Annotated in this window: 41 protein-coding genes, 2 tRNA genes and 2 rRNA genes (1 of these 45 running past the window's edge); 26 read left to right on the plus strand and 19 right to left on the minus strand. The window is 46.2% G+C overall.

What is annotated here, in order from left to right; all coding sequences use genetic code 11:
* The 3 genes from ACZ2XM_RS00005 to ACZ2XM_RS00015 all read left to right on the plus strand — a co-directional run.
* Positions 1-175 (plus strand): 23S ribosomal RNA (locus ACZ2XM_RS00005); the annotation flags it as partial.
* A gap of 139 nt (positions 176-314) precedes the next feature.
* Positions 315-428, plus strand: a 5S ribosomal RNA gene (gene rrf, locus ACZ2XM_RS00010).
* A gap of 1,099 nt (positions 429-1,527) precedes the next feature.
* Positions 1,528-3,195 (plus strand): AIPR family protein, encoded by a 1,668-nt coding sequence (locus ACZ2XM_RS00015; protein WP_490588192.1) that lies wholly within the window; start codon positions 1,528-1,530, stop codon positions 3,193-3,195.
* Between the two features lie 266 nt (positions 3,196-3,461).
* On the opposite strand, the gene ACZ2XM_RS00020 is transcribed toward ACZ2XM_RS00015, so the two are convergent.
* Positions 3,462-5,063 carry an FAD-dependent oxidoreductase gene (locus ACZ2XM_RS00020; protein WP_490588191.1) on the minus strand — a complete coding sequence of 534 codons (1,602 nt, stop codon included), beginning with the start codon at positions 5,061-5,063 and terminating at the stop codon, positions 3,462-3,464.
* 378 nt (positions 5,064-5,441) lie between these two features.
* Between ACZ2XM_RS00020 and ACZ2XM_RS00025 the strand changes: the two genes are divergently transcribed.
* From ACZ2XM_RS00025 to ACZ2XM_RS00045, 5 genes are all read left to right on the plus strand, one after another.
* Positions 5,442-5,852: an OsmC family protein gene (locus ACZ2XM_RS00025; RefSeq protein WP_490588190.1), complete on the plus strand. Its 411-nt coding sequence runs from the start codon at positions 5,442-5,444 to the stop codon at positions 5,850-5,852.
* A 2-nt stretch (positions 5,853-5,854) separates the two neighbouring features.
* Positions 5,855-6,313, plus strand: coding sequence for a flavodoxin family protein (locus ACZ2XM_RS00030; RefSeq protein WP_490588189.1), 459 nt, complete (start codon positions 5,855-5,857; stop codon positions 6,311-6,313).
* A 109-nt stretch (positions 6,314-6,422) separates the two neighbouring features.
* Positions 6,423-7,052 (plus strand): DUF938 domain-containing protein, encoded by a 630-nt coding sequence (locus tag ACZ2XM_RS00035; protein WP_490588188.1) that lies wholly within the window; start codon positions 6,423-6,425, stop codon positions 7,050-7,052.
* A 436-nt stretch (positions 7,053-7,488) separates the two neighbouring features.
* On the plus strand, positions 7,489-9,537 hold the full coding sequence (locus tag ACZ2XM_RS00040) for a catalase (protein ID WP_490588211.1): 2,049 nt from the start codon (positions 7,489-7,491) through the stop codon (positions 9,535-9,537).
* Positions 9,538-9,815: 278 nt separating this feature from the next.
* Complete coding sequence (locus ACZ2XM_RS00045) at positions 9,816-10,559, plus strand: MBL fold metallo-hydrolase (RefSeq protein ID WP_490588187.1); 744 nt, start codon at positions 9,816-9,818, stop codon at positions 10,557-10,559.
* Between the two features lie 158 nt (positions 10,560-10,717).
* On the opposite strand, the gene ACZ2XM_RS00050 is transcribed toward ACZ2XM_RS00045, so the two are convergent.
* From ACZ2XM_RS00050 to leuS, 7 genes are all read right to left on the minus strand, one after another.
* Positions 10,718-10,793: transfer RNA gene (locus ACZ2XM_RS00050), tRNA-Lys, on the minus strand.
* 407 nt (positions 10,794-11,200) lie between these two features.
* Positions 11,201-11,276: transfer RNA gene (locus ACZ2XM_RS00055), tRNA-Lys, on the minus strand.
* Positions 11,277-11,647: 371 nt separating this feature from the next.
* Positions 11,648-13,612, minus strand: a complete 1,965-nt coding sequence (locus ACZ2XM_RS00060; RefSeq protein WP_490588210.1) for a MacB family efflux pump subunit — start codon at positions 13,610-13,612, stop codon at positions 11,648-11,650.
* Between the two features lie 300 nt (positions 13,613-13,912).
* A complete protein-coding gene (locus ACZ2XM_RS00065; protein ID WP_490588186.1) occupies positions 13,913-15,358 on the minus strand; it encodes a permuted SH3 domain-containing protein in 1,446 nt (481 codons plus the stop codon).
* A 175-nt stretch (positions 15,359-15,533) separates the two neighbouring features.
* The gene (holA, locus tag ACZ2XM_RS00070; protein WP_490588185.1) at positions 15,534-16,571 is read right to left on the minus strand and encodes a DNA polymerase III subunit delta; all 1,038 of its coding nucleotides are present in this window, start codon (positions 16,569-16,571) and stop codon (positions 15,534-15,536) included.
* A gap of 42 nt (positions 16,572-16,613) precedes the next feature.
* A complete protein-coding gene (locus ACZ2XM_RS00075; protein ID WP_490588184.1) occupies positions 16,614-17,288 on the minus strand; it encodes an LPS-assembly lipoprotein LptE in 675 nt (224 codons plus the stop codon).
* A complete protein-coding gene (gene leuS / locus ACZ2XM_RS00080; RefSeq protein ID WP_490588183.1) occupies positions 17,288-19,987 on the minus strand; it encodes a leucine--tRNA ligase in 2,700 nt (899 codons plus the stop codon). Before leuS ends, ACZ2XM_RS00075 begins: the two co-directional genes overlap by 1 nt.
* A 312-nt stretch (positions 19,988-20,299) precedes the next feature.
* On the opposite strand from leuS, the gene ACZ2XM_RS00085 reads away from it, so the two are divergent.
* On the plus strand, positions 20,300-20,665 hold the full coding sequence (locus ACZ2XM_RS00085; protein ID WP_490588182.1) for a Spx/MgsR family RNA polymerase-binding regulatory protein: 366 nt from the start codon (positions 20,300-20,302) through the stop codon (positions 20,663-20,665).
* Positions 20,666-20,919: 254 nt separating this feature from the next.
* Entirely contained in the window at positions 20,920-21,279 is a 360-nt protein-coding gene (locus ACZ2XM_RS00090) for a hypothetical protein (RefSeq protein WP_490588181.1), read from the plus strand.
* 153 nt (positions 21,280-21,432) lie between these two features.
* Here the strand turns inward: ACZ2XM_RS00090 and ACZ2XM_RS00095 are convergent, their stop codons facing one another.
* The 6 genes from ACZ2XM_RS00095 to ACZ2XM_RS00120 all read right to left on the minus strand — a co-directional run bounded on the left by ACZ2XM_RS00095 (position 21,433) and on the right by ACZ2XM_RS00120 (position 29,176).
* Complete coding sequence (locus tag ACZ2XM_RS00095) at positions 21,433-21,663, minus strand: hypothetical protein (protein WP_490588180.1); 231 nt, start codon at positions 21,661-21,663, stop codon at positions 21,433-21,435.
* Between the two features lie 65 nt (positions 21,664-21,728).
* Positions 21,729-22,640: an acetylglutamate kinase gene (gene argB, locus ACZ2XM_RS00100; protein ID WP_490588179.1), complete on the minus strand. Its 912-nt coding sequence runs from the start codon at positions 22,638-22,640 to the stop codon at positions 21,729-21,731.
* A 137-nt stretch (positions 22,641-22,777) separates the two neighbouring features.
* The gene (locus tag ACZ2XM_RS00105) at positions 22,778-24,553 is read right to left on the minus strand and encodes a phosphomannomutase/phosphoglucomutase (RefSeq protein WP_490588178.1); all 1,776 of its coding nucleotides are present in this window, start codon (positions 24,551-24,553) and stop codon (positions 22,778-22,780) included.
* Between the two features lie 263 nt (positions 24,554-24,816).
* Positions 24,817-25,281: a dUTP diphosphatase gene (gene dut, locus ACZ2XM_RS00110; RefSeq protein ID WP_490588177.1), complete on the minus strand. Its 465-nt coding sequence runs from the start codon at positions 25,279-25,281 to the stop codon at positions 24,817-24,819.
* 130 nt (positions 25,282-25,411) lie between these two features.
* The gene (mgtE, locus tag ACZ2XM_RS00115) at positions 25,412-26,797 is read right to left on the minus strand and encodes a magnesium transporter (protein WP_490588176.1); all 1,386 of its coding nucleotides are present in this window, start codon (positions 26,795-26,797) and stop codon (positions 25,412-25,414) included.
* A 342-nt stretch (positions 26,798-27,139) separates the two neighbouring features.
* Entirely contained in the window at positions 27,140-29,176 is a 2,037-nt protein-coding gene (locus ACZ2XM_RS00120) for a UvrD-helicase domain-containing protein (protein ID WP_490588175.1), read from the minus strand.
* Positions 29,177-29,571: 395 nt separating this feature from the next.
* Between ACZ2XM_RS00120 and ACZ2XM_RS00125 the strand changes: the two genes are divergently transcribed.
* A complete protein-coding gene (locus ACZ2XM_RS00125; RefSeq protein WP_490588174.1) occupies positions 29,572-30,159 on the plus strand; it encodes an OmpW/AlkL family protein in 588 nt (195 codons plus the stop codon).
* Positions 30,160-30,478: 319 nt separating this feature from the next.
* Here the strand turns inward: ACZ2XM_RS00125 and hemB are convergent, their stop codons facing one another.
* Positions 30,479-31,486, minus strand: coding sequence for a porphobilinogen synthase (hemB, locus tag ACZ2XM_RS00130; RefSeq protein ID WP_490588173.1), 1,008 nt, complete (start codon positions 31,484-31,486; stop codon positions 30,479-30,481).
* Positions 31,487-31,977: 491 nt separating this feature from the next.
* On the opposite strand from hemB, the gene ACZ2XM_RS00135 reads away from it, so the two are divergent.
* Positions 31,978-32,469, plus strand: a complete 492-nt coding sequence (locus tag ACZ2XM_RS00135) for a thioesterase family protein (protein ID WP_490588209.1) — start codon at positions 31,978-31,980, stop codon at positions 32,467-32,469.
* A 160-nt stretch (positions 32,470-32,629) separates the two neighbouring features.
* Here ACZ2XM_RS00135 and ACZ2XM_RS00140 read toward each other — a convergent pair whose 3' ends face one another.
* The 4 genes from ACZ2XM_RS00140 to ACZ2XM_RS00155 form a co-directional block, all read right to left on the minus strand.
* The gene (locus ACZ2XM_RS00140) at positions 32,630-34,450 is read right to left on the minus strand and encodes an efflux transporter outer membrane subunit (protein WP_490588172.1); all 1,821 of its coding nucleotides are present in this window, start codon (positions 34,448-34,450) and stop codon (positions 32,630-32,632) included.
* The gene (locus ACZ2XM_RS00145) at positions 34,447-37,689 is read right to left on the minus strand and encodes an efflux RND transporter permease subunit (protein WP_490588171.1); all 3,243 of its coding nucleotides are present in this window, start codon (positions 37,687-37,689) and stop codon (positions 34,447-34,449) included. The genes ACZ2XM_RS00140 and ACZ2XM_RS00145 overlap by 4 nt, the downstream gene beginning before the upstream one ends.
* Positions 37,690-37,722: 33 nt before the next feature.
* Positions 37,723-39,153, minus strand: coding sequence for an efflux RND transporter periplasmic adaptor subunit (locus ACZ2XM_RS00150; RefSeq protein ID WP_490588170.1), 1,431 nt, complete (start codon positions 39,151-39,153; stop codon positions 37,723-37,725).
* 1,094 nt (positions 39,154-40,247) lie between these two features.
* Entirely contained in the window at positions 40,248-41,249 is a 1,002-nt protein-coding gene (locus tag ACZ2XM_RS00155; RefSeq protein ID WP_490588169.1) for a polyprenyl synthetase family protein, read from the minus strand.
* A 721-nt stretch (positions 41,250-41,970) separates the two neighbouring features.
* Here ACZ2XM_RS00155 and rplU point away from each other — a divergent pair.
* From rplU to nuoL, 14 genes are all read left to right on the plus strand, one after another.
* Complete coding sequence (gene rplU, locus ACZ2XM_RS00160; RefSeq protein WP_490588168.1) at positions 41,971-42,282, plus strand: 50S ribosomal protein L21; 312 nt, start codon at positions 41,971-41,973, stop codon at positions 42,280-42,282.
* Between the two features lie 141 nt (positions 42,283-42,423).
* A complete protein-coding gene (gene rpmA / locus ACZ2XM_RS00165) occupies positions 42,424-42,681 on the plus strand; it encodes a 50S ribosomal protein L27 (protein WP_490588167.1) in 258 nt (85 codons plus the stop codon).
* A 572-nt stretch (positions 42,682-43,253) separates the two neighbouring features.
* Complete coding sequence (gene lolA / locus ACZ2XM_RS00170; RefSeq protein WP_490588166.1) at positions 43,254-43,949, plus strand: outer membrane lipoprotein periplasmic chaperone LolA; 696 nt, start codon at positions 43,254-43,256, stop codon at positions 43,947-43,949.
* A gap of 741 nt (positions 43,950-44,690) precedes the next feature.
* A complete protein-coding gene (ndhC, locus tag ACZ2XM_RS00175) occupies positions 44,691-45,332 on the plus strand; it encodes an NADH-quinone oxidoreductase subunit A (protein ID WP_490588165.1) in 642 nt (213 codons plus the stop codon).
* Positions 45,333-45,438: 106 nt separating this feature from the next.
* The gene (locus tag ACZ2XM_RS00180; protein ID WP_490588164.1) at positions 45,439-46,107 is read left to right on the plus strand and encodes a NuoB/complex I 20 kDa subunit family protein; all 669 of its coding nucleotides are present in this window, start codon (positions 45,439-45,441) and stop codon (positions 46,105-46,107) included.
* Positions 46,108-46,353: 246 nt separating this feature from the next.
* The gene (nuoC, locus tag ACZ2XM_RS00185) at positions 46,354-48,129 is read left to right on the plus strand and encodes an NADH-quinone oxidoreductase subunit C/D (RefSeq protein WP_490588163.1); all 1,776 of its coding nucleotides are present in this window, start codon (positions 46,354-46,356) and stop codon (positions 48,127-48,129) included.
* A gap of 140 nt (positions 48,130-48,269) precedes the next feature.
* A complete protein-coding gene (gene nuoE / locus ACZ2XM_RS00190; RefSeq protein ID WP_490588208.1) occupies positions 48,270-48,779 on the plus strand; it encodes an NADH-quinone oxidoreductase subunit NuoE in 510 nt (169 codons plus the stop codon).
* Entirely contained in the window at positions 48,776-50,212 is a 1,437-nt protein-coding gene (gene nuoF / locus ACZ2XM_RS00195; protein ID WP_490588162.1) for an NADH-quinone oxidoreductase subunit NuoF, read from the plus strand. Before nuoE ends, nuoF begins: the two co-directional genes overlap by 4 nt.
* Before the next feature lie 10 nt (positions 50,213-50,222).
* Positions 50,223-53,285 (plus strand): NADH-quinone oxidoreductase subunit NuoG, encoded by a 3,063-nt coding sequence (gene nuoG / locus ACZ2XM_RS00200; RefSeq protein WP_490588161.1) that lies wholly within the window; start codon positions 50,223-50,225, stop codon positions 53,283-53,285.
* A gap of 51 nt (positions 53,286-53,336) precedes the next feature.
* Entirely contained in the window at positions 53,337-54,323 is a 987-nt protein-coding gene (gene nuoH, locus ACZ2XM_RS00205; RefSeq protein ID WP_490588207.1) for an NADH-quinone oxidoreductase subunit NuoH, read from the plus strand.
* A 28-nt stretch (positions 54,324-54,351) separates the two neighbouring features.
* Positions 54,352-54,900, plus strand: a complete 549-nt coding sequence (gene nuoI, locus ACZ2XM_RS00210) for an NADH-quinone oxidoreductase subunit NuoI (protein WP_490588160.1) — start codon at positions 54,352-54,354, stop codon at positions 54,898-54,900.
* Positions 54,897-55,646, plus strand: coding sequence for an NADH-quinone oxidoreductase subunit J (nuoJ, locus tag ACZ2XM_RS00215; protein ID WP_490588159.1), 750 nt, complete (start codon positions 54,897-54,899; stop codon positions 55,644-55,646). The genes nuoI and nuoJ overlap by 4 nt, the downstream gene beginning before the upstream one ends.
* Positions 55,647-55,855: 209 nt before the next feature.
* Positions 55,856-56,149 carry an NADH-quinone oxidoreductase subunit NuoK gene (nuoK, locus tag ACZ2XM_RS00220; protein ID WP_201499946.1) on the plus strand — a complete coding sequence of 98 codons (294 nt, stop codon included), beginning with the start codon at positions 55,856-55,858 and terminating at the stop codon, positions 56,147-56,149.
* Between the two features lie 4 nt (positions 56,150-56,153).
* Positions 56,154-57,671, plus strand: partial view of an NADH-quinone oxidoreductase subunit L gene (nuoL, locus tag ACZ2XM_RS00225; protein ID WP_490588158.1) — the 5' portion only. The gene runs 357 nt beyond the window's last position; only the first 1,518 of its 1,875 coding nucleotides appear in the window; it begins with the start codon at positions 56,154-56,156; the stop codon falls past the right edge of the window.

Below are 57,671 nucleotides of genomic sequence, written 5' to 3' on the forward strand. Positions count from 1 at the left end.
TGCCCGGTAGCTACGTTCGGATGGGATAACCGCTGAAAGCATCTAAGCGGGAAGCCTACCTCAAGATAAGATTTCCCCTAAGAGCCGTTCAAGACTAGGACGTTGATAGGCAGGGTGTGGAAGCGCAGCGATGCGTGTAGCTAACCTGTACTAATTGCTCGATCGGCTTGACCATACAACACCCAAGTGGTTTGTATTGTCTAGTTATAACGATTTTATATCATACTTGCTAATGCAAGCTTGATTCAGTCATACCGCTTAATATAAGCAAAGCTCAACCCAAATACTTTTAGACTCATATCTATACCCCCTTTGCTGACGACAATAGCAAGACGGAACCACCTGATCCCTTCTCGAACTCAGAAGTGAAACGTCTTAGCGCCAATGGTAGTGTGGTTCGCCCATGTGAGAGTAGGTCATCGTCAGCTCCCTATACCCTGATTAGCCCCAACTAACTATGTTAGTTGGGGCTTTTCTTTGCCTATAGTTTCGTATTCCTAGCTCCAAATAAAAAAGCCCCCAGTGCTGACGCACCGGGGGCTTTGTCGTATATTTAATTGCTTAAACGCAATCCATCCCAACCTTCCTTTAAAAAAGGAAGGAGCAATCTTAATAGGGTTTCATGCAGTAGTTTAATTGCTTAATGGGCGTAGTCAGGCTAAGGTAAGGAGTGAGGTGGTCTTCTTTAACGATGCACTGCTGATAAAGGGGGAATGACAATGTTCTCTAAACGATATTCACTGTTACGCGTTAGCCTGTATGGTTTTATACTGACGCTACTGCTCAATTTAATGATATATGGATTTACTGACACACCTTCTGCTGTCTTCTTTTCTATTAAATGGCGCTACTTATGGCTACCTATTTATCTCGCTTGGCTGGTTTTTGCGGCTATAGGGCTGGTTAAAGTGTTTAAAAAACAGCTGGCTGAGTTAATCGATGAATTATATGGGCGCTAGCCGTTGTCTAGCTCAAAGCTATTCGTGCTTTTCGCATGACAATAATGTGTGCGATTAGCAATAGCATCCTGTTTCAAATCAACTTCTTGATTAAATTAAGCGATAAAAAAACTTTCTTTTCGATGGTTCGTAGTGCTTGAATATTTTTTCTCATATGCATGGGCCAAGCTCCTAATTGTATAAAAATATAGTTGCTGTAAACGCTTAGTTATAGTCGGTAGCGCTATTATTTGCCTGTACAATATAGAGCTCCACTATTTCCTATTAATCGATATTAATTATCTAACAAATTATTTATAGTTGTAGAATAGTCAATGAAGTGTTTTTATTGATGCATCTATAGTCAATCCTTTTTAAAACTGGTGCTTTGCGAGTCACTGATATAAATTTTCTGGCTAGAAGTCATTATATGACTGAGGCAGACGCAAACTTATATCAGTGACTCTGTGTCAAATCTTGAGTAGACTGACTATATATTGTTGATTAGTGATATTAGTGCTAAATTCGAATCATTAAAATTTTATATGTCAGTTAGATATTATAAAGTATTCTAAAGAAAGGAAGTTGTATGGCTAATTTATTAGATTGGAACACTTTAGGTCATAAGGTTAAGTCATATCTAGACCCTGAGAATGGTATTGATACTGAACAAAAAGCCTTCCCAATTTTAATGGTATCCTCATTATTAGGAGTTTCAGATGAAGAAGCTGAAGACTCTATAACTGATGGTTCTAAAGATCGCGGAGTTGATGCTGTTTTTATTGATGATAGAGATGGTCGTAATGCATTACATGTATTTCAATTTAAATATGTGAATACGTTTGAAAATACTAAAAAGAACTTTCCAAGTGGTGAAATTGACAAGTTAGTATCATTCTTTGATGACCTCCTAGATCTCAATAAGTCGCTAGAAAATACTTGCAACCCTATATTGTGGAATAAAGTGAAGGAAATGTGGGTTGCGTTAGATAAGCCAAAACCTTCAATTGAAGTTCATTTTTGCGGTAATACCTTGCCAATGCAAGCTGGGGAAAGAGACCGAGCTAATGCGGCCTTAGGTAAATTTAAGTACTTTAACGTTCATCATCATAGTCTTGACTCTATTGTCGAGATGTTTGTTGATAAAAAAACTGCGACGATTAACAACCAGATTCAAGTGGTGGATAAAGATTATTTCGACCGAACAGATGGTAGTATCAGGGGGTTGATATGTACTGTAGAAGCAGCCGAATTAGTGAGAATTATCACGGATCCTGAAGATCCTTCAATAGTACAAAAAGAAATATTTAATGATAATGTACGCGTTTATTTAAGTCGTACGAATAAGATTAATAGGAAAATTATTGAGACTGCCCTTTCTGAAGACAATCCACTATTTTGGTATTTGAATAATGGTATTACTATAACCTGTGATTCTTTCTCATACCCTAAAGGAAAACGTGCGCCAATTGTAGAACTTAAAAACATTCAAATTGTAAATGGTGGTCAGACATCAAATGCTCTATTTGAAGCAAGTCAAATTGCACCAGAAAAGCTAGACGATGTTTTAATACTAATTAGAATAATCGAGACGAAATCTCAACCCGTGAGCTTAGCCATAGCTGAATCTACAAATAGCCAAACTCCTATTAAGAGTCGTGATTTACGCTCAAATGATTATATTCAGAAAAAGCTAGAAGAAGCTTTTGAAAGTATGGGCTTGTTTTATGAAAGAAAGTTGAGCCAACATTCGGATAAGCCCAAATCTATCCGTATTGATGCTTTAACAGCAGGACAAGCACATTTAGCATATGGTCTTGAGTTGCCAGAAGTAGCAAAAAAGGATAGAGGTAGAATATTCTCAGATCTTTACGATCAAGTTTTTACTGACGAGTTAATTGTAGATGAATTGTTATGTTCATTGAAAATATTAAATTCAATTGAATCTATTAAGAAAAGTTTACAATCGGCTATTAGGAAACAAGAAGAGTTCGATACTGAACTGTTGTTTCTAATTGATGGAGCGTATCATGTTTTATTTGCTGTAGCTCAAATATGTGATGAAAGAGGTATAGATAGGCTTAATTATGAAGAAGCTATTAAGCTAGTTCCTGTAGCTTTAAAGTATGTTTCAGAGTTAGTGAAATATACTCAAGGAAAAGATGAATCATTTTCATTTAATAGATATTTCAAAGATGCAAAAACGAAAACAAAAATTGCTTCTTATATTCAAAACAAGGAAGGAAAAAATGTGTAATAAGATTAAGCATAAATTCTCAAAACACAATAGCTGACACTTATTTTGTCAAAAAATGATAAAAAAATGGTTTTTTATTTATAATTACAGTAGTGGTCATAAATAGCTCCTTTTCTAAAAGAATCTAAGCCTTAAATCCTAATGAATAACTAATTAACTGACTAATCCAACAATATTTAGTATCTAGCAGTACAGAATAAAAAAACCCAAGCTATCTATTTTGAGATAACTTGGGCGTTGAGAAAATGCTGAGTCGCTAGTATAGGCTAAGCAATATCCTGTAAATGCTGCACAACATCCAACCCATCTCTAATCTGCGCCCTAGTCGGTGAATGCCCCAAGCGGATTAGCTCACCAATCGCTATGATATCTTTATCATGCGCTAAACCACTAGCAGCAACGACCTTAGCATCATCACTATCATCGTTAAAGTAAAACTCTACGTAGTTAAGCTCATTGGGATTGCCGCGAAGTATGGCATGTGCTGTGGTCTCAGCATGACCAATATAGCGAAGGCTCTTACCAAACTGCTGGGTCCAAAAGAACGGCACCCGCTCATCAAAAGCTCTGACTTCGATAGCATCATTGCCTTGATTCAAGATGTTTTCGGCAGCGATCATGCCGTGCTGTAAGGCTACACGCCAATGTTCGATACGCAGTTTACCCAAGACGCTATTGGTATTAGCAATATCCCCTAGGGCGTAAGCACCTTGCTCAAGCATAAGGTTGGCTGAGACATTCACCCCCGCTCTCGGGTCTTTCTTAGTCGTCTGAATCACTTCTACTCTAGGTTTTACGCCTGTACCCATTATTACGACATCAGCGTCAATGGTCTTACCGGACTTTAAGGTGACGCCTGCTACTTTACCTGCCGAACCGGTAATCTCATTGACCGCGGCGCCCATCTGAAAAACTACTCCATGAGACTCATGCAACTGTTGTAAGCCAGCACCAACTTGCGGTGAAATGATATTGTTCATGACACTATCACTCATGCCTATGACTGTAATAGAAGCCGTGGTGCCGCGCTGCGACAGACTGGCTGCCGCTTCCATACCGATAAATCCGGTACCTATAATGACCACCTTCTTATTATCAACCGCTTCGGCAATGGTTTTAGCATCACTAAAAGAGTGCATCACATAGACGCCATCCAGCTCGACACCTGCGATAGGTGGTCGCTGCGCAGCGGCACCGGTAGCGATAATTAAATAGTCTGCACTGAGTTGCTCACCATTATCCAAAGTCACTTGTTTGGTTTCAGGATTAATCTCGTTAGCTTTAGTATTTATCCGTAGCGCTACTGAGTTTTTTTCTGCCCATGAGCCACCACCGAGGAGCAGTTTATCTTCGTCAATATTGCCAGCCAGATACATTTTTGAGAGTAGGGGACGGTTATAAGGCGCATGGTCATCCGCGCTAATCATGGTAATGTTACCGGCATAGCCTTGGGCGCGTAAATGGGTAGCCGCCATAAAGCCTGCGCCACCACCGCCAATGATTAGGGTATGAGTATCTTGTTGCTGCGAGTCAGGAGTTTTGAATTTAATGGGTTTATCAAAGTGGACGATTTTATTATCAGGATTAGCCGCGTCATCTTCAACTTCATAACGCTCTAGCCCATTGATGGCTAAAGGCTCGAGCAACTCCCCAGTTTGTGCATCAAAAGTGGCGTGATGCCACGGGCAAATAATACGCTTGTCACAGCGCAGCCCATTGCCTAAATCTGCCCCTGCATGAGGGCATTTGCCTTGCATAGCAGTGACTTGATTACCATCACGAGTAACGAGAATAATCTGCTCATCTTGATGAAAAGAGGTCATCCCACCATCGGGGATATCTTGTAGTTGAAAGCGAATTGTTGACATATACCATCCTTTGGCTAGTGGCTTATTCGAGTGATTGGCTAAGAATTTAGAGCGTTACAGTTAGCGGGAAGTCTGTGCATTTAACATAAAAAATTTTTAAGTATCAATTATTTGTATTGATTGAACTTTATGCTTAGAGCTGAGATATTGATTAAATTATCTTCCATTTCATCATAGCAGTTGCGACAGGTGTTGCAAATCATAAAACACATCTCTACCACGGTTAGACGGCAAACGGTTTACTTAACAAGCTGGTCAATGACACTAGCTAAAACGCTACCAAAGCCTCTATAAATAAAAGGGCGATTTTGCTATGGTAACTGTAGGGGTATTGAAGCCGCCCCAAAACCAAATTTATAAACTATAAAGGAAAAAATAATGACCACAGCTACAGTTACTTATCAGGGCGATCTGCGCACGCAATCCATCCATCTACAGTCTAACAATCAGATTATTACTGATGCCCCGACCGATAATCATGGCAAAGGGCAAGCCTTTTCACCGACGGATTTACTCGCCAGTAGTTTGGGCAGTTGTATGTTGACGATTATGGGGATTAAAGCCGACAGCATGGATTTGGATATTAGTGGCACTACCGCTGAGGTGACCAAGGTTATGACCGCTGAGCCGCGCCGAGTCAGTGAAGTTCATATAGATATTCAATTTCAGCAATCCTTTGATGAGCGCACACAAAAGGTACTGGAGCAAGCCGCGCTAAATTGTCCGGTTGCCAAAAGTGTCCATCCTGATATTCAGCAAGTGGTGAGCTTTCATTACGCTGAGCAGTAATCATGAAAACGCTACTCATAATCACCCATGCTCCCTCAGAGAATACAGAAAAGTTAGCCAATGCCGCTAGCAAGGGGGCTGGGCATCCAGATATTGACGTCAAGGTAATTTGTAAGCGGCCACAAGATACTGAGCCTGAAGATGTGCTGCAAGCCGATGGCATACTATTAGGCACCACTGAAAACCTTAGCTATATGGCGGGGCTGACCAAGGATTTTTTTGATCGATGTTACTATCCGGTTTTAGAAGAGAAGCGAGGCCTGCCTATAGCCGTCTATATCCGTGCAGGTTTTGATGGTACTGGCACTAGGCGAGCGCTTGAAACTATTTTTACCGGGTTACGGTGGCAATTGGTCCAACCTATCATGGTACTCAAAGGCAGTTGGCAAGACGACTTTATTGACGAGGTAGAAACGCTAGCGATGACCTTGGCGGCCGGGGTAGAAGCGGGGATGTATTAAAGTAAGGTTGGAGCAGTGCTTGTAGAGGCGGGGGATAACGCTATTTTTATAGCCAAACTGTAATTAAATCATAGGCGAGAATCAGATCATAGGCGAGGCATGAGTCATTATGAGCAATTTAAGCAATAACGGTATTCACGCACAGCCGGCACTGCCTTATTCACAGGCTTGTGAAAATAATAAATTTCCTATTTTAGAAAAATTGCGCTTCCATTTTGCTGATGCGACGCGGGTATTAGAGATAGGCTCAGGGACGGGTCAGCATGCCGTTTATTTCGCAGAGCACCTGCCGCATTTGCAATGGCAGACCAGTGATGTGCTGGCCAATCATGATTGTATTAATGCTTGGGTTAGTGCTTATCCCTCAGCGAATTTGCAGCGTCCTATTCTCCTAGATTTGCAGCAACCTATTGAGCTAACCCAGCAGTATGATGGCGTATTTACGGCCAACACTTTACATATTATCGCTTGGGAGCTGGTCGAAGCTATGTTTGCCTTAGTCGCTAATACACTGCCTAAAAACGGTAAATTTGCTGTCTACGGGCCCTTTAAATATGAGGGAAAATTTACTAGTGCTAGTAATGAGCAGTTTGATAACAGCTTACGTCAGCGTGATAATCATAGTGGCATTCGTGATATAGAAGCCATCATCTGTCTGGCGAAATCCAAGCAATTACAGTTGCTAACCGATGAAGCTATGCCGGCTAAAAACCGTTTTCTAGTGTTTATTAAAAGGTAAGATAAGAATATAGTTTATAGGATGTTGATTTTGCTGCCTTCTTTAATCCACCATATATCCTAACCTAAAAGGCTTTCTAACTGTATTTCCTGCAAACTAGCAATAAAAAACCTGAAATTTTTCAGTAAATCCTCATAAAAACTTAACCAAATATACACATCTTCTCAGCCAACTTAGATTATGATAATTAAAGAGACAATAGCGGCTTAGGTCAACTATTGTTTTAAGTATGCCTGAATTAAGACTTTCCCTGAAGTTAAAGTAATTTTAGAAAAATAAAACTAATAAATTGATTTATCTTAATAGATTTTATTAGGGGCATTTTATTATTATCAGCATAAGCTGTACCTACATTAACTTTAACCCCTCCCAATAATTAACCAGCTAGGATGACATGATGAAAACAGATATTGATCATAATGACCCAGCCAAAAACATGAACATGACTGCCGGTAACGGCGGTGAAACCCATCAACGTGCCGATGATGATGCGCCTGTATTAACCACTCAGCAAGGCGTGGCTATCTCGGATAATCAAAACTCTTTAAAAGCAGGTCCACGTGGTCCGTCACTATTAGAGGACTTTGTACTGCGTGAAAAAATCACCCATTTTGACCATGAGCGTATTCCAGAGCGTATTGTCCATGCGCGTGGCTCTGCCGCACACGGTTATTTTGAACTGACTGAATCACTAGCAGAATATACTACAGCGAAAATTCTGACTGAGACTGGCAAGCAAACGCCACTGTTTACACGCTTCTCAACTGTAGCCGGTAACAAAGGCTCAAAAGATACCCCACGTGATGTGCGCGGCTTTGCCGTAAAAATCTATACGGATGAGGGCAACTGGGATATCGTCGGTAACAACATGCCGATTTTCTTTATCCAAGATGCCATGAAGTTCCCAGATTTGGTACATGCAGTTAAGCCTGAGCCAGATCGCGGCTTCCCGCAAGCGGCTTCAGCACATGATACCTTTTGGGATTTTGTGTCATTAAGCCCAGAAACTATGCACAACGTCATCTGGTTGATGAGTGACCGTGCCTTGCCACGTAGCTTACGCATGATGGAAGGGTTTGGTATCCACTCGTATCGCCTAATTAATAAAGACGGTAAGAGCACCTTTGTACGTTTCCATTGGAAGCCAGTACTGGGTGTGCAATCAACGACTTGGGATGAGGCAGTTAAAATCTCTGGCGCCGATCCTGATTACCATCGCCGTGACCTTTTTGAATCAATCAATGCCGGTGATTTCCCAGAGTGGGAATTTGGTGTGCAGTTATTTACAGAAGAAGAAGCAGATAAGTTCCCGTTTGATCACTTAGATGCGACCAAACTGATTCCAGAAGAATTAGTCCCAGTGAAAATTATTGGTAAAATGGTATTGAACCGCTATCCCGATAATTTCTTTGCGGAAACTGAGCAAGTTGCTTTTTGCCCATCGCATCTGCCACCAGGTATCGACTTCAGTAATGACCCGCTACTCCAAGGGCGTCTGTTCAGCTATCTAGATACGCAGCTGTCACGTTTAGGCTCACCAAACTTTGCGCAGATTCCAATTAACGCACCAAAATGTCCGTTTGCAAACAATCAGCAAGATGGTCATATGCAAATGCAAGTACCAAAGACTCGCGTACTTTATGAGCCACAAAGCTTGGAGCCTACCCGTCCTCGTGAGAGTGCTAAGCGTGGTTTTGCGTCGTTCCATGAGCAGTTGGATGATGGTGTCAAAGGCCGCGTACGTGCTGAGAGCTTTGCCGATCATTATAGCCAACCACGCATGTTCTATCTCAGCCAAACGCCAGAAGAGCAAGCGCATATTGCTTCTGCCTATGCTTTTGAGCTGGGTAAAGTAGATACCGCTCATGTGCGTATGCGTATGTTAGGTCATCTGGTGAATATCGATAAAGACTTGGCCAATAGAGTAGCGAACGCGTTAGGTATGGATCTGCCAGCAGCTATCGAGCCTCGTGCGCCGATACAAGACTTACCAGAGTCACCTGCCGTGCAGACTATCGGTCTGAGCCCAGAGACGCTAAAAGGTCGTATGATTGGTATCTTAGTGGCTAAAGGCTCTAGTCGTAGTGAGATAGAGAAGTTTGAAAAGGCGGCAAAAGATGCTGGTGCTAGCGTGAAAATCGTTGCGCCGGGCAGAGAAGTCATCTTGGATGACGATACTCGTATCGAAAGTGCTGAGCGCATCGCAGGAGCCCCGTCAGTGTTCTTTGATGGCGTCGTTAGTATCATCATGCCTGACCAAGCGAAAAAGCTCGCTAATGACAGCTCAACGCTAGATTGGTTCAATGATGCCTTTAATCATTGTAAAGCCATTGCTTATTGCCCAGCTACCGAAGAGCATATCTTAAGCAAACTACCGATTGAGAAAGATGAGTTTGTTACACCACTAAGCGAAGTGGACACGTTTATCGATAATGCGAAGACTCGTTTATGGTCACGTGAGCCTAAAGTCCGTGATTTAGCGTAAGCTTTATCCTAGCAGTCAGTCTATTGTAATTAGCGATTGCTATTAATTTTATATAAAGAGAACCCAGCCTAAGCGCTGGGTTTTTTTATGGACGATAGAAAAGCTTCGCTATCAAACCAAGACGAAGGGTATCACTATATTAGCGTCAGTAAACTTACGGGTCAGTAAGAGTGCTTAGCTTTAGCCCGTAACTCCCTTACCATGATGAGTATAAGTTTAAGTTTACAAATGTATTTTTAATAAAAGCAGCCAAAGCTATAGCTATATCAAGGAAGATTATGGACTTAATAGAGATCGTGGGTATAGAGGGCTATATTCAAACGATATATATGGCGGTATATCCTGACAAGCTATTATTGCTAGACGGAGGGTGCCGTACGGATGTGGCTAAAGTACTGGACTACATCAAGGATACTCTAGGGCGCCCAGTCACGGATTTGAAAGTCGTAGTGGTCACTCATATGCATCCGGATCATGCGGGCGGGGCAGTGCTATTACAGCAAGCAACAGGCTGTCTCATTGTCTCAGCCGACAAGGAAAAACCTTGGTACTTTGGTCAGGCCGGCCGCGATTTACAAATGATCGATATCGGGTTGTCACATTTCGTAGCCAGTCGCCAAGGTAAAGGGTTTGAGCCGCTTTGGTACGATCCTGTGTTAGTGCCCGATGTTGGGGTCAAAGAAGGGGATAAAGTACCGGAGTTTGCGGACTGGGAAATTTTGGAGACTCCCGGGCATACCGACCGTGATTTAACCTTATGGCATCGACCCAGCCATGTTATGTATACCGCTGATTTAATTTTACGGATTAAACAAGGCTATATCGCACCTTATCTCATTACTTTGCCTGACGCCTATAGACGCTCTGTAGAAAAAGTAAGAGCTTTAGCCCCTAAGGAAGTATTATTTGCGCATGGAGGGAGAGGGGCACTAAAAGATAAAGTGTATTTGGATTTGATAAGAAGGACGCCTAAGGAGCCGCGTACGGTCTACCACACCCTGCAACATACCTTTATGCGCTAGTAGCAACCATGATTAGTTTGATAGGTGTGAGAGCGATGCTAGGGATTTCAGGTGGGTTATTAGTAGCTTAGCTACATCACCTCACGCTAAACCAGTAGGATAAATACTTTACCCATAAAAAAACCCGCTACATCATTTGATATAGCGGGTTTCGAATTTGGTGGACCGACCGCGACTCGAACGCGGGACCAATTGATTAAAAGTCAACTGCTCTACCAACTGAGCTATCGGTCCTGAGAAGCGTGTAAAAAAAGCACTGCTTTTTTAGCTTCGCAAGTAATATTTCCTTAAAGGGAAATATTTGGTTCTTACAGCGTTAAAAAATTGCATGACAATTTTAGCTCTGCAAGTGAAACTTCCTTAAAAGAAAATTCCGGGGTCACGTTATTAACTATCACTAGCGGTTAACGTGAGAGCGTATTATACGTAACCGAAATAATAATGCAAGCAAAGTATTCAAATAATGGCAAAAAAACTGCTAATTTAATGCTTAATAGCCTATATTTTAATTTAGGGTCACTAATTACCTAGCGTAGCTAAATCAACCAAAGCGAATACCTGATATAAATACTAGCACAATGCGGAACAGTACTAAAAGAAAAAACCCGCTACATCAAATAGATATAGCGGGTTTTTGAATTTGGTGGACCGACCGCGACTCGAACGCGGGACCAATTGATTAAAAGTCAACTGCTCTACCAACTGAGCTATCGGTCCTGAAGAGCGTATAAAAAAAGCACTGCTTTTTTAGCTCTGCAAGTAATATTTCCTTAAAGGGAAATATTTTGCTCTTACAGCGTTTAAAATTGCATGACAATTTTAGCTCTGTAAGTGAAATCTACTTAAAGTAAATTTCTATAACTTCGACATAAAGCGTACTAAATATCAAAGCTTTAAACCACGTTAGAGCGTTACTGAACCCCTTAACGTGAGAGCACATTATACGCATCAGAAATGAGAAAGCAACCCCGTATTTTAACTTTTTACGTATTTTTTACATTTTATTGGTCATTATTAGCGAGGTAGCTAGCTAGTGAGTACTGACCGATAAAGGCTTGATTAAGTAAAAAGTGCTCTCAATAGGGTGATTAATCGCGTGATAATGCCTCTACAGGGTCCAATCTAGCGGCGTTGCGTGCCGGTAAGAAGCCAAAGACCACCCCGATTAAGGTAGAGCAGACAAAAGCTGCAATGATGGAAGTGGGGGAGTAAATCACTTGAAAGCTATCGGAGCCAATGCTATTAATTCCTTCACCAATCATAAAGGCTAGCAAAACCCCTAGGCTACCGCCTAGGATACACACTAGCACAGCCTCAATTAAGAACTGCTGCATGATATCGCTTTGGCGCGCCCCGACTGCCATGCGTACGCCAATCTCGTTGGTACGCTCCGTAACAGAAACGAGCATAATATTCATTACGCCAATGCCGCCCACAATCAAGGAGATGATAGCAATTGATGAGATGAGCAAAGTCATCGTAGTGGTCGTGGCTTCGATAGTCTGACGAATAGAGTCTGAGTTGCGAATCCGGAAGTCATCGGTACCGTGACGGCCCTCAATCAGCTTAGAGATAGCCGTCTCAGCCGCGCTGGAGGAGATTTCATTATCAATCAAAGCGACAAAGCGATCGATATAGGCGGTGCCTTGAATACGGGACATCATGGTGGTGTAAGGCATATAAATCGTTGGCGCATCACTCGAAGGACCGAAACCTGCTGAATCGTTAGGCTCTAAAATGCCTATAACGCGTCCAGGCACATTGCCGATGAGCATAACCTCACCGATAGGATCAGGCGTATCGGCAAAAAATGTCTTTTTGGCGTTATTATCAATAATGATGTCTTGCGTGCGGCGCTCGATACTCTGCTCATCAAACCCTTGACCGGACGCTAGCTTTTCGCCCGTCACTGCCAGATAGTCTTTGCCGACACCACTCACGCTAGCCGACTCTTGAATACTGCGATAGCGGACGCTAGTATTAGTATCCAATTGCGGACTCACGCTGACGACGTAGGGCTGGTCTGCAACGGCTTTGGCATCTTCTGGGGTCAAGCTGTCATCATTGTACTGACGGCGCGGATCGCCATAGGGATAGCCATCCATGACGGTGATGGTGTTGGTACCTAACGAGCTAATATTCGATAAGATTTGCTCTTGTGAGCCTTTACCTAAGCCTACGACCGAGACCACCGAAGCAATACCAATGATGATACCTAGCATGGTCAGGACGGTGCGCATTTTATGGGCGCGCATCGCCAAAATAGACATTTTAAAGGCTTCGCTTAACCGGTCGATAAAGCCCGCAAGCTGCCCTTTTTGATTGCTCGCTAAAATATTCGCTGGGGTAGGCTTTTCGGTAGCATGAGCAGCCAGATGCTCCTCATTATGATAATCGGCAATGATATGACCGTCTTTTAGCTCGATGACTCTTTCTGCTTGCGCCGCGATATTCGGATCATGGGTGACCATAATGATGGTATGGCCCTGCCGGTTGAGGTCTTGCAGAATTTGCATGACATCTTCGCCCGACTTGCTGTCCAGGGCTCCCGTGGGCTCATCCGCCAAAATGACATCGCCACCATTCATCAGGGCGCGGGCAATAGAGACGCGCTGCTGCTGACCACCTGAGAGCTGGCTTGGGCGGTTACCGACTTTATCTTCAAGTCCCAAATCGCCTAATAAACGCTCGGCGCGCTCCGTACGAGCCTCGCCATCCATCCCCGCATAGACTGCCGGTACTGCGACGTTATCACGAGCATTAATATCCCCCAGCAAATGATAGCGCTGAAAAATAAAACCAAAGTGCTCACGGCGGAGTTTAGCTAAATCATCGGCGTCTAAGCGCTCAACCGGTTGGCCATAGATTAGATAACGGCCTGCGTTGGCTTTATCCAAACAGCCTAAGATGTTCATCAGGGTCGACTTACCTGAGCCGGACTGACCGATGATGGCCACCATCTCGCCGCGATAAATCGTGAGGTCGATACCGTGCAACACGCGGATGCGCTGCTCGCCGGCAGGGAACTCTCTGATGATGCCCGTAAGCTCCATAATGGGCTCGCCTTTATGAGGCGGTGGGCTAGTAGGTGGGTCTAAACGGCTAGCAGGCTCACTGGTGGCCAAGTAAGCAGACGAATCGGCTACAGGCGCAGCATGAACTGGCGAATAAGGGCTGGTCATGGCAATCTCTTAATCAAAGCGTTCTGGTAATCGAAGCGTTCTTTTTAGCAAAATCTTACTAATGGCGACCGATACCGTTTAATAATCACAGCGGCTATGCCTGAATATCTAGCGGGTAAAGGTCGCAGCAGTAAGGGAGGCGGTAGGGATAACTAGCATCCAAAGGCTGACTTACATACCTGGTGGACGACGACGTTGGCCACCCGCACCTTTACTAGGGCCTTCTTCTCCGATAATCACAGTTTCTCCCGCTTGCAAGCCACTTAAGATTTGCGCATCGACACGGTTATCGATACCGACTGTGACCGCTCTGTCCTCTACACTACCATCAGCATTGAGCACCCGCACAAAGCGCTTCTTACCGGCCGTACCTTCTGCTTTATCATTACTGCGCTCACCTCTACCTTGTTTGGCATTGCCTGACTTATTACGTTCCCCTTTTGCGCCTGTAGATTGTGCTTTAGCCTCAGCCCCATCGGAGGATTTACCTGCCCCGCGGCCTTGCATACTAGGAGTATTTTGTAGCGCGGAAGAGGGGACTAATAAAGCGTTTTTCGCTTGGTTGATAACGATAAAGACCTGCGCGGTCATATCAATACGAAAGCGTCTCTCTGGATTAGGCACTTCGATATAACCGACATAATAGATGGCAGAGTCAGCGGCGCTACTGGTGCTGATATTCTCAGGAGCTGGTTCGATAGCGGTTAATACAGCGTCGTACTTTTGATCTGGGTCGCCGATAGTGTTGAAATATACGGGCATACCAGCTTGCACATTAATAACGTCAGCTTCAGAGATTTGCGCATTGATACGCACGGTGGATAAGTCGGCTAGAGTTACAATAGTGGGCGCAGATTGATTGGCGTTAACGGTCGCGCCTTGCTCAGTTGTGACCGACACTACCGTACCATCCATAGGGGCACGAATCGTGGTGTAGCCTAAGTTTTCTGAGGCTGTGTTTAAGTCGGTTTGTGATTTCTGTAGGCCCGCTTCGTCACTAGCAATATTGGATTGAGCGGTAACTAAGGCGGCTTTAGCGTTATCAATAGCGGCTTGCGCGGCGACCACATCCGCTTCAGCTGAAGCCACTTGTACCGCAGCAGAGTCATATTCTTGCTGCGAGATAGCGTCAATAGCTACCAAAGACTCGAGACGACCGAAGTCAACACGCGCCTGCTTTAGCGCCACTTGTTTGCGGGCTAAATCGGCGTAGGCACTATTGAGACTGGCTTGACGACTGCCATAGTCCGCTTTAGCGCTCTGTAGGCCAGCACGGCTCTGTGCAAGAGAAGCTTGTTGATTGGACAGGTTATTCTTTTGGGTGACCTGATCAATTTGCGCAATTAGGTCGCCTTTTTTGACTTGGTCGCCCACTTTGACGTAGAGCTTTTTGACCTCACCCGATACCTGTGCCCCTACATCGACGGTATTTAACGCCTTGACCTTACCTGAGGCCATGACGTTATTTTCGACCTCGCCCAGTTTGGCGGTGGCGGTGATGTAGTTGGGTGTTGCTTCCTTAGGTTTAAACTTGCTATAGGCCAGCGCCCCTAAGGCGATAACGATGAGGGCGATGATGCCCCATTTAATAGCAGATTTCTTGCTCACTTTGCGCATTATGACAATCCAATTTCAATCGACTCAAATGCAATTATAGTAATGGCTTAGCCATGAAAAGTGAATGGTAATTAGTTTGCGAAAGGTTAAGTGTAATGCGGAAATCTATCTTAGGTGGGGGAGTTGAAGGGGGTAAAGCTAGCAAAAAGGGATGATAAGCTTGAGGTTAATGACTTTAGCGAGCGTTAAATAAGCGCGTGCCTGATAAAAATAGCGCGGCCTGTAATAACAGCTCCCAAGCGGGTTGGCGGATGACGCCTTTGATAGCTTGGTCACAGCGGAATAGTAAATCAGGCCACTGCGCCACGTCATCCCGACTTTGCCGACGGCAGGCCGATTGATACAGCGATTGTTTATTGCGCCAAATACCGATAGCTTGCGGGTCTTGGCCTTCCATCAGCTGCGCCACTAAGCGCATGTCTTTAGAGATGGCCCATAACACCAGGGGCGTGGGCTCATCGGTAGCACGCAGTTGCGTGATAATCTTAGTGACTTGTGCAGCGTTGCCGGCGAGCATGGCATCGGATAAATCAAAAACGCTAAACTGAGCATTACTGACTAGCGCGGCTTGTAAGTCATCGATTCCTAAAGATAGGCTGCCTTGCTCTACCAAAGTAGGCGCAAACAGATACGATAAGCGCCAGAGCGTCTGATAGGCGCTAAGGAGGTGGTGTTCCGTGTGGGACATTAGCAGTTGCCAAGCCTCATTAGACAGCTGCAGGCCAAACTGCTGCGCTCTAACCTGCAATATCTGCTGACGTTGCTGCTCTTGATACAAGTTGCAGTCAATCACATGACCCATCTGGGCAAAGGGCAAAAACCACTTAGCAGTTTGCGAGCGTTTATCGACCTTGGTGGTTAGCCACAATAGGCTGTTGCTATTGCCGCCCGCTTGCGCCTCTTGGGCAAAGCGCTCTAGCTCGGCCAATACCGCTTTGTCGGGTTTATGATTACCGGTGACAATGACCGCTGAAGCATCATCGAACAAGGAGAGACTGCCAAGCTCGCTCAGCACCTCTTGCCAAGTCTTGACCGACACCAGCTCAACACGAGTTATCGCGTAGTTCTGCTGTTGCCACAGTGCTCGCAACGCATCGAGAAACCATTGGCTCAGCAATGGCTCCTCCCCATGCGCCAACCATAACCCAGCGACATTAGTATCGGCCGGGCTTTGTTGTAGACGGGGATAAGCGTTGAGAAAAGAGTCTTGCATAGCTTAAGGCGTTACCTATTGGGCGGGTGGCTTGTCGGCAGGTTACTTGACAGTGGTTTGCTTGTCAGTGGGTTGCTTAATTAGAGTAGCAGTCGCTGCGGACGTCTTGGGCATATTTAGCGCGATATATTGATCGGTAATGCGGCGCGCTAGACTTTCATACAGCCACTCTTTAATTTGCACACCCTGCTGGTCTTCAGTACTGACCGAGGCCGCATTGTACTGATAACTGCGCTCGACCTGAATAGGGTTGGTAACTTGGGTGATTTCCCCATTACTATGGCGAATCTGATAGGTGACATCAGCGCTAATCACCTGACGAATCTCAGTCAAAACCCCGACCAACTCATACTTCTTAAAGCGCACATCACTCACTTTGATAGCTGAGTTATATTGCCCAGATTTTAAGACGTCTTCCTTGCCTTCCTCTAATAACGATAAGGCGTCGACAACATGGGTGCCTAAGGCTTGCAAGCGCTTGATTAGAGGACGCTTTAGCAAGAAAGTTGCCCGATCGTCATCGATGATTAAGACCGTATCAGTATTAGCAATCTGCAACGGCGTATCGTAGCCTCGCAGCTGAAAGCCGCAACCGCTAAGAGCAGTGCCCAGTAGCGGTGCTGCAATCAGAGCGACCAAGAAAGGCCGCTTGCAGGCTGCGATTGGCGCAACAAGGGCAACCAACCGTGAGGCAGACAAAGAAGAAGCGCTACGCATTAGCCGACCACCACAATGTTGACGAGTTTATTCGGTACGACGATTTCTTTTTTGATTTCGCCGACCAAGAATTTTTGGACACTTTCAATGGCTTTGGCTTGCGCTTTGATGTCTTCCGCGTTGGTGCCTGGGGCGACTTCCATCTTGCCACGCACCTTGCCATTGACCTGCACGACCATAGTAATACTGTCTTGTACCAAAGCGGCTTCATCCACGACTGGGAAAGTCAAAGTCGCGGTGTCATAGCCTAACTGCTCGAGGATTTGCTCGGCGATATGCGGGGCATAAGCGGCCAACATAATTAGCAAATCAACCAAGGCCTCGGTCTTCACTGCTAAGCCTAGCGCGCTATCGCTCTCTTGGCTGCTGTCATAGCTGCCCAGCTCATTACCCAACTCCATTAAGCTAGATACTGGCGTATTTAAAGCTAAACGCTCACCCAAGTCTTTATCGATTTTGGCGATAGTCTCATGGGCTTTACGGCGTAAGTTTTTGCCCGCTTTGCTTAGATTAGTCGTATCGATGTTGCTAATGATATCGCTAGCTTTCACGCCCGCTTGCTCTAGAGTCTGAATATGCTCTTGGCTAATGCGCCAGACTTTTTTCAGGAAGTTATACGGGCCTTTTAACGCATCGTCTGACCACTCTAAGGTCTGCTCAGCAGGGGCGGTAAATAGGGTGTAGAGACGTACGGTATCCGCGCCATATTCGTCAATGGTAATCTGCGGGTCAATGCCGTTATTTTTCGACTTAGACATCTTTTCAATCTTACCGATTTTCACCGGTTGACCATCAGATTTCAGCGTTGCCTTAATAGGCTGACCTCGGTCGTCAAACTCGATATCAACATCGTGCGGGAAGTAGTAAGTGGTGCTGCCATCGGCATTTTCGCGTAAGAAAGTTCCCGCCAATACCATGCCTTGGGTCATCAAATTAGCAAACGGCTCATTCCCTGACACCAAACCTTCGTCACGCATCAACTTATGGAAGAAACGCGCATAAAGTAAATGCATGACCGCATGCTCAACACCGCCGACATACTGGTCGACCGGCAGCCATTTATTGGCCGCTGACTTATTGACCATGTTGTCGCTATCATGCGGGCTAGCAAAACGGGCGTAATACCAGCTTGACTCTACGAAAGTATCGAAGGTGTCGGTCTCGCGCTCGGCATCGCTACCACATTTAGGACAAGTAGTATTGACAAACTCAGGGATGTTCTTTAGCGGGTTACCACGACCATCTGGCACGACGTCGGTTGGCAATTTAACTGGCAAATCAGCTTCATCAACAGGCACCGTACCACAATGCTCACAATTGACCATTGGGATTGGGCAACCCCAATAGCGCTGGCGCGATACGCCCCAATCACGCAGACGGTACTGAATCTTTTTAGAGCCGAGCTCTTGTGGCTCAAGTTTGGCTAGCATCGCCTCAAAAGCCTGGTCAAAGTCCATACCATCAAACTCGCCAGAGTTGACTAGCGTATTGCGCTCGGTATAAGCACCGACTTCGCCATCTGTACTAGTATCATTAGCGGTATCAAAATAGCCGGCTGGAATATTAATAACTTGCTTGATCGGTAAGTTATATTTTTTCGCAAATTCAAAGTCACGCTCATCATGCGCAGGCACGGCCATAACAGCACCAGAGCCATAGCTCATTAGCACATAGTTGGCGACCCAAACTGCAATCTTTTCACCGGTCAAAGGATGGGTCACGGTCAAGCCAGTGTCCATACCCTTTTTCTCAGCTTTAGCGATATCAGCTTCCGCGACGGACCCTTGTTTGCATTCGTTACAGAATTGCGCAATAGCTTCGTTACGCTCAGCGGCATATTGGGCTAGCGGATGCTCAGCAGCGACGGCCACATAAGTCACGCCCATTAAGGTATCGGGACGGGTAGTAAACACGTCTAAAGTATTGGTTTCGCCTTCCAAATCGTAGGGGAAATGCACTTCCATACCCGCACTGCGACCGATCCAGTTGCGCTGCATGGTGATAACTTCAGGAGACCATTTGCCTTCTAATTGGTCCAAATCGTCCAATAGCTCATCGGCATAGCTGGTGATATTGAAGTAATACATCGGAATATCGCGTTTTTCGACCGGAGCGCCACTGCGCCAGCCTTTACCATCGATGACCTGCTCATTCGCTAGGACTGTATTGTCTACCGGATCCCAGTTTACGGTCGCAAGTTTTTTATAGACGAGGCCTTTTTTATACAACTGTAAGAATAACCACTGCTCCCAGCGATAATATTCAGGCGTACAAGTGGCAAACTCACGTGACCAGTCGATAGATAGACCCAGCAACTTCAGCTGCGCGCGCATATTGTCAATATTGGCAAACGTCCACTCAGCTGGCGGCGTTTGATTGGCAATAGCGGCGTTTTCTGCGGGCAGACCAAACGCATCCCAACCCATAGGCTGCATAACATCATAGCCTTTTAAGCGGTAGTAACGGCTTAACACATCAGAGATTGTATAGTTACGCACGTGGCCCATGTGCAGCTTGCCACTCGGGTAAGGGAACATCGACAGCATATAGCGGGTAGGCTTGTCCGACTTGTCATTGCTGACTTCATAGCGGGCATCGGCCTCCCATTTGCTTTGCTGGGCAGCTTCAATAGTTTGCGGATTATATAAGGTATTGTCTTGCATATCTGAGGTGCTATCGGCTTGCATGTCGTTACTCATAGTGGCTAAAGGGCTCAAGGAAAAGGGGCAGGGGAGCGAAACCGTAATATCGGGATTTCACTAGCCTATAAACACAAAAAATTTAGATACGCTAGGATAGCGTAAATCGGGATAAATTGCGATGGTGAAGCGATAAGATGCCGCTCTGACACCCCCAAGCTTAGTTACTAATTCAAGCTTAGTTGCTAATTGTGGCAGGGTCGGCAATACTCGTAGCCATAAAATTTTGCAGCAATTTATAATGTTCGTTTATCCCCTCTATTTATCAGGCCCATTAACTAGTTTCATTTATTACATCCCTAAGGAGTCAATATGACCATCGCTATCTACGGCATCAAGTCTTGCAACAGTATGAAAAAAGCCTTTACTAAGCTGGATGAGCTCGGCGTCAATTACGAGTTTCACGATTATAAAAAACAAGGCATTGATAAAGACAGTGTGGGGCGGTGGGTAGACCGCTTAGGACTAGATAAAGTGTTGAATAAGCGCGGTACGACTTGGCGTAAATTAAGCGATGAGGAGAAGGCCGCAGCGGATGCCGATCAAGCTACTGCTATAGAGCTTATGCTAGCCAATACCAGTATGATCAAACGCCCGCTAGTAGAAGGCGAGCTAGGGGATAAGGCCGTCTTGTTTTGTGGTTTTGATGAAGCGGAATTTGATGCGATTTTTGGTTAAGGACAGACTAAGTAAATACTAAGCTAAAGCTACTTAATGACGAATTATTGAGAAAAATAGTAATGCAGGTCAGTAAGTTAGCATTGGCTAGGCGAGTATAAAACACCCTCAGGTTGTCACACAAAACCATAAGACTTTATGGATAATTGTCTTATGATGAAGTAGTAGAGGTTAACTTACTCATTAGACGGCTCACAGCTAGTAGTAAAGATTAGCCTAATTATGGACATAACAATACTAACAAGGATAGCGCTATGAAAAAGCTTTTAGTCACCACCTTGCTCGCCACTTCTGCCCTGCTGATGACTTCAGTGCAAGCCGCAGAACCTTCTACCAAAGTCACTTTTGCCAAAAATAGCTACTGTGGTAGCTTTTCCGGTAATATCAAAACCGGTAAGACTTTCCGTCTTTATTTAGCGGCCAATCAGAATCTAGTGATTCGTAATGTTGGTGATGATCAAATCAGCGTGGCGTATGTCTCAGGCCCTAAGGGCCGTCTCGATGGCGACCGCGAGCAAGATGAGACCTCTTACTATACGCAGAATAAAGGCAATCACTATATGAAGATTTTTGGGAATAGTAACCATAGCTCAGTAGAATTTTGTGCTTATTAAGCCGCTAAATAGGCAGTATGTTATTTAATAAGAGTCTGCTGTTGAATAAAAACTACGCTGTTCGCTAGCGAAGCTGTTGCATAAAAAAGGCCTACGTCATTTGCTGATGTAGGCCTTTTTGCAGGGCATAGGAGGAGGATTAAGTTGATGGCTTTAGAATCGAAGCTCGGGCTTCCAGAGGCCGAGGATAAAGTAAACTAGGCTGGCGAGCCAAATAATGAGCACGTACATGCGGATTTGCTCAGCAGTCCAGTCTAGGGCTAGCCAATCAATAAAAAACCAAGCCTTCCAACCAGCTACCCATCGGGCGCCGCCATAACCGATAATCCACCAACAATAGAGACTATGGCAGATAAATAGCGTACACCAAATCCAGAGTGCCATAACTTATCTCATCACCAATACTTGTCTAAAACTATTATAAGCGTGTGGTATAAGCTGAGTCCCGGTTAGCTTAACGCTGCGTCAAGATCGCGACTGATTAAGGTACCGACCCCTTCATTCGTAAAAATCTCTAATAAAGTCGCATTAGGCACACGGCCATCAACGATGACAGCACTTTTTACACCACTACGGACGGCATCGAGGGCACATTGAATCTTCGGAATCATACCGCCAGAGATAACGCCTTCCTTTATTAATTCGTCCACTTTTTTAGGGGTGAGGCCAGTCACAACTTCGCCATCTCTGCCTAAGACGCCTTTAATATTGGTCAGCAGTAGTAATTTCTCGGCTTGCAAAAACTCAGCGACTTTACCAGCGACTAGGTCGGCATTAATATTATAAGTGTTGCCTTCGCTATCTACCCCCAGTGGTGCAATGACGGGGATAAAGTTGGAATTAATCAGCATCATAATCACTTCTTTATTGACGCTGACCACTTCACCCACATAGCCCAAATCGACTTCTTTGACGTTACCTTCGGCGTCGGTCTTATTCATTAGCAGTTTTTTGGCTTGGATTAAGTTGGCATCTTTACCCGTTAGGCCGATAGCCCGGCCGCCATGCTTGCTGATTAGGCTCACGATAGACTTGTTAACGCTGCCGCCGAGAACCATCTCTACCACGTCCATAGTGGCTTTGTCAGTAACGCGCATGCCATCGATACGATCGGACTGACGCCCCAACTCTTTCAATAAGTTATCCACTTGCGGGCCACCACCATGCACGACGACGGGATGTAAGCCGACGGTCTTTAGCAATACGATATCGCGTGCAAACGAGCTCTCTAAAGCTGGGTCTGTCATCGCATTGCCGCCATATTTAACGACGATAATCTTGTCTTCAAAGCGCTGAATATAAGGCAGGGCAGTGGTTAGGACTTCGGCTGTGGTTTTGGCTTCGGCAAAGTTTAGCGACATAATAGACTCACGCAGGCAGGGTTGTAGTTGGGAGGGAGAGTAAGAGTAGCTTTGGGCTTAAGGTATAACAGGTATTTTGCCAGCTAGCAGACGTCATAAGGGAACTAGGACAGCTAGTCGCAAAAAGTGAGGGTATTTTAACCGCTTGGACGTATCTTGGCTATCTCATCTGCCAATCCACCGTCAATATGTTGGCATAATGCTACAAAACGCTGTTGGATAGCATGCAAATCTGCCATGGTATTGCCCGCAAAGCGCACGGTAATGCTGTGGCTGGTGTTGGAGGGACGAATGACGCCAAAGCCCGTAGCAAAATCCAAGCGAATACCATCGATACAGGTGAGACGGGTATTGCTCGGCAGGCCCATGCTATTAGCGTCTGTGAGCGTGGCAGACTGCCCTTGATTGGCTAGTAATAGGTTGAAGTCATTGGGGCAACAGGATATAAGCTGATGGCATAAACCTGAGAGCTTTTGTAAGACTGACTGCTGTTGAGTGCCGGTATATTCAACCCGTGGCAAAGGCAAATAGACATCAGGGGTATTGACCATGCTCGGCAGGCGCGCCACTATAGCGGCCAACGATAGAGGTTGGCGGCTTAACCAGTTCAGTAATCTGACCCCGGCATACATCGCATCATCGTGTAAGACGAAATAACCGTCGTTAAATAAGAAATGCCCGGACAGCTCGCCGGCAAATATCACCTGATTATCGCCAGCCTGTAGCGTCTTGCGCATGATGCTGCTGCCCGTCTTGCTCATCTTAGGTTGCCCGCCAATTTGGTCAATTAACATGGGCAAGTGGTGCGAGCATTTCACGTCGAACAGTACGGCAGGACGGCTATCAGAGCTAGGCTCTGATTTGTGGTCTAGGTTCGAGTCAGTGTTCGCAGAAGATGTGGGCGTTGCTGAATACTGTGTAGACTTTGGGTCACGCTCAATAATAGCAATCTGGGCTAACAGATAGAGCAAATGGTCGGGTGCCACGATATGACCCTGCTCGTCTACGACCATCAAGCGGTCGCCATCGCCATCAAAACCAAATCCGATAGCGGCTTTATGATTAATAACGGCTTGTTGTAGCTCTTGCAGACGTCCGGATTCAGTAGGGTCGGGATTGCCTTTAGGAAAAGTGCCGTCAGGGGTATCGTTTAGTACTATGACGTCGCTACATAGCTCAGAAAATTGCGCAAATAGCCCATGAGCAAAAGCGCTGGTAGCGCCATTGAGGCAATCAATAACGACCTTAAAGGGGGTATGTTGAATAGGGGACTGCGGGCTAGCCGGTTGCTGGGTTTGCTGAATATAACGTAACGCTGTGGCCATGCCGGTAAAGTAGGTATCGGCTATGGTAGCGGTATTAAGCGTACACGGAAATAGCAGGTCTGCTCGACAGGAGGTGTCTGACTCTAGGCCGTCTGATTTTAGGGTGTTTGGCTCTGCGGTATCTGAGTATGGGGGGACAGGATTAGTCAATGTAGCCACAGCCGCGGAGTTAGCCTGCTGCAATAATGCTTGATAGAGCGCCATGATATCGTCACTACTGGGCGACTCGCCATTCCATAACCACTTAATACCGTTAATATTAACCGGTGAATGGCTGGCGGTAGCAATAATGCCATAGCCATCGTATTGATGCGCCCAAAACGCCATAATTGGGGTAGTGACCATGCCTAACCAAACGCTAGCAATCCCCGCGGCTTGCAAAGTCTGGAAAAACTGTTGGGCAATAGCTTTACTACCGTCACGAACATCATGGCCTACCACTATAGTGTTAGGTGATTCTTTCAATAATTGTTCAGTAAATACTAGGCTTAAATCCCGTACAAAATTATCGGTAAACAACGCACGCTCGCCACGAATATCGTAGGCTTTGAATAAACAGCGCTGAGACGAATAAAGTTGAGTAGGCAAGATAGAGATCCCTAAGACAATCCACTAAACGATTTATATTAAAGCAAATTCGGAAACATTGTGTTGCAATTTCAATGCTATCTAATTAATTTAAACGCTATTAGCCCTAAGGTCAATAAAAAATCAGTTTTGGTCGGGTTTTGCTAATTTAGTATTAGTAGTTAAGCAGGGATTAATCCACCCTATCACTGATTAATCCCTGCTGAAAAATCAGCATTTAGCTAAGGGTTAAAATAAAAGCTAAGCTAAAGTCTTGCTAAGACTTACTGACGGCCTGAATGACCAAAGCCACCAGCACCGCGGGCACTCAGGTCACTAAACTCTTCTACCACATCAAAAGTAGGGCGGACGACCGGAACGACCATATATTGCGCCATACGCTCAGCCGGCTGTAGGATGAAATCCATATCACTACGGTTCCATACGCTGACCATTAATTCGCCTTGATAATCGGCATCAATTAGCCCAACTAAGTTGCCCAACACGATACCGTGCTTATGGCCTAAACCTGAACGAGGTAGGATAATACCGGCGTAATTGGGGTCAGCGATATAGACGGCAATGCCTGTACCAATTAATTGGGTCTCTCCCGCTTTAATAGCGATAGGTTCGTCGATACAGGCGCGTAAATCGATAGCGGCAGAGCCATCGGTAGCGCGAGTAGGTAACGGAAAATCAGGGTCAGTACCAATTTTTGGGTTAAGAATTTTGACTTGAACGCTGTTCATAAAGATATCCAATTTAAAAAATGAAAATATAAGAGTAAAAAGTATTACTGTGAAAAATATAAGCACAAAAAGAGCTTAGTAAGAAAAAAACTAAACGAAAAAAGCAAAATAAGAAAAGGAACAAATAATTTTATAGAATTAAAATACTGGCAAGCCCTAAGAAGGATAAGAAACCGACAATATCAGTAACGGTCGTTAAAATCACCGAGGCTGAGAGGGCGGGGTCAATATTCATACGTTTTAGCATTAGCGGAATGGCAATCCCCGAAGAGTTTGCCGCCGTCATATTAATAGCGATGGCACAGCCAATGACCATACTAATCTTAATATCGTGGAACCAAATTTGTGCTATACCCGCCATAATTAACGCCCAAATAACGCCATTAATAGCGCCGACCCACAGCTCTTTATTGAACAGCCACCAACGGTTAGACCCCCCGATTTGACCCATCGCCAAGCCGCGAATCACTACGGTTAAGGTTTGACTGCCTGCAATACCACCCATACTCGCCACGACCGGCATCAAGACAGCTAGCGCCACGACTTTCGATAATACGGCTTCAAACTGACCAATCACCGCAGCGGCCAATAAAGCCGTACCAAGGTTAATTCCTAACCAAATACTGCGGCTTTTCGCACTGGTTAAAATCGGCGCAAATAATTCTTCGTCATCGCTAACCCCCGCCAAATGCTTCATCGTACTGTCGACATCGTCTTGGATGATTTCCATGATGTCTTCGCCGTTAAGCTGACCGACCAACTCGCCATGCTCATTGATAATTGGGGCATAGCGAATATCTTCCGAGCGAAAGATAGAGGCAGCGTCTTGGATATCCATCCGGTCGTTAATCGTTACCGCTGGATCGATTAGCTCCGAGACTTTAGTATCTTGTGGGTGCTTAATCAAATCGACTAAGCTGAGCAGCCCTAGCAGCTGCTGGCTTTGATCCACGACTAGCAACTCTTGGCTCTGGTCATCGAGCAGGTCGTCATCGAGGCGCAACCAAGCTTGCACTTCTGCCAAGGTAATATCGTCATGAATCTGGATGATATCCGGATCCATATAGCTGCCGACTTCCCAATCTTCATAAGTATTCAGTTGATTAACCTGAATCCGCACGTCTTCATCGAGCGTCGCCATGACATTGGCACGGACGCGCTCAGAGACCGCATCTAGAATCTCTGAAATATCCTGCGCATCCAGGTCTTGCGCTAATACTGAAATCTCTTGTGAGGATATATTGCGCATCAACGGTTGGCGAATATCTTCTTCGACTTCTGCCAGTACTTCCCCTTTAAGGTCGACTGGGACTTGCGCCCAAATGCGTTGGCGGTCATCACTAGGGAAGGACTGGAGCAAGTTCGCAATTTCGTACTGCGACTGTTCTGCCAAAAACGCTGCAATACCCTCGGTTGAGCGCTCCGCTACTAACGTCTGTAGCGTAATAAGTTTGTCTTCCGCGTTATAAGTCGGCGCGTTGAGAGTAGGTTGAGACGGGGTTTGAGCAGTAGTCATCGCTGAGTAGTCCAGGGCGTAATGGGCGGATAGTAACGAATCAATGACACAGTGACGATATAATGATGATGCAACACAATGACAGGGTGACGAGCGGTAAATGAGGGTAGGTATAGCCTAAGGTAATAGGGTTTTTATTAAGTTTTTAACTTTATCTATAAGATATTAAGGCTTAATGATTTAAATTAGCCATATTTAAGCCAAAACCTTCCCTAAAGTGCTAGGTTAAAAAGTACAGGTTTATACTCAGTCTTTAGGGAAAGGCTTACTTTGGGAAAAGTCCGCAGTTCACAATCGCAAACTGCAATCATAAACCGCAATTATGAATAATAATATAAAAGCTTATTTTTTACCCTTTAGCATCGCGCGAATATTGGCCAAGTATTCATCCGCGACTTTTTGTGGATCTTTTTGCGATTGTTTCTTTTTAGCTTTGGCCGGCCAATCGAGATGCTCCTCGGGCAACTCTTCCAAAAAGCGGCTTTCGGTAGTCGGGCGCATCTGTCCACCACCCCGGCGTTGAGCGGCTAAGGTCAAGGTCAGCTCTTTACGAGCGCGAGTAATCCCTACGTACATGAGGCGGCGCTCTTCTTCCACCGACTCTTCCATAATAGAGTTACGATGCGGCAGCAGCTCTTCCTCTAACCCCATGATATAGACGTTATTAAACTCAAGACCCTTGGCAGCGTGTAAGGTCATAAGGTTGACCTTGTTGGTATTCTCTTCTTCCTGCTGCTGCTCAAGCATATCGAGCAATATCAACTTGCGAATGACCGCATCAATGGTACGGTCTTCGTCGTCTTCGGCACGGTTGATAAGCGACTGGATACTGGTATACAGCATCTCGATATTATCAATACGGTTTTTCTCTTGCTGCGGGGTTTTCGCCTCACTTCTCACCACATCGATATAGCCGGTTTCATCGACCATCTGGCGCACGATAGGAATAGGGTCCGGCTCTTGGTCGAGCTCACGGGTGTAGTGCTCGATAAAGTCACCAAACTCTTTCAACGTACCATGCGCTTTGCTTGGCAAAGTATGGATTAGCCCGCCGTGAGTACAAGCCGCTAGTAGCGAGATATTGTGCTCTTGCGCAAACAAGCCTAGTTTCTCCAGGGTCGCTGGGCCCATACCTCGTTTTGGTGTATTGATAATACGCAAAAAGGCACTGTCATCTTCAGGGTTCAGAATTAGCCGTAGGTAGCCCATGATGTCTTTGATTTCACTGCGCGCAAAGAACGACTGACCGCCAGAGAGCTTATAGGGCACCTGCAGTTGACGCAGTTGCGCCTCCAACATACGCGCCTGAAAGTTACTGCGATATAGAACCGCGTAATCTTCCCACTCATTGCCATAGCGCAGTTTATGAGTGACGATTTCTTTCGCCACGCGCTCAGACTCATCGTCATCGTTACGGCAATTAATAATCCGAATCTTTTCGCCTTCACCTTTATCCGACCACAGCGCTTTTTCGAATAAATGCTCATTATTACGAATAACGGTGTTGGCAGCATTTAAGATACGGCTGGTTGAGCGGTAATTTTGCTCGAGTTTAACCACTTTTAGCTTAGGATAATCTTCTTTTAGCAACGCCATATTTTCAGGTTTAGCACCGCGCCAAGCATAGATGGATTGGTCATCATCGCCAACCACAGTAAAGCGACCTTGCACGCCAACGACCAGTTTAATGAGCTCGTACTGGGCAGTGTTGGTATCCTGATACTCATCGACCAATAGATAGCGAATGCGGTTTTGCCACTTATCACGCAGCTGCGGACTATCGCGCAAAATCTTGGCGGGCAAGACAATCAGGTCATCAAAGTCGACGGCGTTATAAGCGCGCAAATTACGCTCATAGAGGGCATAAAGCGTCGCAAAAATCATGTCTTCGGGATCTTCTAAAGTCTCCATCGCTTTATCAGGATCGATAAGATCGTTTTTCCAATCCGAGATAAATTTAATGGCTTTACCGACTAGCTCGCGGCTCTCAGCACCGGATAGGTTATCGCGCATCATCAGCTCCATCAGCAGGCGTTTGCTGTCGTCGGAGTCCATGATGGAGAAGTTGCCTTTAAGCGGGGTATGCAACAGCTCATAGCGTAAAAACTGCAGGCCAAATTGGTGAAACGTTGAAACCGTCAGGCCACGCGTCTTTTCACTCGGCAGCAATTTGCTAACCCGAGCTTTCATCTCACGCGCCGCCTTATTGGTAAAGGTCATGGCGGTAATGCGCTCAGCCGGTACATCGCATTGCTCAATCAGATAAGCAATCTTTTGGGTAATCACGGAAGTCTTGCCTGAGCCGGCGCCTGCCAATACGAGAAGGGGACCCGATACGTAGGTCATGGCTTCTTGTTGTTTGGGGTTAAGTTGGCTCATGAGATACCTTAATAGTAAGAACTGTAAATAAAAAAACTTGGCTTATTATAGTGGGTGAGGGGCAAATAACAACCGCAACTATAGAGATAAAAGTAACAAAAGGACACGGCCAATGAGAAAGGTTTTGACTGTCGGGTAAGCGAAGTTTTCAAATAAAACCTTACAAAAAGTAAGGATATTTATTATAATCACTACTGACAGTAAGGATATATCAATAAATTGCCAACGATAGGCAATATTGGCCTTAACTTGTCAGCCTAAATCGAGACACAAAGCGTGCCTTTATACCTCAAGCCTTGTCCATGAGAGGGCAGGGCAAAGACTCCATAGTGATGAATTAAGGATTTTACGATGAAACGCCACGCATTATTAATGCTGCTGCGACTGCTTGTACTATGACTTTGGCCACTTCTGCTATAGCGGCCCCTGCTGGGTCATGGACCGTAGGCGTTGGTGCAGGCTATGTGATGCCAGCCGATGACAATGGCTCTTTAGTCAACGATACTTTAAAAGTTGATCTCGATTCTGATACCCGTCCTACTTTAACGGGCGAATACTTTTTTGCGGACAATATCGGCGTAGAAGTACTGGCTGCGCTACCGTTTCATCATGATATGACGCTAACTGATGCGGCTGGTAACGTCATCAAAGCTAAAACTCAGCATCTGCCTCCTACTGTCTCTTTGCAATATCATTTTGATAATGTGAATCCTATGGTTAAGCCATTCGTCGGTGTGGGTGTGAACTATACGACTTTCTTTAAAGAAAGCATTTATCTGAATGAAGCTAGCTTAAAAGTGAAAGATAGCGTTGGCGTAGCTGGTCATATCGGTGTGGACTTCCCAATCGCCGCTCGTGATGCTGTGCGTGTTGATGCCCGCTATATCAATATCGAACCAGATGTTGAGTTAAATGGCAAAGATATCGGTACTGTGGATATTAATCCTTGGGTATTTGGCGTGTCTTATATTAAGAGCTTTTAGACTTATCAAAAGCTTCTAGATTTACTAAGAGTTTGAGCAACTAAATACAGCCCAGTTTTACTATTAAGAAGCCAGCACTTGCTGGCTTTTTTTATGGTTAGAATAAAAAGACAGTATGGCTATTTTTTGCTAGCGATTAGAGACGGTAGATATAGTTTTTATGAATAACTAGCTTATAAATTTGGATTTTTGCTAAGCCGATTGTAAAAGTGATAGGATTATTTTGATGGCAAGAATAGTCCTGATTAAAGCAAAAATCGTCGCCCCAACATAGGTCAGGACAGCGATTTCACAATCATTCTCTAACTATTTTAATTGCTTATAGAGCGTTTAATTGACGTGCAGCTTCTAAAGCAAAGTAGGTCAAGATACCGTCAGCACCTGCACGGCGGAAGCCCATTAACGACTCCAAAATGACCGCATCGGTGAGCCAGCCATTTTGGATAGCGGCCATATGCATTGCGTATTCACCCGAGACTTGGTACGCGTAAGTAGGGACACCAAAAGTATTTTTGACTTCGCGAATCAGGTCTAAATACGGCTGACCGGGCTTGATCATCACCATATCAGCACCTTCTTGAATATCCATTGCCACTTCGTGCAACGCTTCAGCACGGTTACCGAAATCCATTTGGTACTGTTTCTTATGGCCGCCTTTTAGGTTGCCAGCACTGCCTACCGCATCACGGAAAGGACCGTAATAAGCAGAGGCGTACTTAGCGGAATAAGCCATGATTGCAGTATTCACAAAGCCTTCAGTCTCTAACGCTTCACGCATAGCCAAGATACGGCCATCCATCATGTCACTCGGCGAGATGATATCGGCACCAGCACGCGCGTGAGCCAAGCACTGCTCTACTAAGATATCGACGGTATCATCATTGATGACATAGCCGGTATCGTCTAATACGCCGTCTTGACCATGCGAAGTATACGGATCCAGCGCCACATCGGTCATTACGACCATTTCAGGTATCGCATCTTTGACCGCAGCAACCGCTCGGCAAGCTAGGCCATCGGCATCATAAGCGGCTTTGCCATCTGGCGTCTTTAAACTGGCATCGAGTACGGGGAAGATATCAATCGTGGTCACGCCCTCAGCGAGTAATGCCTTTGAGTGCTCGATTAATAAATCTATAGATAATCGCTCAACCCCCGGCATACTAGCGACTGCTTGGCGCTCATTAGTGCCTTCGATGACGAAAACTGGTGCAATCAAATGCTTAGGATGAAGCTCGACCTCGCGTACCATCGCCCGGATATTATCGTTAAAACGTAATCGACGCAGACGGGTATAAGGGTAAGCACGATTAAAAGTATAAGTCATAGTGTAAGTCCTATTTGACAAGTAAACCTTACCGCAATGGGCCTGCCAATCAACGTTAAAGTATAGAGTAACGTTAGAGTAGACCCAGAGGGTAAAAATAGCGCTGCAATAAGCCTCTAGCAAAGCTAGAAACCCTCACAGGCAGATAAAATTAAAATACGTCAGCGGCCCAAAGCCATAAAAACGTTGGTAAGTTTGGGATTATTTGTGTCTAAGCAGTTAGTAGCATTATGTGTTGCGCGACCAATAAAAAATCGCATTATGATAAAATTGCGCCTGCTGCTATTACACACCTATTGTGCTATCTATAGCGATTTAACTTATTGTCAATCAAGCTATTAGAACCGAAGGATACCTACATGACAAAGCAAGCCCCTGCTGCTACTACAATAGCTGAAAACCTTGTGAGCACCGCTACTACTGAGTCACAAGAGACGCTCACACAGCATGACGAGCATACGGACCAAGTCAGCGCAACGGCTGTTAACACTATGCAGAGTGGTGACCCTGATCTTGAGCTGATGGATAAAACACAGCGTGTGCCTATCGAAGTGGCGGGCGCGCAATTGGTCGCTGCTTTTAACAAGACCCCTTATCTGACTTTTAATCAGATGGAAATGCGGTTTGAAGACGATACCATCCGCTGTTATCTAGACGCGAGACGCGAGCTGGTCGGCAATACGCATTTCAATATCCTACATGGGGGTGTCGCCGCCACAATGCTAGACAGTATTGCTGGTATTGTTGCTATGTTAGAGCTGTATCGTCGTGATCAAGGTACTTTAAGCGAGCAACATAAAAAAATGGCGCGACTAGCTACCGTAGATTTACGGGTAGACTATCTGGCACCAGGACGCGGCCAGCAATATATCGCTAGTGCCGAAGTCATTCGTATGGGCCGTAAAGGCTGCACTATGCGGATGGAAATGGTGAATGACGAAGGCAAAAGTATAGCTATGGGTATTGCTACCTTTGCTTATTAAGCGGACGATTATAACCAAAAAATATTATAGCTACCGTTGTTGAAAAGTAGAGCAGTCTGATAGATCAGAAATAAGCCTAAAGCCATAAAAAATCCCGCTACCAAGTTTGCTTGATAGCGGGATTTGTCTTTTACGGTCAGCGTCTTTACTCAGTAGCGAGTTAAGGCTGGGCTACCGCAGGACGATCAGCGACTGGGATTTGCTCAACCGGCACATCATCAGCGTAGATACCTACCGCTGCATCAGCGTTACCATCGTTATTTAAATCGACCACTTGCGTCGGTTTAAAGCCGGTAACTGTGACAGGTTCTTCTTGGGTAATCGCTACCGCTTCTGGCTGGCTAGCCACTCGAGCAGAGCTGGCTGCTGCGACAGCACTAGCCGCTTTAGCTTTAGCAGTACGCGCAGGAACATTCACGATATCGACCAAGTTACTGTGCTGCGATACTGGGATAACCGTACCTTCAACTAGGTTAGCACCGCCACCAAGCACTTGATAAAGCTCAACCTGACTGACCACTTTTGCCAGCTCTAAGTCCAAGATATTCTGCTGAGCAGTGAACATTGAGCGTTGGGCATCGAGTACGTCTAAGTAGTTAGACAGACCCGCTTTAAAGCGCGCTTCGGCAATGACATAGGTCTGCTTAAAGTTATCTTGTAGCTTGTACTGTGAGGCCAATTGTTGGTCTAAAGTTGCGCGATTAGCCAATACGTCAGACACTTCTTTAAAGGCGGTCTGGATAGACTTTTCATAGCGATTGAGCGATTGTTCTTGCTCAATTTTTGCGACTTCATAGTTGGCATCCAGCTGGCCAGCGTCAAAGATAGGCACGCTGACAGAGGGGCCAAATGACCAGCCTACCGCGCCACTTTTGAACAGACCGTCAAGATCACCGCTAGAGACACCCACACGACCTGCTAAGCTGATAGAAGGGAAGTAGTTGGCACGGGCCACATCGATATTGGCACCCGCAGCTTTTAGGGCATATTCCGCTTGTAAGATGTCTGGACGATAGCGCAACAACTCACTAGGTAGACCGGCATTAAACGCACTTTGAATATTGGTGATATTCGATACTGCAGACTGCGGAATCAATTGCTGCGGTACCGGAGCACCTAGTAAGAACTGCAACGCATTCATCGCCGTATCGATACTCTTTTGCGCGCGGAATACGGCAAGTTTTGCATTCTCTAGCGAAGCATCGGCTTGTAAGTAAGGCAGTTTAGGGTCGATACCCGCCTCAAAGCGTTTTTGTGCAATAAATAGCGACTCTTCACGGCTTTTTACTGTGGCTTCGGCCAATTGCAACTGCGCCTTGGCATAGCTTAGATTGGCATAGCTTTGCGCGATATTACTAATCAAGCTAATCTGCGCTGAGTCTTTCGCCGCTGAGGTGGACAGATAGTTTTGTAGCGCTTGTTCTTTGAGGCTAGAAATCTTACCCCAAAAGTCCAATTCGTAGTTTGCCATACCCAAGCTGACGCTATAGCCACCACGAGAGTTCTTATCGACACCATTACTAGCAGAGCGCTCATAACCGGCGCTACCATTAGCGGTAGGCAAGTCCTGAATATCGCTGATTTGATACTGCGCCCGGGCCTTTTTAATTGCCAGTGCGGCACTTTCTAAGTCTTTGTTATTCTTCAGACCAATAGCAATCAATGACTTAAGCTGCGGGTCGCTATAGTAGTCCTGCCAGCGTGCAGCAGCAATACTGGGCGCTTGCGCTGAGCTGATAGTATTGCCATCGCGGGTCAGATAAGCCCCTTCGATAGGCACATTAGGCTGCGCTAATACTGGCTGCGTGTCTAGCTTTGGAATAGTTTGGCAGGCAGCCATACTGAGTGTCAGTGCGGATAAAGCTAAAACTCTGCCCCCATAGCGCTGCATAGTCTGACGGCTCAGTACTTTGCCCGCAGGCAAAATACGAGCAAAGGTCAGGGTAGGAAGCGGCTTGGCAAATTTAAAACTAAAACTCATTGTGTGTTATCTCCGAAGCTAACAGGATGCTGCCCTGCAGGGGGTACTGTATAAGTCTGATCTATGGTATCACCTTTTACTAAAGGGCCTCCATCAGAATCGCTTGGACCACCCTTATCGTTACCATTCTTAATAGGGAACATACTGCGGACCCAAACATAGAACATAGGGATAAAGAAAATACCTAGGAAGGTCGCGCTGACAACACCACCGAGTACGCTAGTACCGATAGCGTTTTGGCTACCAGAGCCTGCACCTGTGGCCATAAATAGCGGCACAACACCAATACCAAACGCTAGCGAGGTCATGATAATCGGACGCAGACGTTGCCGCGCAGCCAACATGACCGACTCTTTAAGACTGTAGCCTTCCTCTTGGTGTTCCTTCGCAAATTCGATAATCAAAATTGCGTTTTTGGCGGACAGACCTACGACGGTCAGGAGGCCAACCTGCAAATAAACGTCATTTGAGAAGCCTCGTAACATCGTAAAGATAGCCGCACCAATTACCCCTAGTGGGATAACCAGTAGCACTGAGAAGGGGATAGACCAACTTTCGTATAGGGCTGCTAGACATAAGAAGACGACTAGGATAGATAGCGCGTACAACATCGGCGCTTGTGCCCCAGATTTTTGCTCCTCAAGCGACATACCCGTCCACTCGTAAGTAATGCCTTCTGGCAACTTATCAATCATCGCACTCATAGCATTCATAGCCTCACCAGTACTTAGACCAGGAGCCGCACTACCTTGAACGTTCATTGACGGTAAGCTGTTATAACGCGTTAAGCGCGGTGAACCTGACTGCCATTCGCTACTTGAGAAAGCATCGAAAGAAATCATGTCGCCGATATTGTTACGCACATACCATTTGCCAATATCACTCGGATTGGTACGGCTCTCAGGAGTACCCTGGACGAAGACGCGTTTAATACGGCCACGGTCGACGAAGTCATTGACGTAAGACGACCCCCAAGCGGTTGAGATGACGCCATTAATAGCAGAGATAGGCAAACCATAAGCTGCGGCCTGTTCTTGATTAATATTCACTTTTAGCTGCGGAGCATCTTCCTGACCGTTTGGACGTACTCCGGCCACTTGCTCATTTTGCGCCGCCATACCTAACAACTGGTTACGCGCCTCCAAGAGGCCATCGTGACCGACGTTACCGGCATCCTGCAACATTAAATCGAAACCACTAGCATTACCGAGTTCCGTAATAGCAGGGGGGACGATAGCGAAGACTTGCGCTTCATTAAGCTGAGTAAAGAAGTATCCCATAGCACGACCGGCGACGGCCTGCGCGGTATTTTCTTCACCAGGACGGTTGTCCCAATCGGTCAAACGCACGAACGCTAGACCCATATTCTGCCCTTGACCGGCAAAACTAAAACCAGCGACGGTAAAGACAGAGGCAATATTATCAGGCTCTTGAGACTCGTAATAGTTACTGACTTTGTCCAATACGGCTTGGGTCTCATCTAGAGTGGCCCCAGCTGGTAGCTGGACTAAGGTAAACATAATCCCTTGGTCTTCTTCGGGTAAGAACGAGCTAGGAATACGTAAGAAAATCGCTGCCATAATGCCGATAATCGCAGCATACGCCAACAGATATAACCATTTAAAACGAATACTATTACCGACAAAGCGCTCGTAAGATAAGCTTAAACGGGTAAAGGTACGGTTAAACCAACCAAAGAAGCCTTTTTGCTCAGTGGTTTTATCATGGCTTTTGCTACGCTTCATGAGCGTGACACAAAGGGCTGGAGTAAAGATCAAAGCGACGAGCGCTGACAGCACCATACTGGTAATTAGCGTAATGGCAAACTGACGATAAATAACCCCAGTAGAGCCACCGAAGAAGGCCATCGGTACGAATACCGCTGATAGAATCAGCGCGATACCAATAACGATTTTACTAATCTCACCCATCGATTGGGTGACCGCATCTTTAATAGAAATAGTTTGGTTTTCTTCCAGTATTCGTTCCACGTTTTCTACTACGACGATGGCATCATCGACGAGCAGACCAATGGACAGTACTAGCGCAAACATGGTCAATACGTTGACACTGAAGCCGGCGAGATAGAGCACGGCAAAAGTACCGAGCAATACCACAGGTACCGCTAGGGTTGGAATAATCGTAGCACGCCAGTTCTGTAAGAAGATAAACATGACGATGAAGACCAAAACAATGGCTTCGATTAGCGTATGGATAACTTGCTCAATAGACAGCTTCACGAAAGGAGTAGTGTCATATGGAACGACTGAGACTAAACCTTTGGGAAAGTTTTTCTCCAGTTGGCTCATACGCTCACCCACGAGCTCGCGGGTGTCTAGGGCATTAGAGCCTGGCGCTAGAGAGATCCCTAAACCGGCAGCTTCTTGACCATTATACAGCGAGATAACGCTGTAGTTTTCACTACCAATCTCAACATCAGCGACGTCGCCTAAGCGCACTTGGGCACCGGCACCGTCCGTTTTTAACAGAATATTTTTAAATTCTTCTGGTGTTTTTAGATAGCTTTGTAGCGTGACCGTCGCGTTGATAACTTGCTGATCAGTCGCCGCTGGGGCCTGACCGAGCTGACCGGCTGAGACCTGTGCGTTTTGCGCACGGATAGACTCAACGACGTCGCTTGGCATCATATTAAAGCTGCGCAGACGCTCTGGATCTAACCAGATACGCATGGCATAAGACGAACCAAAGACCTGCACATCACCCACGCCTTCGACACGGCTAAGCTGGTCGACGACATTAGAGTTGATGTAATCGGCGATATCGGCCCGATCCATGCTGCCATCTTCTGAGATAAAGGCTTGTACCATCAAAAAGCTACTAGAAGCCTTATTGACGTTAACACCCTGACGCTGCACTTCTTGTGGCAGCGAGCTCATGGCAGCCTGCAATTTATTCTGTACTTGTACTTGCGCGGTATCGCCATCGGTACCGTTTTCAAAGGTCAAGGTGACCGAAGCGCCACCGTTTGACGAGCTCGAAGACGACATATACATCAGGCCATCAAGGCCTTTCATGCGCTGCTCAATAATCTGCACGACCGAGTTTTCGACGGTCTGAGCGTTGGCACCTGGGTAGCTGGCACTAACCGTAATGGTTGGTGGTGCAATGCGCGGATACTGCTCAACCGGTAGGTTGATCACCGAGATGATCCCTATCAGCATGACCAGGATAGCGAGTACCCAAGCAAAAATAGGGCGATCGATAAAAAAACGTGACATAGTAAATCCCTAAGTCCTGCTATTTCTGTTGGGTTAGTTAGACGCTGCGGCTGGTTTTTTTGAGTCAGCAGCAGGCTTATCAGCGGCTTGCTGTGGCGTCTTAGGAGCTGCGCCACTTTGAGCGGGTTTAGCCCCTTGAGCCGATGCACCGCCGCCAGCAGGCGCTTGCCCGCCTGCGCCAGCACCTTCAGTCGCTGGTAATGGCTTGGCCACGACTTCTTGATCTGGTTTGACTTTAGAGCCGCCAATAATGACCACTTTTTCGTCTACTTTTAACCCATCGGTAATGATCCAGTTGCCGTTATAAGTGCCATTGACGGTCACAGGACGCACTTGAATCTTATTGTTCGCATCGACGATATAAACTTGCGTCTCACCTTTTGGCGTACGCGTAATAGCACTTTGTGGCAACAGAACCGCATTGCTGATGAGACTTTGCGTCAAGCGCGCAGTCACATACATGCCCGGTAAGAGCAAGCTGCTATTGTTAGGGAAGAGCGCGCGTAAGGTGACGGCTCCTGTTGACTCATCAACCTTGGCTTCAGCCAGTGCTAGCTCACCGCGAGCCGGATACGTTGAGCCATCTTCTAAGACCAGCTCCACAGAATTACCACCGGCTTGGGCCTTGCCGCTAGCCAACTGTTGACGCAGTTTTAGCAGCTCAGAGGACGACTGGCTGATATCGACATAGATAGGGCTCAGCTGTGAAATCGTCACTAGTGGCGTCGCTTGACCGGCGCTCACTAAAGCCCCTGCAGTAACTGCAGAGCGATCGGTACGGCCACTGATAGGCGCACGTACGATAGTGCGGCTCAAATCCAATTGGCTAGCATTTAAGCCAGATTGCGCAGCAGTAATATTAGCTTTTGCGCTTTCGATACCGGCTTGCGATTGGGCGATAGACGCTTGTGCGCTCTGTACCGCAGCTTGGGCCGTGCGATAAGCCGTTTGTGCTTGGTCATATTGCTGAGCAGAAATAGCATTGATTTCTACCAAGCCTTTAAGACGGCTCAAATCCGATTGTGCTTGCGCTAACGTCGCTTGGCGGCTGTTTAATTCTGCCACAGCGTTGTTATAGTTGGCTTGCGCAGTGATTAAGCTGGCTTTTGCTTGCTCAACGGTCGCTTTGCCGCCTTCAATCGACGAGTTATAGTTGTCGGTATTGATACGGTATAAAGGCTGGCCTTTTTTGACTTCAGAGCCTTCACGGAATAGGACTTCGTCAATGATGCCATTCACCTGAGGGCGGACATCAGCCGTCTGATAAGCGGTGGTACGACCAGAGAAAGTCTGAACCTGAGGCACCGTCTGAAAAGTCACAGGCATGACATTGACGACGGCAGGGGGCATTTGCTGGGCAGCTGCGGCGTCTGCTGACTCATCTTTCTTATCACAGCCGGTGAGTAGCACTCCGGATCCAAATAAGGTAGCTGCGATCATAAGCGCAAGATAACGGTGATTCATTCAAGTCCTCGGCGATTTAAGTAATTAATTTGCTCATACTTTGTCAATAAGCCAGCTGAGTGCCAACTAGCGCTGCGTATGATTTAAATGGCTAAAATAAAGCGTCGTAGGTAACGGCATGGTGACCACTACGGATGATGCCTAACGGGTTACGAGCAGTTTAAAAGTAAATATTGTCAGTTTGTTAAATGCTATCAGTTTGCTAAATGCTGGGTTGGTGCTAAATACGGTAGTACTGGGTTGTCTGGGCATCTTAATCTAGGCGTCTCTATCTAAACGTCGCAATCCCAAACTCAATCTCAGCATCCTATAGCGTCCTCTTTAATAAAGGCGCTTCTATAGGGTTAACGGCTTTTTTATATAAATAACTGGATTGATAGCAGGTCTTCTATAAAGGGATAACAACGTTCTATAAAAATCACGCTTGCGAATGCTATAGGGTCTTATTTAACCTAAGGCTTATATACAGTAGGGTTAGGGTCGCAAATGTACCCTAAAAACCGTTACAAAAGCAGTCTTATTAGCAAGGTTAGCGATGCATAAGGTCCACAAACAGCTGGGCATTATAAACTATGGGGTATACCCTACAGTCAAGCAACAAATAACCCTTTGTGATGACATTGCGTAACTTTGGCTAGAAATATTCATAGATTAACGCGAGCGTGTAGGCAGAATTTACCATTATTTTGCTTAATAATAAAATAGTAAAGGAAAGAATGCTTTATAAGACAAACTTATGCAAGTTTAAGAGATATTAATCATTAATGCGCCAATAGGCTTGTTAATAATAGTAAGAATAAGGGGGCTAGCAATCTTATTTTTAGTGCTTCTAATCAAGCTGATTATCTAGACTAATTAAGGTCGGTAAAGCTAGAAAAATGCTAGGAGGCTATTAACGAATTGAAGACTAAGGAGAATAGGGGTGGGTTCAGGCTACAGGCGTGAAGCCAATTAGTAAAAGCCAATTCGTAAATCGTAATTGAGAAATAAGAATTAAGAAATAAGTTGGCCTTCTATTAGACCAACTTATTGTGACAGTAATTTTTTATTTTGATGAAGGTTCTAAGCTAGCTATATCTTAAGCTAACCGTGCTCTAAACTAAACGGGCACTGGCCAATTGGGTTAATTGATATAGCCCTTCGCGATAATGGTTGTCCGGCAATTTGGCTAAGGCGTCTTGTGCCAGTTTGGTCTCATCCAACGCCCGCTGACGGCAATAATCTAGCGCACCTGAGCTGTGTACTAGGGCGATAATTTCTTCAGCAGCATCCACCTTACCCGTTTGCACAGCCACACGCAGCTTATCAAAACTGGCTGCATCGCTATGCTTTAATAAGGCTAAGGCTTTAATAGTAGGTAGAGTAGGTTTGCCTTCGGCCAAATCGTCGCCTAAGTTTTTGCCCATGGTTTCACTATCACCGCTATAGTCGAGCACATCATCGATAATCTGAAACGCGTTACCAAAATGCTGGCCAAAGTCGGCTAGGGCAGGCAAGTACTCGGTTTTATCACGTAGGATAGCTGCACCCTGAGTCGCCATCATAAATAAGCGTGAGGTTTTGCCATCAATGATACGCATGTAGTCGTCTTCAGTGGCTTGCGGGTTATGTTGATGCTGTAGCTGCAACACTTCACCCTCAGCAATATCGCAGGTGCCATCTGAGAACAGCTTAAGTAACGGTAAGCTGCCAAAACCGACCAATAGGTTAAAGGCGCGGGCAATAAGGTAATCGCCAACCAATACTGCCGTGGCATTATTCCAAGTGGCATTGGCTGTAGGTTTACCGCGGCGCATACCCGACTCATCGATCACGTCATCGTGGACTAAGGTGGCGGTATGCAGCATTTCTGTGATAGCGGCCAGATGCATAGCCGCTTCAGAAGGGCTGTCCTCTAGCATCCGCGAGCATAATAAGGTAATCAATGGGCGCATACGTTTGCCACCAGCATTGATGACATGCTGTGAGACATTCATCACCAGCTTTACTTTAGAGTTTAAGCTACCAAATACTTGCTCGTCCATGATGGCAAAGTCATCAGCGACGATAGCTTGGATATCGGCATAAGAAATTGGGGTAGAAAGTATTGAGGTCATGGAAGGCTACTGTATTGTTTTAGAGGACATTATAGGGGCAAGGTACCTTGCCTAGGTAACTCTTAATAATGTGCTTATTCATAAGGGGCTAATAACTAATAATAAGGTACTAAATAGCATAAATGCTGTATGGCTAAGCATTATTTAGCAATTTAGCCTGCTATCGTTAATCAGCAAGCATCATACCAATATATAGAGTAGGCAGAAAGATGCAGGTTACTGAATGGCAACTGAGCTAATAGTTAAGCTCATCAACTGGCTAATAAACTGGCTCACCAATAGCACGCCCTGCATTCATTAGCAGCCATGCCATTATAGCTAGCAGGGATTTTGACAATAAATAAGCAAGATAACAAGTATAAAAGCTTAGCAAGGTGATTTTAGCCGCAGTTCAGCATCAGCTTTGTCACTATGCTATGAGTGCATAACAGAGATAGGACTAATAGCCTAGTTAATAAGAGAATAGATAGGCAAAGGGTTGGAAAATCGCTACAATAATCCCGCTAAGCCAATTAACCTTAGTCTTAAGCTATTAATAATTACCACTAGGTCCATTGTGATAGTTTTTGATGGATAATTAGGCCAGCAGTCCGCGTATTCTCTACTTGCAATTTAGCAGAGAATAACGTAAAATTTTGCCTTTAATTTTTCCCTGTCGTGTTCGTCGTAGAAGCGTTGTCATTATGGCAGCCACGGCACACGGGTTAAACGGAGTCTGACAATGTACGCAGTAATCAAAAGTGGTGGTAAGCAACACCGTGTAAGCACTGACGAGCTACTTAAAGTAGAATTACTAAAAGTAGAGAAAGGCGAGACGATTAAAATTGAAGACGTTTTAATGGTTGTCGATGGCGATAACGTTAAAATCGGTCAGCCTATTGTTGATGGCGCCAGTGTAGAAGCTGAAGTCGTTGATCATGGCCGTGGCGAAAAAATTCGCATCGTTAAGCACAAGCGTCGTAAGCATTATCATAAAGAGCAAGGTCACCGCCAGTGGTACACCTTGTTAAGAATCAAAGCCATTAATGCTTAATTAGGCATAATGTTGCGAGAAGTCTGATAAGGTAGGCTTAGTGTTTACCTTTATCATCAAGACCCCCGCAATAGAATTTGATTCAATATCTATATCGCAATAGCAGTCGCAATCGCGATAAATTAACAAGGAGATTTTCTCATGGCACATAAAAAAGCCGCAGGTTCAAGCCGTAACGGTCGTGATTCAAACCCAAAAATGCTTGGTGTTAAGATTTTTGGCGGCCAAGATGTAGTCGCTGGTAACATCATCGTTCGTCAACGTGGTACTGAATTCCACGCTGGCGCTGGTGTTGGTATGGGTCGTGACCATACTTTATTCGCTCTAAACGACGGTACTGTTAAGTTTGCTACTAAAGGTAAATTTAACCGTCGCTACGTTATGGTAGAGAGCGCATAAGCGTAAGTTAGCACACAGCTGCTAACGCATTAACGGCTGTTCTGTCAGTCACTGTTGCGTTGTAAAACCAGTAGTGCGATAGCCGTTAATATAGACCCCATTGTCCCTCGGGCAGTGGGGTTTTTTATTAGCTGTTTTTTGGGTTAGGAATCTACCAAAGACTCAATTTATTCGCCTAGGGTTTAGGGGCACTAAAGGTAATTTTAGCGGCTATTTAACTTATGAGAAAGGTGATGAGAAAGACGGTAAGCCCGAGGTTAGGAAAGGGTATTGGCTAGACACAGTAATTAGCCTTAACGGCGCGTTGACTACTGCCCGTTACGCAATAAATGCCACGTTACAAGCCAGTATTGACCCAGTAGGGTTCATTGCAATTATCGACTAGGCAGGTAATAAAAAAACTGTCACACTGTTTTCAACGTTGATAGAGGGGCTATATAAACAGGTCTCTAGACTAAACCTCTAGAATAAGTTTCTAGAACAAGTTTCTAGAATAACTCTCTATCATAAACAGTAAAGCTATAAACTAAAAAATTGAAAATTTGTAATTCGATAAAATAAGAGGAATTTATATGAAAGGTTTATCTATTAAGAAAGGTATGATTCGCAGCGCTTTAATCGGTACTCTGGTCACTTCGATGAGCGTCGCTGTACCTATGGTAGCTATGACGCAAACCGCTTCCGCAAAAGCTGCAGACAATCTAACCGCTGCTAAACGTTTAAATAAGCTGTTAACCAATACCAAAAGCATGAGTGCTAACTTTAGCCAAACCACCAAAGGCGCGAGCTCAGGTCAATTAAGCTCAGGCAACGGTACTTTTTCAGGCACCATGAGTGTTCAGCGTCCTAATAACTTTCGTTGGGAAACTAAATCACCTTCAGAGCAGCTAATCGTCGCTAATGGCAGCTCGCTTTGGATTTATGACAAAGACCTTGAGCAAGCCACTAAGCAAAATGTAGACAGCCAAGTGGGCAATACCCCAGCGCTACTATTATCGGGTGATCCGAGTAAGATTGATAAAAACTTCAAAATTACTCAGCCATATGATAATAAAAACTACTATGTGCTGTATCCAAAATCAGACAACGCTAGCTTCAAAAGCTTATCAATGAGCTTTAGTGGCGGCAAACCGGTAATGATGGTATTGAATGATTCGCTAGGCCAAACGACGTCTATTAAGTTTAGCAACATCAAATTGAACCCAACTATTAATGCCAGCCAGTTTAAATTCAGCCCACCAAAAGGTGTGGATATCATTAATCAATAGGTCTTGAATCAATAAGTCTGGATAGCTATTGCTAACCTGACTACTAGACCACCACTGCAAAGTTATAACGAATGCCCTAGCAGGTTCTACGTAAACATAGCAGATGTGCACCAGCAAAAGCCTGAGCTTAGTCTCAGGTTTTTTGTATTTAAAGGGTATCAAAAAAAGGTAAATTTACTGATAAGGGTATAAAATACCGCGATAAATTTAATACCAGTTATCCAGCCAGTTATCAAAGTTTTGTGTGCTAGGGCAGCCCAGATAGTGACCGGCTAATTCAGTTAAAAACTGGCATTTAAGCGGCAAAATGCGTATAGTAGTCAGTCAATTTATGCCAGTTATCACTCCGATTATTTTAGCCTACTAGCAGACCCTCACAATGTGCGAGTAACTACTCGACAACAGTGAGCATAATCTCCCTGTAAGAGACCTATTACGCTAAAATAGCGTATTCTTATAGCGAGCTAGAAACGGTATTAATTGGGAAGAGAAGATGACCAGCGCTATTGTCGGCGACCACCCTGCTAGTTTTCTATCTAGTAGCGATACCTTTGGCTCTGACAGTTATTTATTAGTACGCCTATATTCTTTTATTCTAATTATGACCGCATAAGGCAGCAGCGAGTCGGCAATGTCATTGCTGATAGTTTGCTATTATGATATCGACGACGCTTAACTGGTATTGACTATTCCTTGCACCGTGAGAGACACCCAAAGCTTGGGTGAGGAGCACATATCGATATGTCTGCCTTTAATTGGTCAGCGCTTGCTTTTTTATTAGCCGCCGTCGCTTTAGTTGTCTTTATGCTTACGGTGCCTCGCTTATTAGGCGGGCGCTCTCAAGGTTTAGAAAAAGAAGAAGTTTTTGAATCGGGTGTGGTCGGAGCGGGCACAGCCCGAGTTCGCATGTCTGCCAAATTCTACTTGGTAGCGATTTTCTTCGTCATTTTCGACCTTGAAGCCCTATACCTTTATGCTTATGCCGTCTCCGTCCGTGAGACCGGTTGGGCCGGCTTTATCGTCGCCACCGTCTTTGTCGTGGATTTATTAATAGGGCTGTATTACGCCTTAAGTCTGGGGGCCTTAGACTGGGCGCCTGTCGACAAGCTCCGCAAAAAAGCCCGTCTAACCGCAGCCCCTGCTGGGTTTAACCTCGCTGACATTACCAAATTCGATGGTATTGATGAGCTCCGCGTGGACCCTACCGGTAAAGTTCCTGCCCAATCTTCTGGTCAAATCAACGTCTCTAATGACATTGAGGCCAACCGCAAACATCTAAGAAATATCGATCATATCAATACCACCGGTCATGTGACTTCGGTGGATTTTGCGAGTGCGCCTGTGGCACCCAAAGTGGATCGTAGCAAACGCGACCCAGCTTAATGTTATAGGCAGCTGTTATTGCTGCAATGATTCGATGATAAGCGGCGGGTATGGCTCGTCACTTATTCAGAGCTCAGCTCTGCACTCAACTTAAAGGTAGCCTGTCATGAAATATACGTTGACCAAAGCAAACCCAGATGCCGAAGCTTATCCTGCGCAGACCCGCCAGACGGTAAACGACCCAATCGAAGACGAAGTCAATAAAAACGTCTTTATGGGCAAGCTAGAAGATATGGTGCATGCTTCAGCCAACTGGGGTCGCAAGCATTCCTTATGGCCTTTTAACTTTGGTACCTCGTGCTGTTATGTCGAATATGCGACCACGCTGACAGCTGTGCACGATTTATCCCGTTTTGGGGCAGAAGTTATTCGTGCTTCGCCGCGTCAGGCCGACGTCATGATTGTAGCGGGTACTTGCTTTATTAAAATGGCCCCGGTGATTCAGCGTCTATACGAGCAAATGCTTGAGCCAAAATGGGTAATCTCTATGGGCTCATGTGCCAACTCAGGCGGCATGTATGACATCTATTCGGTCGTACAGGGTGTCGATAAAATCATTCCTGTTGACGTTTACGTGCCAGGTTGCCCACCACGCCCAGAAGCGCTGATTCAAGGGTTAATGCTACTACAAGAATCTATAACCAAAGAGCGTCGTCCTTTGGGTATTCATGTGAATGACCAAGGTATTTATCAGCCACAAATGTTGCCTGAGCGTGATCGCAAACAAGCGGATCGTATCGCAGTGAAAAACCTACGCAGCCCAGACAGCATCTAAGCTCAGATAGCATCTAAGCATAGTAACAATATAGCTTATGTCTAGCGGCTGACTTTATAGCGCTCTGGTAGCAGGGTAGAAGCTCAAAGCTAAGCTCGAAGCATTGTAGCTGTCTTGACAGCAGATATTGAGTAAGGATTGCGGCGCTCTTTGGCGTCGTACTCTTCTAAGCGATATCAAGCCACTAAGTGAATAACGACGCAGCAGTTATACCGTCGTTAAGATTAATGAAGGAAGAAGCCATTCATGGTCACGGTAGTCGAAAATCAAGATCCCGCTCAAGCGAAGATTCCTGCAGTTATCAAAGAGCTGGGTCACCGCTTTGCCGGTAAATTTGTGCAGCAGCCGACCTTTGATGGTATCCCTACAGTCTGGGTTGCCCGTCAAGATTTATTAGAAATTTTGCTGTATCTGCGTAAATTGCCTAAGCCTTATGTGATGCTGCTCGATCTGTCCGCTATCGATGAGCGTCTAAGACAGCACCGCGATGGCTTGCCAGACAGTGACTTTACGGTGTTTTATCATTTGATGTCGCTTGAACGCAACAGTGATATCCGGGTCAAAGTCGCGCTTAGTGAAGACAGCTTGTCGGTACCGACGGCGACCAATATCTGGCCGAATGCCAACTGGTATGAGCGCGAAGTCTGGGATATGTTCGGCATCACCTTTGATGGTCATCCGCATTTAACCCGTATTCTTTTGCCAAAATACTGGGAAGGTCATCCCCTGCGCAAAGAGTATCATGCGCGTGCGACGGAATTTAGCCCGTATTTCCTTAACGCGGCTAAGCAACAGTTTGAGCAAGAAAACTTACGTTTTGTCCCTGAAGAGTGGGGCATGAAGCGCTCAGGTCGTGATGAAGACTTTATGTTCTTGAACATCGGTCCGAACCATCCCTCTGCTCACGGTGCGTTCCGTTTAGTCCTCCAGCTCGATGGTGAAGAAATCATCGACTGTATCCCTGATATTGGCTATCACCATCGCGGTGCTGAGAAGATGGCTGAGCGCCAGACTTGGCACTCTTACATTCCTTACACCGACCGTATTGATTACCTCGGCGGCGTGATGAATGAGCTGCCGTATGTGATGGCCGTTGAGCAAATGGCCGGCATTACTGTGCCTGAGCGTGCTCAATGTATCCGCGTGATGATGAGCGAATTCTTCCGTATTACCAATAACTTGCTGTACTTCGGTACTTTCATTCAGGATGCTGGTGGTATGACGCCGGTCTTCTATATGTTTACCGATCGCCAAAAAGCCTACGATGTAATCGAGGCTGTCACCGGCTATCGTATGCACCCGGCTTGGTTCCGTATTGGCGGTACTGCCCACGATTTACCACGCGGCTGGCATAAGCTAGTGCGTGAGTTCCTTGATTGGATGCCGAAACGTCTCGATGAATACGTCAAAGCCGCTATGAAAAACAGTGTGCTCCAAGGTCGTACGCAAAACGTTGCGCAGTATGATGCCAAACAAGCACTAGCTTGGGGCGTTACTGGTGCCGGTTTACGCGCTACTGGCGTTGACTTTGACTTACGTAAAGCCCGTCCCTATATGGGCTATGAAAACTACGATTTCGAAATCCCAGTCATGCACAATGGTGATGCTTATGACCGCTGTATGATTAAGATTGAAGAGATTCGTCAGTCGCTACGTATCATCCGTCAGTGTCTCGACAATATGCCGCAAGGCCCGTATAAAGCGGACCATCCGTTGGCCGTACCGCCACCAAAAGACCGCACCTTAAATGACATCGAAACCTTGATTAACCACTTTATTTCGGTATCTTGGGGTCCGGTCATGCCGGCTGGTGAAGCGTCGATGATGGTAGAGGCGACCAAAGGCATTAACAGCTACTATTTGACTTCTGACCGCTCTACCATGAGTTATCGTACCCGTATCCGTACCCCGACATTTGCACATTTGCAGCAGATGCCTTCGGTGATTAACGGCTCATTGGTATCGGATGCCATTATCTATCTGGCGTCTATCGATATTGTTATGGCGGATACGGACCGCTAATGGCGGTTTCTGTAGAGATAATAGCTAGGATACTTACCTAGCTATTCATTAAAAAAACGACTTATAGATTTCCATAATTACCAGCACAGCCAATATAGGCCACGCCCGTAAGTAAAGCTGCTAGTAAAGAGAGAGCCATGATTAAGATTGTTTCTGACAAAGCGCCTAAGGTAGATATCCAAAGTATCTTGACCGCTGAGGAAATCACAGCGATTCACGAGTTTATACATCACTACCCGCAGGCGCGTGCCGCCTCGCTAGATGCCCTAAAAGTGGTGCAAAAGCGCAATGGCTGGGTCGATGATGCGCAGGTAAACGCCGTTGCCAATATGCTCGATGTGCCCGTCACGGACGTCGAAGGCGTGGCGACTTTCTTTAACCGTATCTATCGCTCACCGGTAGGCCGTCATGTCATTTTAATCTGTGACTCGGTCGCTTGTTATTTGACCGGTTATGAGGCGTTGAGTGCTGAGCTGCAAAAGCAGTTGGGCATCAGTTATGGTCAGACGACCCCAGATGGTCGCTTTACAATCCTACCCATTTGCTGCTTGGGCAACTGCGATAAGGGCCCAGCGGTCCTCATCGACGAAGACACTTACGGCCCGGTCACCCCGGCTGAGGTAACGCAGCTATTGGAGTTATACCCATGAGTTTAACGCTTACCGAACAATTAGCCCAACGCAGTCAAGGCCGTGCTCCTAGCCAGTTGAATGCCCAGCGCATTCCTATCTTTGGCGATAAGGCCACAGCGACCAGTGAGACCTATCCTTTAACATGGCGTTTGGCGCACCATGATGCGATTTTAGATTTAGCAACGTATCAATCACTACGCGGTTTCGAAGGCTTAAAGATAGCTTTAGAAAAGTCTGCTAAAGAGACTTTAGGCATTATTAAAGACTCTGTGGTTAAAGGCCGTGGTGGTGCAGGTTTTCCAGCGGGTCTGAAATGGACCTTTATGACACCGCCAGATGGCGGACCACGCTACCTTATCTGTAATGCCGATGAGATGGAGCCAGGTACTTTTAAAGACCGCTTGTTGATGGAGCGTCTACCGTTTCAATTAATTGAAGGTATGTTAATTTCTGCCTATGCGATTAATGCCAACGCCGGTTATATATTTATCCGTGGTGAGTATATCTTAGCTGCTGAGCGCCTGAATGCCGCATTGGATGAGTTGCGTAAGCATAATCTATTGGGCGACAACATTTTAGGCTCAGACTTTAGCTTTGATTTGCACGTGCATACCGGGGCAGGCCGTTATATCTGCGGTGAAGAAACCGCGTTGATTAACTGCTTAGAAGGCCGCCGTGCTAACCCACGTACTAAACCGCCATTCCCACAAGTCTCCGGCGCTTGGGGCCGTCCTACGGTCGTGAACAACGTTGAAACTTTGAATAATATGCCCGCGATCATGTTGCATGGCAGCGAGTGGTATAAATCATTACCGAACGCGAAAGGCAATAGCGACACCCCAGGGACTAAAATCTTTGGCTGCTCAGGACTGGTAAATGATCCGGGTCTATGGGAATTGCCATTTGGTTATACCGCGCGTGAAATTATTGAAGATTTCGCCGGTGGCATGAAAGACGGTCTCAAGCTGAAAGCTTGGTTACCGGGTGGCGCGTCTACTGACTTTTTAACGGTAGACCATTTAGATGTCGCGATGGATTTTGACCCTATTCAAAAAGCCGGTAGTCGTATGGGTACAGGCCTGATTATGGTCGTCGATGAGCAGCAAGATATGGTGCCGCTACTGCGCAACCTAGAGATTTTCTTCCAACGCGAGTCTTGCGGTTTCTGTACGCCTTGCCGTGATGGCTTACCGTGGGGCGTCAAACTGTTGACCGCTATCCAAGATGGGGAAGGCCAGTTGGGCGACGTTGAGAAGTTAGAAGGCTTGACCCGTGACTTATGGTTGGGCAAAACTTTCTGTGCCCACGCTCCTGGGGCGATGGAGCCGCTGATGAGCGCGCTAAAATACTTCCGTCACGAGTTTGACGAAAAGATTGAGCGTGCGGTCGGGGTCGAAGTCATCGATGCCGCCCAGCAATATAATCCCGCCCAAACCCAAGTATTGAAATAAGGAGAGCGGCATGGCAGTCATTCATATAGATGGCAAAAGCGTCGAAGTCGATGGCGCAGACAACTTGCTTCAAGCCTGTTTGTCGCTGGGCATCGACGTGCCTTATTTTTGTTATCATCCCGCTTTAGGCTCAGTCGGCTCTTGCCGTCAGTGCGCGGTCAAACAGTACAACAATAAAGAAGACTACGAGGCCGGCAAAGGTCGCTTAGTCATGTCTTGTATGGTCGCCCCAAGCGATGATATGTATATCTCGGTCGATGAAAAAGAAGCGAAAGAGTTTCGCCAATCGATTGTAGAATTCTTAATGACCAACCATCCCCATGACTGCCCAACTTGTGAAGAGGGCGGTCATTGTCATTTGCAAGATATGACTTATATGTCGGGGCATAACAAACGCCGTTATCGCTTTACCAAACGTACCCACCATAACCAGTACCTCGGTCCGTTTATCTCGCATGAGATGAACCGCTGTATCGCTTGCTATCGTTGTGTGCGTTTCTATAAAGACTATGCCGGTGGCGAAGATTTGGGCGTTTATGGCTCAAATAACCGCGTTTACTTCGGTCGTGATACCGATGGTCAGTTTGAAAGCGAATTCTCAGGTAACTTAACGGAAGTCTGCCCAACCGGCGTCTTTACGGATAAGACCCACTCTGAGCGTTATAACCGTAAGTGGGATATGCAGTATGCCCCTAGCATCTGTCATGGCTGCTCTGCCGGTTGTAACATTTCACCAGGTGAGCGCTATGGCGAATTGCGCCGTATTGAAAACCGCTATAACGGTGAGGTAAACGGCTATTTCTTATGCGACCGTGGCCGTTTTGGTTATGGCTATGTCAACCGTGAAGACCGTCCTATGCAGGCGCTCGAGCGTATCAATGACAAACACGTTAAGATTAACCTCGATTATGCGCTAGAAGAAACCGCCAAACGTATTAAAGGCAAAAAGCTAATCGGTATCGGCTCACCCCGTGCCAGCCTTGAGACCAACTTTGCGCTTAAATCTATGGTCGGCTTTGATAACTTCTCTACCGGTCTGAACCATCAGCAACAAGCTTTGGTCAATAAAACCATCGAAGTATTGTCTACCGAAGGGTTTTATAACCCAAGCCTAGACGATATCGAAAGCCATGATGCGGTGTTAATTTTGGGTGAAGACATTACCCAAACTTCATCTCGTGTTGCGCTCTCTGTGCGTCAAGCGGCGAAAAATAAAGCTGTGAAAATGGCAGCGGCATTGCAAACCCAAGAGTGGCTTGCTGAGCCCGTACAACGTATTGGCCAAAAAGAATACAGCCCCGTCTATGTGGTTGATGTGGGTCAGACTAAGTTAGAAGATATTAGCAAAGTGAGTTGTGTCGCTACCCCTGAAGATATCGTAACTCTTGGGTATGCGGTCGCTACTGCGATTGATGGTCTACCAAATAATTTAGCACAGATTGAGCAGTCAGTAGAGCAAGCTGAAACTAATGATGCGACTGACCCTATGCAGCAATTGGCACAGCAAATCGCACAAGATTTAATGCTAGCTAATAAGCCTTTGGTCGTGTCTGGTACCAGCTTATCTTCGCTATCGGTTATCGAAGCAGCGGCACAGATTACTCAAGCATTAACCAGCAAACGTAATGCGATTAAAGATATTGAACGCGAAGAAATTGCTGCTCACAATGCCAAAGTTCAGGCACAGCAGACGGATCAACCTGAAGAAGATCAAGAGCTAGCAGCCAAACCAGCGCATAATGAATCTGCAGCGAAAAAAGATGCGCAGGATGATGTTGAGCGTGAGCCTGCTGAGCCGTTAGAATTAAGAGAAGAAAACACAGCTTATTCAGCGCAAGCGGGTATCTATCTAACCGTACCGGATGCCAACAGCATGGGCGTTGCCTTGCTAGGTGGCAAGTCGGTTGAAGAAATCTTAGCGCAAGAGTTTGACGTACTTATCGTCGCTGAAAACCAGTTAACAGATGCTCTAGGCGTTGAAAAGTTGGCGCAGTTGCTGAACGATAAAACCGTTATTGCGTTAGACCATCAGTTGTTAGATTGGCATCGTTATGTGGATATCGTCTTACCAGCGGCTAGCTTTGCTGAAGCCGATGGTACTTTAATCTCTGCCGAAGGCCGTGCGCAGCGTTTCTTCCAAGTCTATGATACCAATTACTATCATCCGCTCAGCTGCATTAAAGAAGGCTGGCGTTGGTTGCGTGCCGTCCACAGTACATTAGAAGGCAGCGAGATTGATTGGACGCAATTGGATGATGTGATTAACGCTTTAGTGGCGACCCATCCAAAATTAGCCGCTATCAAAGCCGCAGCGCCGAGTGCCGACCACCGTATTAGCGGGCTAAAAATTGCTCGTGAGCCGCGTCGTTATTCTGGTCGTACTGCTATGCGCGCCAATATTTCAGTCCATGAGCCCATGCAGCCCAAAGATTTGGATACTGCATTGACCTTCTCAATGGAAGGCTACACTGGGGATAAAACGCCAAGCTCGATGATTCCTTTTGCGCAATCGCCAGGTTGGAACTCGCCACAAGCGTGGAACAAGTTGCAGGATAAAGTCGGCGGTCAACTGAAAAATGGTGATCCTGGTATCCGTATCTTTGATAGCATCACTCGTTTGCCAGCACGCCAGTATATTGCACCTGCTGTAGCACAGACGTTGAGTACTGATTTAAACAGTGGCCAAGCTAAACTCGTGCCTATTTATAATATTTTTGCCAGCTCACCTATGGCCTCTAGAAGCCCTATCGTTGCGGCACAATTACCAGAGCCTGCTTGGTATGTGGGTGCTGACGATGCTGCAGCTTGGTCCATTTTAGACGGCGAGTATTTACAGATTGATACCGATGGCCAGCAAATCAGCTTGCCGGTAATGGTAGTGCCTTATTTAGCGGAAGGCTGTATTGGCTATCCTGCTGGACAAGTGACTATCTTGCATCCTGGTATGCCAGCTTCCGCTCGCAAGATTGCTACGCCGCCGCCCAAAGCCGGAGTTTTGATGACAGACGACCTATTCAGTCCTGGTCGCAATAGTGATGGCGGCCCTGATGCCATCAGCGCGCAGGAGGTATAATATATGCAAGTGACTCGTATTATCCCGGATGTTCCTAGCTTTCTAGCTAGTATGCTGAGCTATGAAGCTTGGACCATTCTCTTTATGGTGGTGCAGTCTTTGGTCATCTTCTTAGTCGTGGTAATTGTCGCGGCATTGATGATCGTTTATGAGCGCCGTATGTTAGCCCTCTGGCAGGACCGTTACGGTCCTAACCGTGTCGGCCCTTGGGGCTCTTTGCAGCTCGTCGCAGACATGCTCAAGATCTTCTTTAAAGAAGACTGGACGCCGAACTTTACCGATAAGTTTATCTTTACGCTAGCCCCAGCCGTAGCCATGTTTACGGCACTAGCGTCATTCGTCATCATCCCAGTCTCTCCAACCTTTGGGGTGGCAGACTGGGATATCGGTATTCTGTTCTTCTTTGCCATGGCCGGTATCGCTGTTTATGCGGTTATGTTTGGCGGTTGGGCATCAGCGAACAAGTACTCGCTACTCGGTGGCTTACGTTCTGCAGCACAAACCATCAGTTATGAAGTCTTTTTAGGCTTATCACTAATGGGTGTCGTAGCCATGACCGGCTCGTTTAACTTACGCGCCATCGTCGAAGCACAAGTACACGGTTGGTATATTATCCCGCAATTCTTAGGGTTCTTAACCTTCGTCGTGGCTGGTGTTGCCGTCACGCATAGACATCCTTTTGACCAACCTGAAGCTGAGCAAGAACTGGCGGAAGGTTACCATGTTGAATACTCGGGTATGAAATTCGGGATGTTCTTCATCGGTGAGTACGTCAACGTCGTCTTAATCTCTGCGTTAATGACTTGTCTATTTTTTGGGGGCTGGTTACCGCCTTTCAATTTAAATATTCCATTTGTGCCACCGGCCTTTTGGTTTATGATCAAAACCCTATTTTTTATGACCATGTTTATCTTAGCGCGCGGGTCGCTGATGCGCCCACGCTACGATCAAGTAATGAATTTTGGCTGGAAGATTTGTCTGCCCGTCACTTTATTTAACTTACTTGCCACCGCTGCTGTCATCTTGATGGTTCAATAAGCCTGCGCTGCTAAGGAGAAAAGCTGTTATGTTTACTGCCATAAAAAAGACTGTCGTCGGCATGTTCACCATCGTGCGCTCGATGTGGATGGTCAATAGCCATGCGCTCAGACCCCGCGATACAATTTTATATCCTGAACAGCCCGTACCAGTACCACCACGATTTCGCGGACGTATTGTCTTAACGCGTGATCCGGATGGAGACGAGCGCTGTGTTGCTTGTAACCTGTGTGCGGTAGCTTGTCCAGTAGGCTGTATCTCGCTACAGAAAGCTGAGCGCGAAGATGGCCGCTGGTATCCAGAATTCTTCCGGATTAACTTCTCTCGCTGTATCTTTTGTGGGATGTGTGAAGAAGCTTGCCCAACGACCGCGATTCAGATGACGCCAGACTTTGAGATGGGCGAATTTGTCCGTCAAAACCTAGTCTATGAAAAAGAGCATTTATTAATCTCTGGTCCCGGCAAGTATCCGGACTATAACTATTACCGAGTATCGGGAATGGCTATTGCTGACAAGCCCAAAGGCGCCGCTCAAAACGAAGCCGCACCTGTGGATCTACGGAGCTTATTGCCATGATGAATTTATTTACTACGGGTGTGGATCATAGCGCCCAAATTGGCTTTTATGCCTTAGCCGCTGTGGCCATATTTGCTAGCCTACGTGTGGTTATGCACCCCAATCCGGTGCACGCTATTTTATCGATGATCGTCTCGCTATTGGCCGTCGCAGGTATTTTCTTTATTTTGGGTGCTCCTTTTGCGGGTGCTTTAGAAATTATCGTTTATGCTGGCGCTATCTTAGTCTTATTCGTCTTCGTTATTATGATGTTGAACCTCGGTATGGCGAATGATGCTCGTGAGCGCCGTTGGTTATCCGCGCAAACTTGGGCGGTACCGACCGGTCTGACTATAGTCATCGCTGTGGTCTTATTTTCCATGATTGCTTTAGGCACCAATCCGCAAACAACGCTTGCTGAAGGTAATGTGACGCCAGCCTTGATTGCTACTAGCACCGTGTCTGCGAAAGTGGTCGGTATCTCGCTATTTAGCGAATACCTTATGTTGGTGGAAGTCGCCGCGCTATTATTATTAGCCGCGCTAGTCGCTGCCTACCATTTAGGCAAAAAAGCGCTAGATGACGAAAACATCAGCCAAAGCAGCCGCAACTATCAGCCAGAAGCGGGCCCAGTGATTGAATATAGCGATGGTGATGTGACCGATGCGGTTCAGCAAGCCAAGCCTTATGAATACCAGCCCGTAAATGCTCAAGACTATGTCAGTGCAGCCAATGCCCAGCGTACTGCGCGTAAGGAGTTAGACTGATGGCTCAAACCGTAGCAACATCAGAGGTCGAAGCGGCACCATTCTCCCATATGGAGATTAACGCCGCCCCCGGAGTGCAGGAAGTGTCTGTTGCCCCTGGAGCCGCAGAAGCTCTAGTGGTCGATGGAGCCAATGGCACAACCGCCACTACGCAACAAGTCGTTGTGCAGCCCGTCCAAACTGAGGTATCTACCTTAGTACCCATCCCGATGGGTCATGGACTGATGCTGGCCGGTATATTATTTGCCATCGGTCTGTGCGGGGTCATGGTACGCCGTAACTTCTTATTCATGCTGATGAGTCTTGAGATCATGATGAACGCCGCCGCCCTTGCCTTTGTGGTAGGGGGCAGCCGTTGGGTCAATCCGGATGGCCAAGTGATGTTTATCTTTATTTTGACCTTAGCCGCAGCAGAGGCCGCTATTGGTCTCGCTATCCTATTGCAGTTTTATCATAAGCGTGGGCATCTCGATGTCGACAGCGCCAATGAGATGAAAGGATGATGTCATGAGTTTATTACCATTAACCTTTATATTTCCGCTCATTGGCTTTTTGATTTTAGCCTTTATGCGCGACAAGATTACCGAGCAAGCCGCTACCTTTGTGGGTGTGGGCAGCATGGGGTTGTCCGCGCTATGTGCGTTAGTCACCTCTTATACTTACCTGACCACGTATGACCCAGGCACGGTAGTCAATATCCCCCTTTGGACTTGGTTACAAGTCGGTGATTTTGCCCCAAGCTTTGGCTTAGCCTTTGATGGCTTAGCATTAACCATGACTGGCGTTATTACCGGTGTAGGCTTCCTGATTCATATGTTTGCCTCTTGGTATATGAAAGGGGAGAGTGGGTTCGGACGCTTCTTTAGCTATATGAACCTGTTCGTCGCCAGCATGTTGCTGTTGGTATTAGCCGATAACTTATTCTTGCTCTATCTAGGGTGGGAAGGCGTAGGTATATGTTCGTACTTGCTAATTGGTTTCTATTTCCATGACCGTGCCAATGGTCGTGCAGCGATGAAAGCCTTTACCGTTACGCGTGTAGGTGATGTGTTTTTAGCGTTTGGTTTATTTTTGCTGTTCCGTGAATTCGGCACTTTAAATATCCAAGACATCATTACACAAGCGCCGAAAATGTTTGAGGTGAATAACCCAACGCTTATCTTAGCCACCATGATGTTGGTCGGTGGCGCTATGGGTAAATCAGCCCAGCTCCCGCTCCATACTTGGTTGGCCGATGCGATGGCGGGTCCTACGCCAGTGTCAGCATTGATTCACGCTGCGACGATGGTAACGGCTGGGGTATACCTCATTGCCCGTATGCATCCTTTGTTCGAATTGACGCCTGGTATTCTTTTGTATTGGGTCGGTGGTGTCGGTGCCTTAACGCTAGTGGTAGCCGGTTTCTGTGCTTTAGCGCAAACCGATATCAAACGTATCTTAGCCTATTCGACCATGAGCCAAATTGGCTATATGTTCTTAGCGCTAGGGGTAGGCGCTTGGCAAGGCGCGGTCTTCCATTTGATGACCCACGCCTTCTTTAAAGCTTTGTTATTCTTATCGTCAGGTGCGGTGATTCTTTCGGTTCATCATGAGCAAAACATCTTTAAGATGGGCGGCTTACGTCATAAGATTCCTTTAGTATTCTGGTGCTTTATCATCGGTGGTGGTGCCCTTGCCGCTATTCCTTGGGTCACTGTGGGCTTCTATTCTAAAGAAGCTATTCTTTGGGAGACCTATGCGACCGGCCATCAATACCTATTCTATATGGGTGTGTTCGGGGCGTTCTTAACCGCGCTATACACTTTCCGTATGATTTGGTTCACCTTCTTTGGTGAAGAAAAGACCCATGCACACAAGCTAAAAGGGATTACTTATTGGTTGCCCCTTAGCATCTTGTTGGTCTTATCCACCGCTGTTGGTGCCTTAATCGTACCGCCGCTAAATGGTGTATTGCCAGAGAGCGTTGGTCATTTGATGGAGCTATCAGGCGAGGCACATGGCAAGCATACTGCGGAACTGATCGCT

This window comes from Psychrobacter sp. CoH-33_TS_01 (genome assembly GCF_058189395.1).

Excerpts from the sequence above, each read along its gene's own strand:
- ACZ2XM_RS00015 (WP_490588192.1), top strand. The coding sequence starts at position 1,528 with ATGGCTAATTTATTAGATTGGAACACTTTAGGTCATAAGGTTAAGTCA.
- ACZ2XM_RS00020 (WP_490588191.1), bottom strand. The coding sequence starts at position 5,063 with ATGTCAACAATTCGCTTTCAACTACAAGATATCCCCGATGGTGGGATG.
- ACZ2XM_RS00025 (WP_490588190.1), top strand. The coding sequence starts at position 5,442 with ATGACCACAGCTACAGTTACTTATCAGGGCGATCTGCGCACGCAATCC.
- ACZ2XM_RS00030 (WP_490588189.1), top strand. The coding sequence starts at position 5,855 with ATGAAAACGCTACTCATAATCACCCATGCTCCCTCAGAGAATACAGAA.
- ACZ2XM_RS00035 (WP_490588188.1), top strand. The coding sequence starts at position 6,423 with ATGAGCAATTTAAGCAATAACGGTATTCACGCACAGCCGGCACTGCCT.
- ACZ2XM_RS00040 (WP_490588211.1), top strand. The coding sequence starts at position 7,489 with ATGAACATGACTGCCGGTAACGGCGGTGAAACCCATCAACGTGCCGAT.
- ACZ2XM_RS00045 (WP_490588187.1), top strand. The coding sequence starts at position 9,816 with ATGGACTTAATAGAGATCGTGGGTATAGAGGGCTATATTCAAACGATA.
- ACZ2XM_RS00060 (WP_490588210.1), bottom strand. The coding sequence starts at position 13,612 with ATGGAGCTTACGGGCATCATCAGAGAGTTCCCTGCCGGCGAGCAGCGC.
- ACZ2XM_RS00065 (WP_490588186.1), bottom strand. The coding sequence starts at position 15,358 with ATGCGCAAAGTGAGCAAGAAATCTGCTATTAAATGGGGCATCATCGCC.
- holA (WP_490588185.1), bottom strand. The coding sequence starts at position 16,571 with ATGCAAGACTCTTTTCTCAACGCTTATCCCCGTCTACAACAAAGCCCG.
- ACZ2XM_RS00075 (WP_490588184.1), bottom strand. The coding sequence starts at position 17,288 with ATGCGTAGCGCTTCTTCTTTGTCTGCCTCACGGTTGGTTGCCCTTGTT.
- leuS (WP_490588183.1), bottom strand. The coding sequence starts at position 19,987 with ATGAGTAACGACATGCAAGCCGATAGCACCTCAGATATGCAAGACAAT.
- ACZ2XM_RS00085 (WP_490588182.1), top strand. The coding sequence starts at position 20,300 with ATGACCATCGCTATCTACGGCATCAAGTCTTGCAACAGTATGAAAAAA.
- ACZ2XM_RS00090 (WP_490588181.1), top strand. The coding sequence starts at position 20,920 with ATGAAAAAGCTTTTAGTCACCACCTTGCTCGCCACTTCTGCCCTGCTG.
- ACZ2XM_RS00095 (WP_490588180.1), bottom strand. The coding sequence starts at position 21,663 with ATGGCACTCTGGATTTGGTGTACGCTATTTATCTGCCATAGTCTCTAT.
- argB (WP_490588179.1), bottom strand. The coding sequence starts at position 22,640 with ATGTCGCTAAACTTTGCCGAAGCCAAAACCACAGCCGAAGTCCTAACC.
- dut (WP_490588177.1), bottom strand. The coding sequence starts at position 25,281 with ATGAACAGCGTTCAAGTCAAAATTCTTAACCCAAAAATTGGTACTGAC.
- mgtE (WP_490588176.1), bottom strand. The coding sequence starts at position 26,797 with ATGACTACTGCTCAAACCCCGTCTCAACCTACTCTCAACGCGCCGACT.
- ACZ2XM_RS00120 (WP_490588175.1), bottom strand. The coding sequence starts at position 29,176 with ATGAGCCAACTTAACCCCAAACAACAAGAAGCCATGACCTACGTATCG.
- ACZ2XM_RS00125 (WP_490588174.1), top strand. The coding sequence starts at position 29,572 with ATGACTTTGGCCACTTCTGCTATAGCGGCCCCTGCTGGGTCATGGACC.
- hemB (WP_490588173.1), bottom strand. The coding sequence starts at position 31,486 with ATGACTTATACTTTTAATCGTGCTTACCCTTATACCCGTCTGCGTCGA.
- ACZ2XM_RS00135 (WP_490588209.1), top strand. The coding sequence starts at position 31,978 with ATGCAGAGTGGTGACCCTGATCTTGAGCTGATGGATAAAACACAGCGT.
- ACZ2XM_RS00140 (WP_490588172.1), bottom strand. The coding sequence starts at position 34,450 with ATGAGTTTTAGTTTTAAATTTGCCAAGCCGCTTCCTACCCTGACCTTT.
- ACZ2XM_RS00145 (WP_490588171.1), bottom strand. The coding sequence starts at position 37,689 with ATGTCACGTTTTTTTATCGATCGCCCTATTTTTGCTTGGGTACTCGCT.
- ACZ2XM_RS00150 (WP_490588170.1), bottom strand. The coding sequence starts at position 39,153 with ATGAATCACCGTTATCTTGCGCTTATGATCGCAGCTACCTTATTTGGA.
- ACZ2XM_RS00155 (WP_490588169.1), bottom strand. The coding sequence starts at position 41,249 with ATGACCTCAATACTTTCTACCCCAATTTCTTATGCCGATATCCAAGCT.
- rplU (WP_490588168.1), top strand. The coding sequence starts at position 41,971 with ATGTACGCAGTAATCAAAAGTGGTGGTAAGCAACACCGTGTAAGCACT.
- rpmA (WP_490588167.1), top strand. The coding sequence starts at position 42,424 with ATGGCACATAAAAAAGCCGCAGGTTCAAGCCGTAACGGTCGTGATTCA.
- lolA (WP_490588166.1), top strand. The coding sequence starts at position 43,254 with ATGAAAGGTTTATCTATTAAGAAAGGTATGATTCGCAGCGCTTTAATC.
- ndhC (WP_490588165.1), top strand. The coding sequence starts at position 44,691 with ATGTCTGCCTTTAATTGGTCAGCGCTTGCTTTTTTATTAGCCGCCGTC.
- ACZ2XM_RS00180 (WP_490588164.1), top strand. The coding sequence starts at position 45,439 with ATGAAATATACGTTGACCAAAGCAAACCCAGATGCCGAAGCTTATCCT.
- nuoC (WP_490588163.1), top strand. The coding sequence starts at position 46,354 with ATGGTCACGGTAGTCGAAAATCAAGATCCCGCTCAAGCGAAGATTCCT.
- nuoF (WP_490588162.1), top strand. The coding sequence starts at position 48,776 with ATGAGTTTAACGCTTACCGAACAATTAGCCCAACGCAGTCAAGGCCGT.
- nuoG (WP_490588161.1), top strand. The coding sequence starts at position 50,223 with ATGGCAGTCATTCATATAGATGGCAAAAGCGTCGAAGTCGATGGCGCA.
- nuoH (WP_490588207.1), top strand. The coding sequence starts at position 53,337 with ATGCTGAGCTATGAAGCTTGGACCATTCTCTTTATGGTGGTGCAGTCT.
- nuoI (WP_490588160.1), top strand. The coding sequence starts at position 54,352 with ATGTTTACTGCCATAAAAAAGACTGTCGTCGGCATGTTCACCATCGTG.
- nuoJ (WP_490588159.1), top strand. The coding sequence starts at position 54,897 with ATGATGAATTTATTTACTACGGGTGTGGATCATAGCGCCCAAATTGGC.
- nuoK (WP_201499946.1), top strand. The coding sequence starts at position 55,856 with ATGGGTCATGGACTGATGCTGGCCGGTATATTATTTGCCATCGGTCTG.